Origin of the sequence: Pseudidiomarina salinarum (assembly GCF_000753715.1) — a bacterium.
Classification (GTDB): Bacteria; Pseudomonadota; Gammaproteobacteria; order Enterobacterales; family Alteromonadaceae; genus Pseudidiomarina; species Pseudidiomarina salinarum.
In genome coordinates this window covers 1,092,204-1,149,874 of sequence record NZ_JPER01000001.1, presented here as the reverse complement: position 1 = coordinate 1,149,874, position 57,671 = coordinate 1,092,204, and the positions used below count along the sequence as shown (strand labels likewise).

49 protein-coding genes (2 of these 49 cut by a window edge) are annotated in these 57,671 nt (G+C 50.3%); 29 read left to right on the top strand and 20 right to left on the bottom strand.

Annotated features, from left to right (window positions below; translation table 11 throughout):
- From IDSA_RS05485 to IDSA_RS05415, 16 genes are all read left to right on the top strand, one after another.
- Positions 1-314 carry the 3' portion of a hypothetical protein gene (locus tag IDSA_RS05485; protein WP_034774853.1) on the top strand. Its footprint begins 406 nt before the window's first position, so 314 of the gene's 720 nt are visible here — the last part of the coding sequence; its start codon lies beyond the left edge, outside the window; its stop codon occupies positions 312-314.
- Positions 315-324: 10 nt separating this feature from the next.
- Positions 325-570 (top strand): hypothetical protein, encoded by a 246-nt coding sequence (locus IDSA_RS11820; RefSeq protein WP_051986087.1) that lies wholly within the window; start codon positions 325-327, stop codon positions 568-570.
- A gap of 1 nt (position 571) precedes the next feature.
- Positions 572-901 (top strand): hypothetical protein, encoded by a 330-nt coding sequence (locus IDSA_RS11815; protein ID WP_051986086.1) that lies wholly within the window; start codon positions 572-574, stop codon positions 899-901.
- Between the two features lie 822 nt (positions 902-1,723).
- Positions 1,724-2,833: a TIR domain-containing protein gene (locus tag IDSA_RS05475; RefSeq protein ID WP_034774852.1), complete on the top strand. Its 1,110-nt coding sequence runs from the start codon at positions 1,724-1,726 to the stop codon at positions 2,831-2,833.
- Between the two features lie 81 nt (positions 2,834-2,914).
- Complete coding sequence (locus IDSA_RS05470; protein ID WP_034774851.1) at positions 2,915-3,841, top strand: TIR domain-containing protein; 927 nt, start codon at positions 2,915-2,917, stop codon at positions 3,839-3,841.
- Positions 3,841-4,374, top strand: a complete 534-nt coding sequence (locus IDSA_RS05465; RefSeq protein ID WP_034774850.1) for a restriction endonuclease — start codon at positions 3,841-3,843, stop codon at positions 4,372-4,374. The genes IDSA_RS05470 and IDSA_RS05465 overlap by 1 nt, the downstream gene beginning before the upstream one ends.
- Before the next feature lie 297 nt (positions 4,375-4,671).
- Positions 4,672-6,459, top strand: coding sequence for an ATP-binding protein (locus tag IDSA_RS05460; protein ID WP_034774849.1), 1,788 nt, complete (start codon positions 4,672-4,674; stop codon positions 6,457-6,459).
- A 50-nt stretch (positions 6,460-6,509) separates the two neighbouring features.
- Positions 6,510-7,361, top strand: a complete 852-nt coding sequence (locus IDSA_RS05455; protein ID WP_034774848.1) for a hypothetical protein — start codon at positions 6,510-6,512, stop codon at positions 7,359-7,361.
- A gap of 556 nt (positions 7,362-7,917) precedes the next feature.
- Positions 7,918-8,418, top strand: coding sequence for a hypothetical protein (locus IDSA_RS05450; protein ID WP_051986085.1), 501 nt, complete (start codon positions 7,918-7,920; stop codon positions 8,416-8,418).
- Positions 8,419-8,541: 123 nt separating this feature from the next.
- Positions 8,542-9,585, top strand: a complete 1,044-nt coding sequence (locus tag IDSA_RS05445; RefSeq protein WP_034774847.1) for a DUF5677 domain-containing protein — start codon at positions 8,542-8,544, stop codon at positions 9,583-9,585.
- Positions 9,586-9,632: 47 nt separating this feature from the next.
- Positions 9,633-10,616 carry a YiiX/YebB-like N1pC/P60 family cysteine hydrolase gene (locus IDSA_RS11990; protein ID WP_084694047.1) on the top strand — a complete coding sequence of 328 codons (984 nt, stop codon included), beginning with the start codon at positions 9,633-9,635 and terminating at the stop codon, positions 10,614-10,616.
- Between the two features lie 135 nt (positions 10,617-10,751).
- Entirely contained in the window at positions 10,752-11,483 is a 732-nt protein-coding gene (locus tag IDSA_RS11810) for an HNH endonuclease (protein WP_051986084.1), read from the top strand.
- Positions 11,484-11,575: 92 nt separating this feature from the next.
- A complete protein-coding gene (locus tag IDSA_RS05430; RefSeq protein ID WP_034774846.1) occupies positions 11,576-12,331 on the top strand; it encodes a S1 family peptidase in 756 nt (251 codons plus the stop codon).
- A 93-nt stretch (positions 12,332-12,424) separates the two neighbouring features.
- Positions 12,425-12,964 (top strand): hypothetical protein, encoded by a 540-nt coding sequence (locus tag IDSA_RS05425; RefSeq protein WP_034774844.1) that lies wholly within the window; start codon positions 12,425-12,427, stop codon positions 12,962-12,964.
- The gene (locus IDSA_RS05420; protein ID WP_034774836.1) at positions 12,957-13,940 is read left to right on the top strand and encodes a hypothetical protein; all 984 of its coding nucleotides are present in this window, start codon (positions 12,957-12,959) and stop codon (positions 13,938-13,940) included. The genes IDSA_RS05425 and IDSA_RS05420 overlap by 8 nt, the downstream gene beginning before the upstream one ends.
- Before the next feature lie 501 nt (positions 13,941-14,441).
- A complete protein-coding gene (locus IDSA_RS05415) occupies positions 14,442-15,074 on the top strand; it encodes an OmpA family protein (protein ID WP_034774834.1) in 633 nt (210 codons plus the stop codon).
- Between the two features lie 130 nt (positions 15,075-15,204).
- On the opposite strand, the gene IDSA_RS05410 is transcribed toward IDSA_RS05415, so the two are convergent.
- From IDSA_RS05410 to IDSA_RS05395, 4 genes are all read right to left on the bottom strand, one after another.
- Entirely contained in the window at positions 15,205-17,049 is a 1,845-nt protein-coding gene (locus IDSA_RS05410) for a hypothetical protein (RefSeq protein ID WP_034774832.1), read from the bottom strand.
- Positions 17,050-17,163: 114 nt separating this feature from the next.
- Positions 17,164-18,525: a patatin-like phospholipase family protein gene (locus IDSA_RS05405; protein ID WP_084694046.1), complete on the bottom strand. Its 1,362-nt coding sequence runs from the start codon at positions 18,523-18,525 to the stop codon at positions 17,164-17,166.
- Positions 18,526-18,804, bottom strand: a complete 279-nt coding sequence (locus tag IDSA_RS05400) for a hypothetical protein (RefSeq protein ID WP_051986082.1) — start codon at positions 18,802-18,804, stop codon at positions 18,526-18,528.
- Between the two features lie 70 nt (positions 18,805-18,874).
- Positions 18,875-19,759 carry a LysR family transcriptional regulator gene (locus IDSA_RS05395; protein ID WP_051986081.1) on the bottom strand — a complete coding sequence of 295 codons (885 nt, stop codon included), beginning with the start codon at positions 19,757-19,759 and terminating at the stop codon, positions 18,875-18,877.
- Between the two features lie 136 nt (positions 19,760-19,895).
- Between IDSA_RS05395 and IDSA_RS05390 the strand changes: the two genes are divergently transcribed.
- From IDSA_RS05390 to IDSA_RS05380, 3 genes are read left to right on the top strand one after another with little or no spacing between them, the layout of a single operon-like run.
- Positions 19,896-20,375, top strand: coding sequence for a VOC family protein (locus tag IDSA_RS05390; RefSeq protein ID WP_034774831.1), 480 nt, complete (start codon positions 19,896-19,898; stop codon positions 20,373-20,375).
- Positions 20,376-20,435: 60 nt separating this feature from the next.
- Positions 20,436-20,900, top strand: coding sequence for a SixA phosphatase family protein (locus IDSA_RS05385; protein WP_157980772.1), 465 nt, complete (start codon positions 20,436-20,438; stop codon positions 20,898-20,900).
- Positions 20,884-21,294 (top strand): VOC family protein, encoded by a 411-nt coding sequence (locus tag IDSA_RS05380; protein WP_034774827.1) that lies wholly within the window; start codon positions 20,884-20,886, stop codon positions 21,292-21,294. Before IDSA_RS05385 ends, IDSA_RS05380 begins: the two co-directional genes overlap by 17 nt.
- Here the strand turns inward: IDSA_RS05380 and IDSA_RS05375 are convergent, their stop codons facing one another.
- Complete coding sequence (locus IDSA_RS05375; RefSeq protein WP_034774825.1) at positions 21,295-24,072, bottom strand: ligand-binding sensor domain-containing diguanylate cyclase; 2,778 nt, start codon at positions 24,070-24,072, stop codon at positions 21,295-21,297.
- A 292-nt stretch (positions 24,073-24,364) separates the two neighbouring features.
- On the opposite strand from IDSA_RS05375, the gene IDSA_RS05370 reads away from it, so the two are divergent.
- Complete coding sequence (locus IDSA_RS05370) at positions 24,365-25,270, top strand: sensor domain-containing diguanylate cyclase (RefSeq protein ID WP_034774823.1); 906 nt, start codon at positions 24,365-24,367, stop codon at positions 25,268-25,270.
- On the opposite strand, the gene IDSA_RS05365 is transcribed toward IDSA_RS05370, so the two are convergent.
- The 4 genes from IDSA_RS05365 to IDSA_RS05350 form a co-directional block, all read right to left on the bottom strand.
- Complete coding sequence (locus IDSA_RS05365) at positions 25,251-26,771, bottom strand: putative bifunctional diguanylate cyclase/phosphodiesterase (protein ID WP_034774821.1); 1,521 nt, start codon at positions 26,769-26,771, stop codon at positions 25,251-25,253. The genes IDSA_RS05370 and IDSA_RS05365 overlap by 20 nt on opposite strands.
- Before the next feature lie 51 nt (positions 26,772-26,822).
- Entirely contained in the window at positions 26,823-27,674 is an 852-nt protein-coding gene (gene fghA, locus IDSA_RS05360) for an S-formylglutathione hydrolase (protein WP_198024039.1), read from the bottom strand.
- The gene (locus IDSA_RS05355) at positions 27,664-28,788 is read right to left on the bottom strand and encodes an S-(hydroxymethyl)glutathione dehydrogenase/class III alcohol dehydrogenase (protein ID WP_034774817.1); all 1,125 of its coding nucleotides are present in this window, start codon (positions 28,786-28,788) and stop codon (positions 27,664-27,666) included. Before IDSA_RS05355 ends, fghA begins: the two co-directional genes overlap by 11 nt.
- Positions 28,789-28,912: 124 nt before the next feature.
- Positions 28,913-31,702, bottom strand: coding sequence for a M16 family metallopeptidase (locus IDSA_RS05350; protein WP_034774816.1), 2,790 nt, complete (start codon positions 31,700-31,702; stop codon positions 28,913-28,915).
- A gap of 183 nt (positions 31,703-31,885) precedes the next feature.
- On the opposite strand from IDSA_RS05350, the gene udk reads away from it, so the two are divergent.
- Together udk and IDSA_RS05340 are read left to right on the top strand one after the other, a co-directional pair.
- Entirely contained in the window at positions 31,886-32,518 is a 633-nt protein-coding gene (udk, locus tag IDSA_RS05345) for a uridine kinase (RefSeq protein ID WP_034774813.1), read from the top strand.
- Between the two features lie 24 nt (positions 32,519-32,542).
- Positions 32,543-33,793 (top strand): NupC/NupG family nucleoside CNT transporter, encoded by a 1,251-nt coding sequence (locus IDSA_RS05340; protein ID WP_034774811.1) that lies wholly within the window; start codon positions 32,543-32,545, stop codon positions 33,791-33,793.
- Between the two features lie 22 nt (positions 33,794-33,815).
- On the opposite strand, the gene tesB is transcribed toward IDSA_RS05340, so the two are convergent.
- Positions 33,816-34,691 (bottom strand): acyl-CoA thioesterase II, encoded by an 876-nt coding sequence (gene tesB, locus IDSA_RS05335; RefSeq protein ID WP_034774810.1) that lies wholly within the window; start codon positions 34,689-34,691, stop codon positions 33,816-33,818.
- 182 nt (positions 34,692-34,873) lie between these two features.
- On the opposite strand from tesB, the gene IDSA_RS05330 reads away from it, so the two are divergent.
- Both IDSA_RS05330 and acnA read left to right on the top strand, forming a co-directional pair.
- A complete protein-coding gene (locus IDSA_RS05330) occupies positions 34,874-35,578 on the top strand; it encodes a 50S ribosomal protein L11 methyltransferase (RefSeq protein ID WP_034774808.1) in 705 nt (234 codons plus the stop codon).
- 137 nt (positions 35,579-35,715) lie between these two features.
- Positions 35,716-38,391, top strand: a complete 2,676-nt coding sequence (acnA, locus tag IDSA_RS05325) for an aconitate hydratase AcnA (protein WP_034774806.1) — start codon at positions 35,716-35,718, stop codon at positions 38,389-38,391.
- A 73-nt stretch (positions 38,392-38,464) separates the two neighbouring features.
- Here acnA and IDSA_RS05320 read toward each other — a convergent pair whose 3' ends face one another.
- The 3 genes from IDSA_RS05320 to IDSA_RS05310 all read right to left on the bottom strand — a co-directional run bounded on the left by IDSA_RS05320 (position 38,465) and on the right by IDSA_RS05310 (position 42,914).
- Positions 38,465-41,716, bottom strand: a complete 3,252-nt coding sequence (locus tag IDSA_RS05320) for a S41 family peptidase (RefSeq protein ID WP_034774804.1) — start codon at positions 41,714-41,716, stop codon at positions 38,465-38,467.
- Positions 41,717-41,793: 77 nt separating this feature from the next.
- A complete protein-coding gene (locus tag IDSA_RS05315; protein ID WP_034774801.1) occupies positions 41,794-42,507 on the bottom strand; it encodes an SDR family NAD(P)-dependent oxidoreductase in 714 nt (237 codons plus the stop codon).
- Positions 42,504-42,914 carry a 2-amino-4-hydroxy-6-hydroxymethyldihydropteridine diphosphokinase gene (locus IDSA_RS05310; protein WP_051986080.1) on the bottom strand — a complete coding sequence of 137 codons (411 nt, stop codon included), beginning with the start codon at positions 42,912-42,914 and terminating at the stop codon, positions 42,504-42,506. Before IDSA_RS05310 ends, IDSA_RS05315 begins: the two co-directional genes overlap by 4 nt.
- Positions 42,915-43,044: 130 nt before the next feature.
- Here IDSA_RS05310 and IDSA_RS05305 point away from each other — a divergent pair, with 130 nt between their 5' ends.
- The 4 genes from IDSA_RS05305 to asnB all read left to right on the top strand — a co-directional run bounded on the left by IDSA_RS05305 (position 43,045) and on the right by asnB (position 48,187).
- Complete coding sequence (locus tag IDSA_RS05305) at positions 43,045-43,539, top strand: hypothetical protein (RefSeq protein WP_051986079.1); 495 nt, start codon at positions 43,045-43,047, stop codon at positions 43,537-43,539.
- On the top strand, positions 43,523-44,959 hold the full coding sequence (locus tag IDSA_RS05300) for a sodium:solute symporter family protein (RefSeq protein ID WP_034774799.1): 1,437 nt from the start codon (positions 43,523-43,525) through the stop codon (positions 44,957-44,959). Before IDSA_RS05305 ends, IDSA_RS05300 begins: the two co-directional genes overlap by 17 nt.
- A gap of 122 nt (positions 44,960-45,081) precedes the next feature.
- Positions 45,082-46,146: an aspartate/ornithine carbamoyltransferase family protein gene (locus IDSA_RS05295; protein WP_034774797.1), complete on the top strand. Its 1,065-nt coding sequence runs from the start codon at positions 45,082-45,084 to the stop codon at positions 46,144-46,146.
- Positions 46,147-46,171: 25 nt separating this feature from the next.
- A complete protein-coding gene (gene asnB / locus IDSA_RS05290) occupies positions 46,172-48,187 on the top strand; it encodes an asparagine synthase (glutamine-hydrolyzing) (protein WP_034774795.1) in 2,016 nt (671 codons plus the stop codon).
- A 10-nt stretch (positions 48,188-48,197) separates the two neighbouring features.
- On the opposite strand, the gene IDSA_RS05285 is transcribed toward asnB, so the two are convergent.
- The gene (locus tag IDSA_RS05285) at positions 48,198-49,562 is read right to left on the bottom strand and encodes an alkaline phosphatase (RefSeq protein WP_084694044.1); all 1,365 of its coding nucleotides are present in this window, start codon (positions 49,560-49,562) and stop codon (positions 48,198-48,200) included.
- 187 nt (positions 49,563-49,749) lie between these two features.
- Here IDSA_RS05285 and IDSA_RS05280 point away from each other — a divergent pair, with 187 nt between their 5' ends.
- On the top strand, positions 49,750-50,214 hold the full coding sequence (locus IDSA_RS05280; protein WP_034774793.1) for an Hsp20 family protein: 465 nt from the start codon (positions 49,750-49,752) through the stop codon (positions 50,212-50,214).
- Between the two features lie 68 nt (positions 50,215-50,282).
- Here IDSA_RS05280 and IDSA_RS05275 read toward each other — a convergent pair whose 3' ends face one another.
- From IDSA_RS05275 to mfd, 6 genes are all read right to left on the bottom strand, one after another.
- Positions 50,283-51,125, bottom strand: a complete 843-nt coding sequence (locus IDSA_RS05275) for a PDZ domain-containing protein (RefSeq protein ID WP_034774791.1) — start codon at positions 51,123-51,125, stop codon at positions 50,283-50,285.
- Positions 51,122-51,496, bottom strand: coding sequence for a hypothetical protein (locus IDSA_RS05270; protein WP_034774789.1), 375 nt, complete (start codon positions 51,494-51,496; stop codon positions 51,122-51,124). The genes IDSA_RS05275 and IDSA_RS05270 overlap by 4 nt, the downstream gene beginning before the upstream one ends.
- The gene (locus tag IDSA_RS05265; protein ID WP_034774787.1) at positions 51,493-52,035 is read right to left on the bottom strand and encodes an RNA polymerase sigma factor; all 543 of its coding nucleotides are present in this window, start codon (positions 52,033-52,035) and stop codon (positions 51,493-51,495) included. The genes IDSA_RS05270 and IDSA_RS05265 overlap by 4 nt, the downstream gene beginning before the upstream one ends.
- Positions 52,036-52,128: 93 nt before the next feature.
- Positions 52,129-53,919, bottom strand: a complete 1,791-nt coding sequence (locus IDSA_RS05260; RefSeq protein ID WP_034774785.1) for an ExeM/NucH family extracellular endonuclease — start codon at positions 53,917-53,919, stop codon at positions 52,129-52,131.
- A gap of 22 nt (positions 53,920-53,941) precedes the next feature.
- Positions 53,942-55,018, bottom strand: a complete 1,077-nt coding sequence (locus tag IDSA_RS05255) for a CsiV family protein (RefSeq protein ID WP_034774784.1) — start codon at positions 55,016-55,018, stop codon at positions 53,942-53,944.
- A 10-nt stretch (positions 55,019-55,028) separates the two neighbouring features.
- On the bottom strand, positions 55,029-57,671 hold the 3' portion of the coding sequence (gene mfd, locus IDSA_RS05250; protein WP_034774783.1) for a transcription-repair coupling factor. It continues 834 nt past the right edge of the window; only the last 2,643 of its 3,477 coding nucleotides appear in the window; its start codon lies beyond the right edge, outside the window; the stop codon is at positions 55,029-55,031.

Here is a 57,671-nt window from a genome sequence, read left to right as displayed (position 1 = left end):
TTTTGAAGCCAGACAAGCCAGATCATAGGGAGCTAAAACGATCGCTGGCTTTCAAACAGAAGATTATGCTGAAGTATTTCATTCGCAAGTCCGGAACGCTACCGCAGATATACGGAAGACGCTATACGCTCATCGAAAATATTGCCGACAACGCACTGACAAGCAGTGCAGCCCCCTTAGGGCCAGATCAAGGAGCTCGGTTAATGGCTAACAAGTCATTCAAGTCCTCTCCCAAATTTTGCGTTTCGGCTGGACGCGCAACCTCACCCCGCTTAAATAAGCGGTATACCTCAATCGTACAAGGCATCCAATAAGGACTAAATTATGGGTAGAGCAAAAGAATGGATGATGGAGCAGGAAGCTCTTGAACCGATGTACGAATGGATCGAAGAAAACTATGCTGGCGAAGAAGGCTCCGAAGAGTGGGAAGAGGCTGTCCAGGCTTATGAGGAATATTGTGAACACGAAGAAGAATGGTATCAACCAGAGGAGTTAGAGTGGTATATATACACCCAATCCCAAGTTGGTAAGTTTGAGACACAAATCCAAAGTGTTCGAGAAGCTTTTTGAAGTGCAGGCAACTCAAGAGACGCAATTCAGCTTACTTGCAATGTTGCATGGGCACATCGTTGCGGCCGTTGAATCATACCTAGCTTCAACATTTATTCATAAGGTTACCAACTCAGAGGCTTTAATAAGAAAGCTTATTGAGACCGACCCAGTATTCTCAAAAATTAAATTCACGTTAAAAGAAATTTATGAAAAGCACGAAAACCTGCCGTTACCAGTAGCATCTTATCTGAGAGATCTTATCTTCCACGATATTGCAAAAGTGAAAGCCATGTTTACAGAGGTTCTCGGTTGTGATTTTTGCGATATAACTTGGCTTTTGAAGCGGTAAATATAAGACATCACTGTGTCTATAGGGCGGGTCTCGATAAAGATGGAAATCAAGTCAATCTCACAAAGGAGTCCATACAGACGTTAGCCTCTAAATCCAGTGCTCTTATTTATTCGGTGGAGAGCAGTATTAGTGGGTTCCAATAGATAGATTTAGAGTTTTAGATGAAAAAACGCTACTCAATTAAGTCACTCTCAAGTTTTCTCCATTCAAAATAGATCCTAGCGTCCGCTCTAGCACAAATCTGGCAGTCATAAAATAACTGGGGATAACTCCGTCGAAAAAGACCTATTAGGTGATTAAAAACTAGTACCGGACACGACTTCGAGCTCTTGTTAACTAAATTTTCTCAACGTCCTATTTTAGGTTGATACATCGTTAATTTGCCATAAAATCAGTTACTCGGTTAAGCAGGTTATTCGATAAAGATAGTATGTACCGCTATGAGATGGATTTATCGAGACGCGCGGCAATACTGCCTCTTATAAAACTTGCCACCCCAAAAACAATTTAGTAACTTAACGAAAGAACAAAAAAATGCGCGCCAATGGGGTTATGTCAGCAAAACTGGTGGTTCAGCAACCGCACGTGAGCCCGCTCAGATAGTATCATCAAGGAAGCGCCTTTCTTTTTTGCTCGGTTTTCTTTTGGTTGCTGTGTTGATTCGTGCGCGTTGATACGCGGCGTAGCGCTGAAAGATAAAGGCTTCCGCTATATTTATGAGTTTTAATGGGCACGGGTGTTGTCTCATAGATACAACGCGTGCTTAGTATTTAAATATTAGATTTAGGTTGAAATTCAAATATTAAAAAGGAAGTTAGTATGGCTGACGAAAAAAAAGAAAAGGCTCCTCGTAAAAAGCGACTGAATCAGTCTGATGTACCAGCATATTCTCTTGAGCATGCCATGCGAGTGTCAATAGCAGTGTTTGAAAATTATGCAGGAGGTCCCGCTAAGCCTATTGACGTGGCCGCAGCTATGGATTTGTCACCAACATCTTCTCAGTTCCGAATGCTAACCGGTTCTTCTATAGCCTACGGCCTTACCGAAGGAGGAGCGCAATCTCAGGAGATAGCGTTGACTGATTTAGCGAGGAAGATTCTTGAACCTCTTGAAGAGGGCACTGATATGTATGGGAAGCGAGATGCTCTCCTAAAGCCAAAAATTATTGGTGAGTTTTTAAGAAAGTATGACGGTTCTCCTATTCCGAAAAATCAAATAGCCGAAAATGTGCTGGGAAGCATGGGGGTTCCTAAGGATAGAGTATCAGATGTGTTGGTTCTTATTTTAGCGGGCGCCGAAAGCCTGGAACTCATTACCGAAATTAAAGGGAAGAAATACGTCAATCTAGCATCCACAAGAACTAAGCCTTCACGCTCATTGCCTGAGGACGATGAATCTGTTTACGAAGCCGATGACTTTTCAGGCCAGACTTTTTTGAATCAGTCAGAAGTTCCCAATTCACCTTCTAGTCCACAGCCGGCGCTTTCTACCTCGCATAGCAAGAAAGTATTTATTACACATGGGAAAAACAAAGCCTTCATTGAGCCTATTAAGAAGCTGTTAAGTTTTGGCGAGATGGAAGCGGTCGTTTCGATGGAAAAACAATCCGTATCTCAGCCTGTACCAGAAAAAGTTATGAATGATATGCGAGGGTGCGGTGCCGCAATAATACATGTGGAGGATGAGCTAATGCTCTTGGACAAAGAGGCGAAGGAGCATGTCATGCTGAACCCCAATGTATTGATAGAAATTGGAGCGGCAATGGCGCTCTATAAAAAGCGCTTTATTCTTTTGGTCAAGGACGGTGTAAAGTTGCCAAGCAACCTTCAAGGCTTATACGAAGTTCGTTATACCGGGGAAAATATGGATGGCGAAGCAACCATTAAGTTACTAGAAGCAATTAATGTCATGAAGGCAGAAAAAATTTAACGAGCAACGGTAGGCAGACACAAAAAAAGCGCCGCCGCTTTGGCTGTAATGCTTTACTAGGGATAAAGAAGAAGGGATACCGTGAAAAGAGTTGGCTTTATAACAGACAACATAGATATTGAAGAGCCGATATCTAAAATATTGCTAAATTTTGACGGGCGGGAGGAGATCCGTGTCGAGACAATAAATCGACTGAATCCTGAGTTACCGACGATAAATAAAATACAGTCAATTCTAGAAATGTGTGACGTGATTGTATTTTATATATCTAAAGGTAGTCCTAATATTTACTATGAAATTGGCTTGGCTCATGGCTCAAAAAAGAACGTAATAATTATAGCTGATTCTCATCGCAATATTCCCTTCGACTTTTCTTTCCAAAAATGCATCATTACTGAAGGTAACAGTTTCGAATACGTGGCGTATGAAATATTTCGGGCTATAGATGATAGTCCTAAGTCGAACGTCCCTATCCATTTTTCAAATATCGATTCTAGTTTCATCTTTGAATCATATTTTAACGATTATGCGCCTGTCCTTAGATATCGAGATCTTTATGCTTTCAGTGGGTCAAAAAGAAATAGACTTTTTGAGCAATGGTTTCTTGATTTAGCAAGGAACATAAACCAGTGGAAAGTGATCGAGTCTGATAAACCAAACGTGCGGGATTCCTTTGATTTTATGCTATGGAATTCAGCAGATGATCCAGAGTTACAATTGCTTGGAAATCCTATACCCGTAGAGCTGAAAGCGCTCAACTTCCTGAATGCCAATCAGTGGTCCAGACTCGCAGAAAGCATTAGAAAAAAAGGGCTTCGGAGTTTGCTTTTATTGACAACAGCGAAAAATAAAAGGAATGCCGCTTCATTCGCAAACAGACTGAGAGAAGAATATGGAGTTTTAATTGTCGCCTTAGACAGAGACGACTTAATTGATATAGAAAAACCAAAAGACCTTTACTTGGCAATAAGACAACAGCTCCTGAACATTATGTATAGAGGTGGCTAATGTTTGACTCAGCGACCTTTGCTATGCATATAGACTCTGTTGATGATGCAGAAACTAATCACGATAAAGGTAAATCTCTAGAGCGCTTGTCGAGTTATCTTTTTAACTGTATTGACGGGATTGAAGTAAGAGAAACTAATATTAATGGGCCAGCAGAAGAAGTTGATCTTCTCTTATGGAACGCAAAAACATCAGAAGTATTTCAACCTTGGGATAACTTGATATCGGTAGAGTGTAAAAACTGGTCACGCCCCGCTGGCGCTCATTTGATAGACAGCTTTGCGGCCAAAATTCGGCTAAAACATCTTACAACTGGGGTTTTTATAGCCGCCAATGGAGTTACAGGAGACTTCGTGAATGGAAATGATCAAAATAGAGGTGCCGTTTATCGATTACACGAGCATCTTACAAGGGATGGTATTCGAATAGTCGTCGTAAGAATGGATGACCTAAGAGATATTTACGAGATTAAGGAATTTATTGAGTTGGTAAAAGATCGGTATTGCAAGATCTATATGCATCGAGTGTTCTAGTTTAATAGTTTGTAATATCTGGATAAAGTGTTCGTTGCATTCAAAATTAGCGGTGAGAAAAGGGTGAGACAATAAATCGGTTACGATTTAAAGGGGGAAAAGTTAATAGTCATTCCGTGCTGGCAAATGCACGAACATCTTAGTTATTGGTCGGTCTTAAGGCAATGAAAACAGTTATAGACCTCGGTGGCTACGTTCGATCGACCGTGAGATGATTGTTGTGAATCCTTGCTATCAGTATGTTGTGTGCAAGACTGTAATTAACCAAGCCGTTGTAAATTAGTCAAGGAAGATAAAATGAGACTGAAATCGCTAACCATCGAAAATTTTCGAGCCTATCAACACGCCACTACTGTCGAATTTACGGATATGAATGGCCTTATCGGCCGCAACGACGTCGGTAAAACGTCCATATTAGATGCATTAGGGATTTTTTTCGGCCATAAACTTTGCAAGTACGATTTCGGTGATAAATCTGTGTATGCAGGAAAGGAGGATGATGTTGTTATTACCTGTGAATTTGATGCGTTGCCCGGTGAACTGATCATCGATACTGCTTCAACAACATCGCTTCAACAAGAATATCTCGTCACAGAGCGAGGTACGCTCTCGATTTCCAAGGTGTTTAATAAAGGGAAGGGAAACGGTACTTTTGTCGCTAACTGTTTACATCCTTCTGCAAAAAACGCAAAAGGTATTTTGTTAAAAAAGCATGATGATTTGAAGCAATTAGCAGGTTCACTCGGTGTTGTGGCAACGGATAATCGTTCAAGCGCTAGCCTGCGTACTGCAATATATGAATCCATAGATGATTTGAAGCTCAAGGCACAACAAGTGGCGCTGTCTAAGGAGGATGGCAAGAAAATTTTGGAACAAATCCAGAATCATTTGCCGCATTTTGCGTTGTTTAGAGCGGATAGACCGAGCACTGATGAGGAAGCTGAAGTTCAGGATCCTATGAAGATGGCTATTACCCAAGCCATCGAATCTTTGACTCCTCAATTGGAGGAGATAAAAGAACAGGTCAAGTACAGAGCGTTGGCCGTAGCAGAAAGTACACTTTCGCATCTGAGTGAATTAGACCCTGAGCTGGCGACATCACTTACTCCAGATTTCAAAGCTGATCCCAAATGGGAAGGGATATTTAAGCTGTCATTATCAGGTGACGACAATATTCCTATCAATAAACGGGGTAGTGGTGTTCGCCGGCTAGTCCTTATTAGCTTTTTTAAAGCTGAAGCTGAACGTATAAAGCAACAATATCAGGACCGTGGCGTTATTTATGCTATCGAGGAGCCTGAAACCTCCCAACACCCGGATAAGCAGAAACTGCTTGTTGAAGCATTTTGTGAAATGGCTGACAAAGATGGTTGTCAAATAGTTGTGACGACCCATGTACCTGCACTTGCTGAACAACTTCCCGTGGATAGTATCAGGCATATCTTCAGAGGAGACACCGGTGAGATAGAGGTGAATGCCAACCGAAACGATGTTTTTGAACTTATTGCCAAAGATTTAGGTGTGCTTCCTGATAGCAGAGCCCAAGTGATTGTCTGTGTAGAGGGGCCGAACGATATTGCCTTTTTTAGGGGAATGTCCAGAGTATTACTTAGTGAAGGTTATGATGCGCCCGACTTCGATAATGATCCTCGGGTAGTAATTATCCCCCTCGGGGGCGACACATTGAGAGACTGGGTGAATAATCATTATCTTAAGAGTATTGGCAAACCAGAGGTTCACATCTACGACAGAGATGATAAGACCCCTCCTAAGTATCAGGCCACCTGTGACGCGGTAAACGAGAGAGGGGATGGTTCAATTGCGTTTGTCACGAGCAAACGGGAAGCTGAAAACTATCTTCACCCGGATGCTATTGCCGAAGCGCTAGGGGTAACTCTAGAGTTTACAGATGATTGTGACGTGCCAAATCTTGTGGGTGTTCAGTCGGGTGTAAAAGATCAGACAGCAAAGAAACGGCTTAACCGGAGAGCGGTTCAGAAGATGACGAAGGCGCGGCTCGATGAACGAGATCCTGATGGTGAACTGCTAAAGTGGTTTAGTGAAATTCAGCAACGGTGCCACTGATGACCTATTGTCAGATCTAGTATCGTCAGAAAGAAAACTTAGGATAAAGTATGACTAAAGACGTCGAGATAATATTTGAAAAATTACAGAAAAAAGAAAAGGCCAGATCGTTCGACAGTATTGAGTATGCACTCTTCCTTACATTCGACATAAACGATCTGTGTGCGCAGTACTTTTCTTATCTTAATAAGACTGAAATAAGAAATAATTTTATCAAACATATATTGGAGCGTATTGAAAGGCGTGGGGAACGGCTTCCAGAAAACTTTATCGAGAAGCTTTTAAGAGAGTTTTATATAGCTGAAGGAAGAAGGCGAATTTCCTTAGGGACCAGCATCAAAATATTTGGTTCTGGATTAAACAAAGCTCAGCGACTGAAGTTCATAAAATACCAACTGCTATCTCCCGCAGTCCTTGATAGGAAGCGAGCGTTCTCCCTGATAGATGCGGCGGCAATAAAAGATGTTGAAAGTATGCTTTGGGAGGCATGGAAAAAATACTCTGATAGTCATTGTCTTGAGGTGCTTTCTAAGTATGGAAGCTTATCGTTCTTGTCCAACCACTTTCTTCAGATTTGGAATGCCCCGAATATCAAGTTTAGGGTCAAAAATGATGTGCTTAAGCGCGTTGCCGTGGATGACTTTAGTAAAGTTGAGTTCTTAAAAAAAGATGCCCCGGTGTCCTTTCTTTCTGCATCTATCGCTGCAAACCGTTCCGTTGATGATGAGTTTGCTTTATCGGTTGTGCACAGTGTAAATAAGATAAATGAACTGGGATATTTTTTTTGGTGCCTTGGTAAGCTGGGTAAAAAAGAACTACTGTTAAAGCTCCTCGACAATATCGATAGTATTGAAAATCAGATTCCAATTGAGACGTGGGAACCAGAGTTTTATAGGTTTTGATCGGAGCCATTGACCAAGTTAGTAAAATTTTCGGATAGCTTAGTAGGCGGCAGGTGGGTGGCATTGCAAAGATCATGAAGGGCAATAAAGACGAGGATCCCTGTGATAACTTAGTGGAAAGAGCGCTGATTTCGGGCATGGACATTTTTGTTTGTGCTTATGTCGGTTTTGAGCGAATAGCGGACCTTCTGACTTTCAGCCTACTTCAACTAGTGACTAGCCGTCCCGTTATTAGTAAGTGTGGGCGTCGCTAGCGATGCACGGCACATTCACTTCGGCAACATTGTGCGCTTTGTTGTTGTTTTGTGTATTTAAGTCGTTTACTGTCAATGACATAACAAAAAATTAGAGTTAGATAATGTGTGTACGTTAGAATGCAACTGAGCATGCTCAAATTACTTTACTAACTCAGACCATTCAAAAGGCAGCTATGGTCGCTTAATCAGCAACTTAAGAGCTCGCAACTATTCAATTGAAGAGAGTACAAAGTGCGCACGCAAAATATATAAATGTTAGAAAAATCGAGTTCTTATAGATTCAAATTTCAGAGTCCCGAATGATGAAAAAAAAGCGTATTTTACCACCCACCTTTGGTGGGGTTGAGGAAGGTAACGTAATTTGGCATCGGCTGGATGATATAGATTTTGACGAGTTAGGTTTTATCCTAAGTTGCCACTTAATAATCGAACATTATATGGATCAGTTTTTGATGACTGGCTCAGATAGTAAATTCGGCTGGGACTCTGCAAAATTGAGCTTTTCGCAGAAAATGGCTCTAATTAGTGGTTTAACTTTTCCTGATCCATATGGTTTTATGCCAGCAGTAAAGCATCTTAATTCTGTTCGTAACCAGTTCTCACATAAACTGAATAAACGATTGACCGAGAAAGATATGTTACCAATTAAATACTATCTAGAACAATATGTAAGTTATGAAAATAAAAGCTGGCCTGTGCCTACTGATTTTAAAGATATGCTAGATCTGTTTACTACTATCACTTGTTCATTTTTTGCCGGGTCTATAGCGGCAAGAGTGAAGTATGAGGCTGGGACCTGAATCTATGAGGTATAAGCTTTCTAACAATACGCATCACTCTCTCCCGTTGGTCTTTGGGACGTCAACCCACTACGCGGCTCGTCGCTCGTGTGCTTTGCTTTAGATTGCTCTTAGGAAAATTGCATGTTTGAAGAAATTATAAAAAATGTTAAAGAGCAGTTAGATGAATCCTCTGAGCCGTATGAACTTTCAGAGCTATTAGAAAGAAGTTCTTTACACCTTTATGAGCTAATAAATGCTTCTGAAGACGAAAATCTAAAAGAGCTAAATTTAGTCTTTGAAGAGTTCAATAAAAGAAACTATCTGAGGTGGAAAGATGGTTTTCAAAAACTAGAGATGCTTCGTCAAATTTCAATTGAAGCTGGCATGGAGTTTCAAAAGCACTTTTTATCTATTCCCGAATATGAAACCGACCCATTGCTTGGCGTTTTGATGCGCCAGCACGCGAATGCTTGCCGTATTACAGGGGAAATAATTCTGCTCCTAAAAGGGGGCTACCCTGATGGAGCTCTCGCAAGATGGCGCTCACTATTCGAGATTTCGGTTACTTCTTTGGTTATTAACAAGTATGGACGTGATGCCGCTGAAGATTACGTTCGTCATGGAAAGGTTAAGGCTGTTGAGGGAATGGAAGAGTACCAAAAGACAGCAAAAGATATGAACCTTCAACCATATGATGGAAGTGAAATATCGGCTGCTATAGCTTTGAAGGAGCAAATATCAGGTGGAGAAAGCCACTTTCATTGGGCTAGTAAATACGCAGGATTTTCAAAGCTTGAAAAATTGCGCGAAGATGTAGGGTTAGGAAAATGGTCTCACAACTATAAATTGGCAAGCAGGAATGTACACGCTAACTACAGCGAAATGTTGTCATTGTTTGCAATGTCTGAAGCAAAACAAGATATTTTGTTAGTTGGCCAATCGAATTCTGGCATGGTTGAACCAGCACACATGACAGCTATAACCTTAGCGCAAATCACTTCGGCATTTTTAACAGCACATATCCATGAAGATAATGAGCTTGATTACACTACTTCAACATTGTTTCTGATGCTGATTCAGCGATACGTTGATGCTGTCGGAGAGTCATTTCTAAAATGTTCAGCGAAATCACAAACACAATCTAAAAAGCCACTAAACACAGACGCCGCAAGCGGCGCAGGTTAGTGGAGCGTTAGATTTACATCCGAATCAGCATCAGGAACAGCATCAGCATGAAGAGAATTAATATTGAGTTACTAAGAAAAGGAGATGTAGTGTTGACTACGTCTTCCCAAAAGAAGCCTAGCGGTATAATTAGATCTGTAACCAAAAGTGACATTTCTCATGCAATGATTTGTGTGTCTCATGGCTCGGTAATTGACTCTACAGGCGATGGTGTCCAAGCGCGTAATATCCAAAAAATGTTTTATGATGACTCCTGTGAAATCTATATCTTACGACCGAAAGACTCTCTTTCAGAGGATGTGATAACAACAATAGTGAGCTATGCAAGAGCATCAACGGGAACTAGATATTCTTTGCGTGAAGCAGTGGCATCGGTTAAACCTCAATTGGATAAAGTAGGTGGGAAGCGTCAATTCTGTTCTCGAATGGTGGCGAGAGCATATGCGCATGGAGGTGTAAAACTGGTTGATAACCCAGAGTTCTGTACGCCTGAAGATATAAAAAAATCTAACTCATTAATACATATCGAGCCATCAGCATTGCCAGTTAGCGAAGAGGAGACAAAGGCAGTTCAGGAAGAAGGTGATGGGACCGAAGAAATGCGGAGAGTTACCAACGTCCTGCTCGGCAAGCTAAGAGAGCTGGATGATAAAGTCGAGTCGGTGAATGACATTAATCATTTTGTTGTGCAAAACCCAGAACTGGATGGTGCAGTTAGCAAAATTATTGAAGAATCAGGCTATCTGGGCCTCTGGAAGGTCGAACTAACTCGGTTCCCTTGGCGATATGATTCAGTTCAGATGGTGCGGTTTTACCATTCTCTAGACGATCAAAAAGTTCTTTTAGATTATTGCAGAGAAACCATTTATCAGGATAAAAACGGTGATTTTTATCACTGGGAGTCAAATGCTAGGGCATATAGCGATTTGGCAAATCACTATGGTTATAAAGTGTTCAGGCTTTTTGCAGAGCTATATCTCAAGCTAAGCTTCTATCATTCGCAGCGAGTTAAGGCTGCTGAGATTTTGTGAAAGGTTTACGGCAGCAGTGACAACTAGCCATCGCAATCTAATAAGTTGCTGCACGCGGAAAAATTACTCGCTACGATCCCAATTTTCCGGTGAGTAAGGCGTTGGGGCACCAAAAGCTAACAGGGTTTTTATGGTATGCAATTAGACGAACAAGGTAAAAACTTATTATCTCTATTGGTGTTGAGATTGGATGACGCTGTTCCCGGTAGGCCTGACACATATATTGGTTATAAAGATTGTCATGACTTGCTGAACCTGCCAAAAATTCGGGAAAAGTGGGGTGAGAGCTTAAAAGCCCAAGGTTTAAACTCACTAGCAGCCTGGACAGCCGAAAACAACGTACCCGCTATTACTGGTTTAATAATAGATAAATCTTCGCTCGAGCCGGGTCCTGGCTACTTTTCTCTATTTGGAGAGCAAATAAACCCCTATCAGTGGTGGGAAAGCGAAGTACGAAGATCTAAAAGTTACGATTGGTCTTCCTTTGTAAATGAGAGCTTCAATTTAATCCCAAGTGATATAGATGTTCCTGATAGAGAAGATATCGTCGTTTCTCGTATCATACGTGACACGGCGTTATCTCAGCGCGTGAAACGCCTGAATAATTATGAGTGTCAGTTTTGTGGTACGTCAATTGAAATGCCCCAAGGAAAGAAATACGCCGAAGCCCATCATATTAAACCGCTCGGTAGTCCTCACAATGGACCGGATGTTGTGGAAAATATGGTGTGTGTCTGCCCTAATCATCACGCGATGCTAGATTATGGAGCAATAACGATCGACGTTACAAAATTAAAATCGGCTGGTGGCTATATAATCTCAAATGAATTTATCCAGTACCACAACGAAAATATCCATAAGCCCTAACAAGGAGCTGTTGTCGTTGCTATCGCGGCCGGGACAGCCTGCGCGTTGCTTCGGCTGCCAAAGCTTGGCGTTAGGTTAATTGGGGGGCTAAAATGTTTCTGCAAAGCTATGTATTTCCTATTTGCCTTTATAGCCTGATTGATGGAAAGGCAAATATCCAAGAGTTAATTGGATCAGGCTTTTTTATTAATGATGGAGGCTGTTTTCTCACAGCTAAGCATGTAATTGAAAGTGCTGTTGCCAGTGCGACCGCAAAAGATTGCTTGGTGGGGCTTGTACTTAAAGGTGAGAATGGAAAGAGTGAAAAATCAGTTATTTGTGAACTGAAGGACTATGAATTCGCGCCAGATGGTTACGACATTGCTATCGGTGTAATAGACTACCATTGCGAGTCGTTATTGACATTAGGTGAAAGAAACGTCGAGCCTTGGCAGGATGTCGTAACCTACGGATACCCACTACACGCTGTATCCGGAAACCCGGAGTTGCTTAGGTTAAATATTCGATGCCATAAAGGTTATGTGCAGCGTTTGCTCAGACCTGAAGATGCCACTTTAACGCCTATTCCTAAGGGGTTCGAATTGAGTTTTTTACTCAGTCGTGGGCTGAGTGGCTCTCCGCTGTTTATACATCAGCAACAGAAAGACATAGTAGTTGGTGTATGTGTTGGCTCCTTTCGTACAGAATTAATCGAAGATGAGTATCTTGAAGTAATGGAAAACGGAAGCGAATATAAAGAGACAAAGTTAAAAATTGAGGAGTATGGCATTGCACATGATATTAGGCCATTACACAGCTGGAAACCCAAGATTCTTAATGGGACGTCTTTGTTCGAAGCAACAGTTTAACCTAACAAACGCCTCAATTACGACGCTCGCAAGCTCGCGCCTATTATGCGGGCATTATGCGTTTGAGTCATCCGAGCCCCGAGGTGTTTGACTTTGGAAATAGTTGAAAAGAAATACAGAGGTACGCCAATTGACAATAAGAAATACGCAGTAAGGCTAACGAAGTTTATTGAACACCTTGTATCAAATGGGAAAATCATCGAGGCCAAGTACCATTTTAAGAATCTTTTCGAAGCAAAGCCAAATCATGCCAGAACGATTCGATTAGGGTATTTATTATCGATAGCGACATTCGACAATGAAGGAGTTTGTAAGTTTGATGAGCTGCTATACCGCTCTAAACCCAAGGATATTGAGATATATTGGTTTCGTTTGAAATATTACCTCTCTGTTAATGATTATAAAAATTGTGAGGATTGCTGTACGTTTCTTTTATCTAAACCGATAAAAAAAGAGTATCTAAGAACTATTATTGAAGCCTGTCTGAGTCTAAATAATTATGTAATTTCAATTCAATTGGTTAAGTATCTCAAAAAAGAAAAAATGACATTAAGTGACATCGGAAATAAGCATTTAAAGAAGATTCTGCTTGAGAGATTTATCAATGAACTTGTAAGGGTTAAATGTGGCTAAATATCTTGTTTTAAAGATCCTTGACAGTAGAAGTATATCGTTACCTTCGACGCAGGTGTATGGGGTGGTGGAATTTAGGTCACATAAGTCGGATTCCGAAAGCGAAGCAAGTGCACTAAAAGAGTCTGCGGTCGATAATCGAGCAGATTTCGACCAATATGCTTTTTGTGCAAGAATTGCAACTGTTGTTGATGCTGGCAGCATAGCTGAAGCAATTGAGCTTTCAGAAAATATATTCTCAGAAGTTCTTGATCTTAAGTCTGTAGAATTTGCAATATCAAACTTAAAAACGTCAGATGTAGGCTTTGTTAAAGATTTAGAGTCCGGGAAAATTCACCCAATAAAGAAAACTCAGTATGAGCCATCAATGTCTTTCATGGTTCATCAAGGTGATATTCAGCGAATAGATTTTGTGAATTATATATTATCTCTGACGAATGAGCTTGGAGCACGTTATCAACGGTCATTGCATTGGGTGCGAAATAGTAAGCATGAGAAAAATATTCAACTAAAAACATTGTTTTATTGGTTCGCAATCGAGGCGCTTGTAAAAGAGTCGGAAACTGACAATATTGAGGGCGTCGTTCGTTGGTTTTTAGGCTTTCCAAACGGGAAGCATCGAAATGATGTCTCAAAGTCACTTCTCACAGGTTTGGCCAATCATCCTAGGTACAGCTATTGGAACAGGAAGATCATTGACGTGGTTGATGAAGTTCGAGTTTTTAGAAATGACTCCGTCCATTCTGGTTTTAGGAGTGTTGATTTTTCAATGAAAGAATTAGAGCTATATAGCCAAGTTATGGTTCATGCCGCTTCAAGGTGCCAGGCTGCAGTTCAGGCAGCATTGATTAATAGGATTAGTACAGTTTCAGAATTCAAAGAATATATACCTGCAATATTTGAGGATAACCGTAATATTATCAACGATGTGCATGGCAATATACTGTTTACACTCGATAGAATTGAGAGCGCATAATAAATTGCTGCACTCGGAAAAATCACTCGCTGCGTTCCTGATTTTCCGGTGAGCAAAGCGTTAACGTCCGCTCCTGCCACAAAGCAGACATTGAACTCCACGCTACTTCTCCCGCGCCCCAGAAACCAGTCCAATAACCTTATACAAGTCATTCTGCTCAAATTCAAAAAGCTGCTCAGTCTGAACCCGGCGCACAAGCCCGAATTCATAACCTGAGTACACGGCTAGCACATGGATGCGTCAGCTCCGTGATTAAAACTTTACAAAGTTATGTAAGGTTACCGTAAAAGCCCGTTATCTCAAAAACTTAGGGCGTACACTAGTGGTCGAAATTGTAAGTTTTTGTTCCAGAGATTCTACTGTGGGCAAATACTGATCCCCAGCGCTGACAACGCATGTTTTCCGATCAGCTGCTAACCTTAGTAGATAGATCGCGGCGCAATGATCTTGTCCGCGGTCACCGTATTTTGATGTTTTGAATGAAAGACAAGGAGTTCGCATATGAAAAAGCTCATGGTAGCAGTAGCAATCTCGTCAGCATTGATCGCTGCGGGTTGTACAAGTCAGGCAAGTAATACGCAGAAAGGTGCCGCTATTGGCGCAATCGCCGGCGCCCTGATCGGTAAAGGTACGGGCGATCACGATAAGAGCCGCTACATTTGGGGTGCCGCAGTAGGTGCTTTAGCTGGTGGTGCAATCGGTAACTACATGGACCGTCAGGAACAAGAGTTCCGTGATGAACTTGCCGGCAGCGGTATTGAAGTTATCCGTGAGGGTGACAATATTCGCCTGCAGATGGCGAACAACATCACCTTCCGTACTGACAGTTCTTCCGTTAACCCTAGCTTCGAACCTGTTCTGAGCGACGTAGCCCGGGTACTGCAGAAGTACGAAAAAACCACCATGATTGTTGAAGGTCATACCGATAGCACGGGTACCTCCGAATACAATCAGCAGTTATCAGAGAATCGTGCAGCAGCTGTTGCCGCTGAACTGATGGAAGACGGTGTGGATCGTCGCCGGTTAACCGCAATCGGTTACGGTGAAAGCCAGCCAATCGCTTCGAACGATACCGCAGCCGGCCGCCAGGAAAATCGTCGCGTCGAGCTACGTATACTGCCGAATAAAGAATAAATTCTAATAAGTAAATATCGGCTCTAAAGTTCATCGCCAGAAGATGCCTTGAAAAAGGTAGCTTCTGGTCGATGTTTATCTCCGTTTATTCTTTATATAAAACCTCGCATCTAGCAAGATCGTCAACCAATCAAATATTCTTCGCTATCAGGTCAGCCTTCAAGAGGCCGCCTTTCGTGAGTAATTTCGCCGAGAAATTAGGCCTTCTGCGCGCCTTATAAGCTTCCAGAATCTTTTTCAGCCCATCGGCTTCAAGCAGCGAAATATTTACTTCGGTATCCATTTCAGCGGATTCGATAAAGTCGGTCGAAAAACGAGGCGCAATAATGAGAACTTGTGCAACTCGCTTGCCTGCGGCTTCACAGCGACTGACATAGGCTTTTATTTGTCGCGAAGTCGATGAGTACTTAGCAAAGTCACCGTTCTTTGATGTTTTGGCCTCACCAATGATGATGTCGTCTTCGCTAAGCGAGATCATGATGTCGGCCTGGTCTTTAGCCGTATTGATGCTCCGTCGCAGATCTTCGTCTACATCAAATCCTAATTCTTCAAAGATTGCTTTAGTGACTTCTTCAAACTTCACACCCAGTTCAGGCTCAGAAATTTCAATTCCTTTCGCTTTTAATCCAGCCAAATCGCGACAGGCTAGTAATTCGTAGTGTTCAATCAGCTTGTCGGTAGCGTGTGCAAAGCACTCCAGAATAACGAAGCGAGCGTTTCCTCGCTTGGTCACCCCCATACTTTCTTTCAGTTCTTTTACTTCTTCATTGGAAAGCATGAACAGAATATCGTGCGGCGTTATGGTCAGCCCTTTGAGTCGCTCTACATCGAGTTCGAGGTTGTCTTCAATTTCGTATTCTTCTTTAACCCGTGAAACAAACTTAGGGATATGCTCCTTGAGCGCCTGATAGAGTTCTTTATATCCGGCAGCACTTAGCGCGTTAAACTCAGCATCTGTTGACGTGTTTAATGAATCGATGATCAAAGCGCATCGTTCTTCGATCGTCGTCCCGAGCTTTTCAGTTGCCAGGTTGAGGTCGTCGATTAGGGTTTTAAGGCGATCTTTACGCTCATTCAAAGAAGCATCGTCGGCGTGCATGTCTTGGCACAGAATTTGGGTGGCGGTAAGCCCCATATCCTGGATCGTTTTCAACTTCTGGGTCCTTTCTATGCCTCTTATCCGCTTATCATGAGACTTAAGAACGTTAGAAAGTTCAGCATCAGAAAACGTCCGCAATATACGCAGCAGATGGCGGCCCGAGAGATCGCGCCCCTGTAGACGGAGCAATAACGAAACAACTTCATCAGGCACATATATTGTCTGGTGTTTACGGCTTACAAACAGTAAACCGAACTCCCTAAGTTTATCTATACAGTCCTGCACACCCGTCTTCGGAACAGGATCAACCAGGTGCTCAACTGCTGTGCGATCGTCGTCCGTGATACCAAGTTGTCGGGCGACAACATTTAAAATGCCACGTTCATCATCAGTTATTTTTGCTTCGCGGTTAATTCGCTCATCGTTTTTAAATGCCTCAACTAAACAGGCGTGATAAATGGCAAGGCGTTTTGCCTCGCCGAAGGATTCATCCACGGCGGCGCTGCTGATTAATTCTTTGATTTCGCGCGCACGGGAATTAATCTTTGTTAGTTCTTTTGTGTACAGTCTCTCGATCCAGGAGATCTTGGCGATGCAATTTCCGTCACGGCTCAGGATTTTAACCAGCACATCAGCTTGAGCGCCGGTCAGGGCAAGCTGCTGTCGCACCAGTCGTTCAAAGTGGGGAAGTACGAGATTAAATAACTGAATAATTTCGCCGTTTGAGGCATTTTTGAGTTGGCCATCAATATTCTTTACGCTCTTGGCAAGAGCTTTGTCGCAATCCATGGCATCAACACAGATACGGTCAATAAAATTAAGAAACTTAGATTTTTCGACCTGATTTACTGAAGAAAGGACATTAGAGAGTTTCATATCGCACCGGCTCCGTGGCAAATGAATTGTTATAAATTCTTTGCCTCAGAGTAACGCAGATTAAAAAATATACAAATAATTTGTGCGGCGAGATATGCCAGTAGTAAAAGTCGGTTACTCCAGGTCCTCAATCAACCGTACAAAGTCAGGATTGTTAAGCAGCAGCTCGTTGCCAACCCGAATCAGGGTGTCGGTTTCTTCAGCGCTGAGTGACATAGACGTTGGTATCTGATTTAGAAAAAGTCGCTTCTTGGGCTGCTGCACACCGTCAAAGCTGAGCTCGATCAGGTAGGGTTCTACCGGGGCCCAGTACTCAGAAAGTTCGTCGGACCAGCGATTCATGCTCTGGCGGACCAGGCTTATTGTGGCTGAGTTAGAACGGTGCACCTGGGCGTCTGTGGCTGCACTGACTATTGCCTGCAACGGTGGCACCTCTTTGCTTGATTCAATGGCGTAACGTGGCTTTGCGGCCGCATTTACGCTGATTATAACCAGTTTCGACGATGGCTTATTCCCGATCCGCTTCATAAAGGCTTCAATGCCGCCCCCGATCTCCACGGTTTCGTAGAATGCCATTAACCCCAGGTTATCTGTTATGCCGCCGTCAGCCAGGTGGATGTATTCGCGTTCGTCTTTATTTTCGTAGGTTTGCAGCGCTTCGATGGTATTTAGTAAATGCGGGGCCAGAATGGCTTCCTCGATCTTGCTTACATCAAGATGCTTGAGATAGGCCTGCGCCGGATTCGAGCAACCTTTGTGGTTTTTGAGTACCACCGGGTTAAGCATCACTGGCACCGCTGACGACGCCGTTACGGCGCGAGCGATGGGGTAGCTGGCGATGTCGGAGCAGAGCAGGTCAAAGTATTCCTGGATAAACGAGAAGCGGATGCCGCCGCCAAGATCCGTCGCGTTCATGATGATCAGCGGCGCGTTGGCTTTGCCCAGATCGGAGAAGGTGGCGTTGCCGAATAGCCGCTCTTCATAAATCCGCGAGGCAATGTCGGTGCGGCCCTGGCGGGAGAACCAGAACAGCGGGCTGGCGATGCCGTACAGCCATTCGCTCATGTAGTCGGGTTCAAGAAAGTCACGCCGGAAATCCTCGAACAGACGCTCACCGTAGAGGCCATAGTAGGCGGCGAGAAAGCTGCCGCCGGATACCGAGGTGATCATATCGATTTCGTCCAGTAGCCGGACTTCTTTGCCGTCGAGCATGATGCGGGTGTCACGCAGCGATTCCATCACCCCGTAAGAAAAGGCCGCCGCGCGGCTACCACCGCCGGAGAAGGCCAGGATCAGGGTGATGTCGTCTGAGCGTGCTAAGTCGGTGTTGTAGCCCTGCAGCGAATAGCCGCCGTTTTGCTCGGCCGTCGCCAGCGACTCATTATCTATGGCGGCTATGGAAGAGCAGCCCGACAGGCTCAGCAGCACTACGGAAGCCAGGGCAGAGACTAAGGACGTGCTTGCAGATTTTTCCATTCAGGTACAGGTACTCACAAATTTGTTATTGAGCGATTGTCGCCCCGGGGCTAAAAACATGCCCGTAAGCAGAACCAGAAGCCCCGCCGTAAAGGCGACCAGTATCCAGAGTAACACGGCTCTGGCCCAGTTCTTCTTATTAGGGTTAGTATCGTCGTTAAAACTCCAGACAAACAACATGATGACGCCTATTACCGGAATCGACAGTATCAGTAAGGTGACAAACCACTCACTGGTACGAACTACCGGATGGGGTTTGTCAGTGACATGGCCTTCCATAACGCCTCCTTCTATAAAGACTCTGCTTTATTGACCCTAGGCAAGCGGAGTTAGGTTGTCAATAAATCGCCTACAGCCGATCGCGCAGGAATTCGGTGGTTACTTTCATGGCGGCACTCATATGCAAGCGGCTGCGATAAACCAGGTGAACCGGGGTAGCCGGTGGAATAAAACCCGGCAGTAATTCGGTTAGCTCGCCAGCGGCTAGTTCCGTTACTACCTGGTAACGCGGTAAAAACGCGATGCCCATGTCCGCCAGCAGCGCATGTTTAAGTGCCAGATTATTGTTGGCGCAAAATGGGCCGCTTACCCCCACCGTGACAGCGCGACCCTGATCCTGGAACTGCCATTGCCGCTCGGCTGCATGAAAGCCGTGTAACAGGCACTGATGTTCACTGAGATCGTCCGGCTTTTCCGGTGTGCCGTGCTGTTTCAGGTAGGGCGGCGTGGCCACCATGGTCAGTGGCAGGTCATTGAGCCGCCGGGCAATCAGGCTGCTGCCTTCAAGCACGCCGCAGCGCAGCGCCAGATCGATATTTTCTTTGACCATATCAACCCGTTTGTCGTCCAGTACCAGTTCAGCTTTTAATTCCGGGTAAGTTTTTAGTAATTCCGGCAGCAGCGGAGCGACCTGAATGGAGCCAAAGGTCACCGGTGCGGTTATTCGTACGATGCCGGATGGTTGCTCGCGGAAGCTGCCCAGATGATGCTCTGCGGCTGCGGCCTGGCTGACTATCTGCTGGCAGTAGTCGTAAAAGGCACGGCCTTCCAGGGTTACTGTCATGCGCCGGGTGGTTCGCTGCAGCAGCCGCAGGTTCAGGTGCTTCTCTAAGCGGGCGATAGCCTTGCTGACGGCACCTTTGGATAAATCCAGCGCATCGGCGGCGGCACTGAAGCTGCCGGCCTCGACAACTTTGGCGTAAATGGCCATATCACTTAAGCGTTCGAGCATCATGAGCGGGATCGGATTGTTTACGTATGGAAACAATGATTGTATTGCGAGGTGATTAATTAAGCAATAGAGAAACAGTAAACTGTGTTCATCAGGTCGCAATTGACCTTTAATTTACACTCAGATGAGGATTTAAATCATGAACACAGCAACTCAGACTATCAATACTAATCAAAAATTAAATTTAGTTGTCAGTGATATTGGCCGCAGCCTGGACTATTACCACGGCAAACTTGGCTTTGAGGTGCTGGCACAAAGCAGAGACTGTGCCCAGTTGCGGATTTCATCCGGCTATGTGCTGAATCTCTGCCTGCAAGGCGTCTCTGCCGATGCTTCAGGATTCCGGGCGCGCTGCATCCGCTTCAGCCAGCAGGGCATGAACAAGCTGCTGCGTTATCCGCAAATTCTGGTGCGTCCTTTTATGGCGCAGCGGTCGCGTAACGGATCACAGTTGCCTGTGCAGTTGCAGGATCCCGACGGCAACCGGCTTGGTGTTTGTGTGGAGGCGCCTGAAACTTCCGCAAAACCGACAGCTAAACAAGCCGGAAGCAACGGATTTCGCAGTGGATTGGTCAGGATTTTTAGTGATTTAGCCGCGTTTCACGGTTATCGCCGCTAGAGTCTGTGCTAGAGTTTCATTATGAAACACATAGCCATTTTTGCAGTAATGATAGGACTAATGATGAACTCTGAACCGGTTCAAGCGAATGCGTTTACCTTGTACTTTGCCCGCCATGCGCAGAAAGAGAAGGCGCCGAGCAACCCCGGGCTGAACCAGCAGGGGCAGCGCAGCGCGCAGCAGTTGGCGGATATTCTCGAGTATGCGGGTGTTGAAGCGGTACTCAGTACCGACTACAACCGCACCAGAGAAACCGCGCAGCCGCTTGCGGAACGGCTGAAGCTGCAGGTAGAAACCTACCCGACGGGCGATAACGAGGCTTTTATCCGCCGCTTGCTGGATCAAAGAAAGACGGTACTGGTGGTCGGCCACAGCAATACCGTGCCTGAGCTGGTTCGCTTAGCGGGCGGCCAGGCACCGGATCTGAGCGAGCGCCATTACGGTGATATTTTTCAGTTGACGTACATTGACGACACTGTTTTGACCACCCGTCTGCGGATACCCACTTATGCAACCACTGATTAGCTATATCACCCTCGGGGTTGATGATCTTGAGCGTTCCATGGGGTTTTACCGCGATGTACTGGGCTTTGCGACCGACGGTATTGTGGGTGAAGCCTATGATCATGGCGCCGTAGTGTTCTTTAAAATGAACAACGGTCAGGTGCTGGCGTTATGGGAGCGCAAGAGTATCGCAGCGGATTGCGGGGTCACGCAGGGTGCCGCTGATCCGACGGCTTTCATGCTGGCGCACAATGTTGCCACCAGAGATGAAGTGGACCAGATAATGGATGAACTCACCCGGGCCGGAGCGCGCATCTGCAAGCCCGCCCGCGAGCTGACCTGGGGTGGTTATGGCGGGGTGTTTCAGGATCCGGACCAGCATCTGTGGGAAGTGGTTTTTAATCCAAAGTCATAATTAACTCGCCGGTGCGATTTTGACCCGGTTGCGGCCGGCATGTTTGGCTGCATATAGGGCTTTATCAGCACGCCGGACAAAGTTAGCCGCCGTTTCGTGTTGCTGGTAAAACGCCAGGCCAAAGCTGGCGGTAATAGCTAAGTCAGGCGCCAGATCCGAAAAGTCGGTCTCGGTAATATTTTTCCGCAAGCGTTCACAAATTTGCTCGGCCGACGCGGCCGAATCTCCTGATAGCAACAATGCAAATTCTTCACCGCCCCAGCGCGCCAGCAAATCGCTGTCGCGTGCTGAATGGCTGATCTCATCGGCAATGCGCTTTAACACCTGATCACCCGTGGTATGCAGGTAGAGGTCATTGACCTGCTTGAAGTGATCGAGGTCCATAATAACCAGCGCCATCGGCTGGGGCGCATGCTCTTGCTGTTCAACCGATTGATGCAAGCGCCAGTCGAAGGCGCGGCGGTTGGCCAGCCCGGTCAGACTATCCTGATTTGCCAGTTTCGACAGGGTGCGGGTTTGTTCTTCAACCAGGGTTTCAAGATGATTACGGGTGCGTGACAGGGCGCGCAGGCGCCAGCGGACCGCGGCAAAAATGCCGGCCAGGATCAGCAACCCGATAATGAGCCAGACCAGCGGCCGCTGATAGAGGGCCGGCGTTTTGGTAAAACTGAAGGTGGCGCTGTCGCTCCAGCCGCTGCCCGGATAGGCGGCCTGTACCTCAAGGCTGTAGTGTCCCGGCGGCAGGTCAGTGTACTCGACATCAAGACGGTCCTGGCGGTCAATCCATTCCTTGTCATAGCCATTCAGCCGGGCGCGGTAGCTGATGCCTTCGGGATGCTGATAGCCCAGGCCTGCATAATTAAAGCGGATCCGGTTGGTAAAGGGATCAATCTGCTGACCTTCAAACAGGCGATTACCATCGACCAGCACATCGCTGATGACAACCGGCGGCGGCACCGGATACAAGGTGCGTAAATCGGACGGTTTAAAATGGCCAACGCCTTTTGCGGTCGCCAGCCAGATGCTGCCATCGCCGGCCCGGTATACAGAAGGGCCGCCAGGGTTTAACTGGGCGCCGGCAAGCCCCTGAGATTCAGTAAAATACTGATAGTCGATGGTATTGAGTGCCTGCGCGAAAATCGCTTCTACCTGGTTGCGGGGAGCATAGATGAGGCCACTGGGCGAGCCTAACCACAAATTTCCCTGCTGATCTATGGCAACATCAAAAAAGGTATCAAAGGGCAGACCATGCAGGCTGTTTAAGGTATCCCAGCGCTTTCTGGCGTGTTCCCAGGCCAGAATGCCCCGGTCGGTAGCAAACCAGACGTGGGTGTTGTCTTCCTGAATGCCAAAAATGATTTGCGCGTCGGTGAAGCTTCTGGTGTCTACCGGAATAATTCTGTCGGTTTCGCGATCCAGCCTGGAGATACCGTGCATACTGCCGATCCAGATCTGCTGATTGCGGTCTTCATGCACGGTATAGATGATTTCATCGGGCAGGCCATCGGCGACGGTATAGTAGCGCGGGTTACTGAGAGTGCCGTCGGTGTGGCGATCAGCCACCATCAGCCCCTGCAATGTCGCGGCATATATTTTGTTATCTGAAGCGTGAATGATTTTACGGACGTCGTAACCAGGAAAGCCGCTGGTTTCATCATAGTGAGCAACCAGTTGCTCATCGCGCAGCACATAAATGCCGTTGGTAAAGGTACCCACATAGAGCGTGTTATCGGCGGTCATCATCAGGCTAAGAATAGACTGGCGGTGCACCGGCACAGAGGTGGCGTATGGTTCGCTGGCTTCACCGTCGATCACACTAAGGCCGCCCAGCCCGCCGGCCAGTATTGATTTATCGGGCAGTTCGATTACGGTGCGCACATAACTGAAACCCAGGCCATCCGCTTTGGTATGGGTGTGGAGCAGGGCTTTGCGAAACTGCACCAGGCCACCATGGGTGCCTACCCAGAGATTATTTTCGCGATCACTGAACAGGCTCAGAATATGATTATTGGGCAGCCCCTTCGAAGTGTCCGTCATCTGCGGCGGCTCATCGTCAAACCGGGTCAGACCATCTTCATGGGTGCCAATCCAGACTTGCTGCTGGTTATCTTCATGCAGTTCAGTAATGGTGCTGGGGTAGGTTACTGGCCAGGGGGAGAAATCAATCCGACGGGCGTCGCTGACAAAAATTTGTTTATCCGAACTGAGCAGGATCCGGCCATCGGTGGTTTCAATAATGCCAAAAACGTTGCCGTCTGTAACGCCGGCAATAGGTTCAAAGCGATTACTTTCCTCGTTATAGAGCACCGCGCCTTCGGTGGTTCCCAGCCAGATGCGGCCGTGCGAATCCTGCATGATGTGAATTACCGCATTAATCGGTAAGCCGTCGGCGGTGGTAAACTGCTGGCGGTTGCCATCGGCGTCTTCCAGCGTTACGCCCGCATCAAGGGTTGCAAACCAGCTGCGTCCGGCGGTATCAAACAGGGCGAAATCGACTCGGTTGGCGACCGGTGGTTTGGGCTGCCAGCTCTCGCCGTTAAAATAACTTATGCCTCCACGGGCACCGGTTGCGACCAGATTTTTTGTGTGCGGGTCGTTGGTGATAAACAGGGTGCCAACATCGGGTAATTGCGCGTCTTTGCCGATCACTTCAAAGAACCGGCCGTTAAAGCGCACCGGGCCGCGCCAGCTGGCGATCCAGATGTATCCTTGTTGATCCTGGGTAATGTGGTTCACTGAGCCGTGGGGCAAGCCGTCCTGAGTGGTCCAGGTACGCATGGCGTGATCGCTTAAAGGCCTCGGGGAATTAGCGTGTGAGGGTGTCGCTACTGCTATTCCGACCAGAATAAGAAAGGTGGATACTAAGATTCTCAATATAAAATCACTCGCAAAATCCCACTAGAGGTCTTTTTGTGCCTGATGTTATCAATACCATTAACCGTAAGTAGCATCAATAGTCAATTCGGCTAACAGAGGATCATAATTATCCTGATTATTATTGGTTATTAATAGTGCATTTGCGATAGAATTCTGCTTTTAAAATAATCTATCCATAGTCGTGAGACTCAGAATGAAAACAGAAAAGACCCTGGCAGAGCTCATTGAAATTATCCCGGATGCCGCCCTGATGATTGATGAGGACGGATCCCTGGTACTGCTAAACGAGATGCTGGCCGACATGTTTGGCTATGAAAAGCAGGAACTGCTTGGCCAGAGCCTGGATATTCTGTTACCCGAGGATATCCGCGAGCACCATCACCACCATGTGCTTGGATTCTTCAAGTCAGGTAAGACCCGGCCGATGGGGCAGGGCTTTCGTTTTTTAGGACAGCGCAGTACCGGCGAAAAGTTTTCGGTTGAAATTATGTTAAGCCATGTGCGTCTGGATGGTAAGGAATATGCACTGGCTTTTGTTCGCGATAATACGTTTGCCAGGCAGACCGAGGATAAAATCCGCCGTGAGCTTGAGCGTGAGCGATTACTGGCTTTAACTGACCATCTTACCGGCTTAGGCAATCGCCGCGCTTTCACCCGTGAGCTGGAGCAGGATATTGACGAGTTAAAAGAACACGGCTGGCAGTTCGCGGTGGGCTTTATTGACCTGGACGACTTCAAACTGGTTAACGACACCTATGGTCATGAAATGGGCGATCGTATTTTGCAGGATGTCGCTAGCTCTATCCGGCACGGCTGCCGCGGTACCGACTTTGTCGCCCGCATCGGCGGGGATGAGTTCGCCACTATTCACCCGGGTGCGACCCTAGAGGATGCGGTGCAGGTGTTGGACAGAGTTCGTACTTCAATCGTTACCGAAATGGAAGAAAAACACTGGCCGGTAACTTTGTCGCTGGGTGTATGCCACTGTGATGATCCCACTCGCGACTATACGGTTGCTGAGTTGCTACGCGCGGCGGATCAGGCGATGTACGAGGCCAAACAGCAAGGAAAGAACCAGATCAAGATTGCTTCGTTGTAGCTTTTTTATGATTTTTCATAAAGCCCACCAGTTGATCAATATTCATGGGGCGTGCATATAGATAGCCCTGTAGTTCCTGGCAGCCTTCTTTTATCAGGAAATTTGCCTGGCTGGAGGTTTCTACGCCTTCAGCGATTACCCGCAAATTCAACGCTTTGGCCATAGCTAAAATGGTGCGGACAATCTGGGCATCGTTCGGATTATTGGCGATGTCGGCGATAAAAGACTGATCAACTTTTAGTTCCTGCATCCGCAGTTGCCGCAACGTGCTTAATGAAGAATAACCGGTACCGAAATCGTCCAGCGATACCTGCACGCCCCGTGCAGTAAGTGCGTTCAGTACTTTGCGGATTGCGGGCATGTTCAGCATAGCCGCGGTTTCAGTTAGCTCAAACTGAGCCACCGACCAGTCGCCGGGCAAGGCGCCCAGGTTTTTGGCGAAACGCTCTTCGCTGCTATCTGCGTTGAAGTCTGCCGCTGACACATTAAAGGAAACCCGATGGATATCGGTATACAGCAGATCCGCTTCAATAAGCTCTTCGATAGCCGTTTGCATCACATAGTCAGTGATGCCGCAGATCAGGCCGTGCTGTTCTGCCAGCGGAATAAACTCGGCCGGGCCAATGGTACCGTCAACCTGGTGCTGCCAGCGCACCAGCACTTCAACCCCGGTCACGCGCTGCGTTGAGGCGCTGAACTGAGGTTGATAGACCACACTAAGTTCGCGGTTGGCTATCGCCGCTTTTAAATCAAGCAGTAAGCGCGCTCGCTGGGTGGCGGCTTCCTGTAATTTGCGCTGATATGAACTGATGCTGCCAGGGCCCCTTGCTTTGGCTTCATCTAACGCCAGGCTGGCGGCGCTGATAAGTTCTTTACTGCTCTCACCATCGGCAGGATACAATGAGATGCCCACACAGGCGGTCATTTGTAATTCAGGTAAACCACTAACCTGGATGTGACGGATTCGCTCCTGCATTTGTTCAGCTTCAGGTAGTACATCTTCGGGCCATATAGCACCGGGCAGCACAACAGCGAATTCATCGCCGGAAATACGCCCTAAAATCACCTGGCGCTGAAACTGTTCGCGCATCTGGTCAGCTACTGACTTCAGGAACTCATCGCCGGCGTGCATATTCACGTTACTGTTAATTTGCTTGAAGTCGTCAATGTTCAGCAGCATCAGTACCAGTGGCTTGTCGTTGTCTTTGCATACCAGTAGCTGGCTGTCGAGTTGCTGGCGGAACATATGCCGGTTAAGCAGGTGGGTCAGGGCATCGTCCTGAGATAAGCGTCGTTCCCGCTTTAATGCCATGTAGGTGAGCACATACAACAAAACGGCCGTGGCCAGCACATAGCTTGCGCCTTTATAGGTCTGTAATGTTGTAAGCAGCGCTGAATCACCGGCAAATTCAAGGAGTGCGCGGTCCGATATGAAAATCCATACAAGACCGGCAATCAGATAAATAATGGTCAGTAGCGCTGCGCTTGCTTTTGGCGACATAGAGAGTCGACCTTCCTGTGGTAAACACAGGTAGAACCTTAGCAGTAAATACTATTTTTTACCAAAGTAAGACAAATGCTTAGCGTGAAACCTCAAGTGCTCGCCGATAAAGCTGGCGATAAAGTAATAGCTGTGGTCGTAACCTTCCTGCATCCGCACCTGCGCGTCGATTCCAGCCGCTATACAAGCTTGTTTCAGAGCGTCGGTTCCCAGTTGTTCGGCGAGGAAATTATCGGCGGTACCCTGATCAACCAGTAACGGCGGTGCCGCTTGCCGTTCTTTGATTAACAGCGTCGCGTCGTAGTCGGTCCGGGCGGCTTTATCGTCACCCAGGTAACCGCTGAACGCTTTCCGGCCCCAGGGGCTTTCAGTAGGGTGGCAAATGGGTGCAAAAGCCGAGACGCTGCGATACAGACCTGGATTGCGAAGAGCCATCACCAGTGCGCCGTGTCCGCCCATGGAATGACCGCTGATGCTGCGTTCACCGCTTAGCGGCAGTTCCCGCTCAACCAGCTCGCGCAGCTCAGTGACTATATAATCGTACATCTGATAGTGACGCGACCATGGCGCTTGGGTGGCATTCACATAGAAGCCAGCACCTTTACCGAAATCATAAGCGCCGTCGGGATCATCGGGCACATCCTCGCCGCGCGGGCTGGTGTCCGGAATAATCAACGCGATACCCAGCTCTGCCGCCACCCGCTGGGCGCCGGCTTTGGTGCTGAAGTTGTCATCGGTGCAGGTCAGCCCCGACAGCCAGTAGACTGCGGGCACCCGGTGCTGTTGCGCCTGGGGCGGCAGGAATACGCTGAACTTCATGGTGCAGTTCAGCGTGTCGGACTGGTGTTCATACTGAATTTGCTCACCGGCAAAGGCTTTAACTGCGCTGATTTTATTTATCATAATGAATCACCGAGCGAATCGATTTTCCTTCATGCAATAGATCAAAGGCTTCATTGATATCCTCAAGACCCATAGTGTGGGTAATAAAGGTGCTGAGTTTAAATTCGCCCGCCAGATAGCGTTCAACATAATCGGGTAACTGACTGCGCCCTTTAACGCCACCAAAAGCGCTGCCGCGCCATACCCGGCCGGTAACTAGCTGGAACGGGCGGGTCGAGATCTCTTCGCCGGCACCGGCCACACCGATAATCACCGATTCACCCCAGCCTTTGTGGCAGCATTCCAGCGCCGAGCGCATCACTTTAACGTTGCCGATACATTCAAAGGAGTAATCCACGCCGCCATCAGTCATCTCAACGATCACGTCCTGAACCGGGCGCATGTCATCATTGGGATTAATGCAGTCCGTAGCACCGAGTTTGCGCGCCATATCGAACTTGGATTCATTGATGTCGATGGCAATAATACGGCTGGCTTTTGCCATCACCGCACCGATAATCACCGACAAACCGATGCCGCCCAGACCAAATACCGCAACCGTATCGCCTTCCTGAACATTGGCGGTATTTTTCACTGCGCCCATGCCGGTGGTGACACCGCAACCAAGCAGACAGACTTCTTCCAGCGGTGCTTCTTTGTTTACTTTGGCCAGGGCAATTTCAGGTACTACTGTGTATTCCGAGAAAGTCGAGGTGCCCATGTAGTGATAAATAGGCTTACCGTTTTTGGAAAAGCGGGTGGTACCGTCCGGCATCAGGCCCTTGCCCTGGGTGCCGCGGATAGCCTGGCACAGGTTGGTTTTACCCGAGGTGCAGAACTTACACTTGCCGCACTCAGGGGTGTAGAGGGGAATCACATGGTCGCCGACTTCAACTGAAGTCACGCCTTCGCCGAGGGCTTCAACCACACCGCCGCCTTCGTGGCCCAGAATAGCGGGGAAAATACCTTCAGGGTCAGCGCCTGACAGGGTATAGGCATCGGTATGGCAGACGCCGGTGGCAACAATGCGAACTAACACTTCACCGCGCTGCGGTGGCATAAGATCTACTTCTTCGATGGATAACGGCTGGCCCGGGGCCCAGGCAACGGCGGCTTTTGTTTTGATGGTTTCCATTAGTTAAATCCTATGCGTTTGAATAACACTCTTCATGACTCTTTATGGTAGCAGGCATAGAGGGATAAAAAAAAGCCGCTCTGACGAGCGGCTTGAAAGAATTCAGGGAGAATTCTGAGTTTTATTACAATGGCACGCCATCGCTGTCGAGCTTGATCACTTCGCCAAGATTCAGTGAGCGGATGTCCGCTTCAATCTTCTCAAGGTCGCCGACGATAACCCAGGTCAGGGCGTCCGGACGTAATACCTGCTGCGCGGTATCACGAATGGTTTCCAGCTCCAGGGCCTGAATGCGCTGGCCGTAAGATTCCAGCCATTGCATGTCTTTCTCTTTTTCCAGCGTATCAACGATAGCCCGCAACAGCGCTGCTTTGGTTTCATAGGCACCAGGCAGTTTGGCCGTTTTGTTGGCTTTCACTTTTTCAAGTTCTTCGCTGGTCGCAGGATTGTCACCAAGATAGCTGTTGAACTCTTTCAGGATTTCCTGCACCGACTCTTTGGTTTTGTCGGTTTGCACTGGCGCGGTTGCCAGGTAAATACCCTGAGCTTCAGCGTCAAGCCAGGTTGAGCGGGCGCCATAGGACCAGCCTTTATCTTCACGCAGGTTCATGTTCAGACGACTGGTGAAGCTGCCACCGATGATGGTGCTCATGACATCAATTGCTTCGCTGTTATCGACCTTACCCGATGGAGCCAGATGACCGGCAATGATGGTCGACTGCGGGGTTCCCGGCTGATCGATAAGGTAAACACGGCTGTTTTGCTGTGGCGTCACATCGGTATAGTTTTTCTCTGGTTTGGCGGTGGCCGGGGCCTGCCAGTTCGCCAGATACTTCTCTAATAATGGCTTGAGTTCAGCTTCAGTTGTGTCGCCGACAACCACTAAGCGGGCATTGTCCGGGCGTAACCAGGTTTGCGTGTGGGCAACCATGTCGTCGCGGGTCAGTGAGTTGATTGACTCATTGGTACCTGAACCGGTTAACGGCACGCTGTAGGCATGGTCATCACCAAACAACAGGCCAGGCAGAACGCGCAGTGCCTGCGCCTGTGGCTGTGCTTTTTCTTTCTTGATGTTCTCTAACCAGTTGCCGCGTTTACGATCAATCTCTTCCTGTGAGAAGGCCGGGTTTTGCAGCACATCGGCAAACAGTACCAGGCTGGCATCCAGATTACTGGTCAGGGCATCCATCATAATGCGTGAGCTGTCGAGGCTAGCCGACGCATATAGGTTAGTGCCTAAGGTTTCGAGTTCACGGTTCAGGGTCAGCGCGTCACGGTTGGTCGTACCTTCGCGTAACATACTCATGGTAAAGCTCGCGGTACCCACCTTGCCGCCGTGATCAGCAGCATAACCGCTGTCAAACACCAGGTTCATCTGTACTGTAGGGACATCAGAGCGCTGGGCCAGGTGCACTTCCAGACCATTGGATAAGGTAAAGCTGTTCAGATCAGGTAAATCCAGTTTCGGCAAATCACCAACGGCTGGTAACTCAGAGCGGTCTGCCTGCGCTTCAGCGGTGGTATAGGTTGGCTGTGGTACTACGTTCAGTACGAAGGCGCCATCGGACAACCAGCGTTTCATCGCGCCCTGGATATCGGCAGGAGTGGCCTGTTCGATGGTATCCAGGGTCTTTTTATAGTAGCCAGGGTCGTCATGGTAGACTTCGCCGGCCGCCAGGATGTCGGATTTACCGCCAAAGCCGCCGATGCGTTCGGCACCGCGCACAAAGCCTGCTACTTGCTTGAATTTAACCCGTGCCAGTTCTTCAGCAGTCGGGCCTTCTTGCATGAGCTTGACCAGTTCTTCGTCAATAATGGCTTCGATTTTCTCAAGTTCGACGCCAGGCTTGGCATCGGCGATGACGAAAAATTGTCCGGCCAGCACGCGCTCGTACTGGAATGCTGAAACCATGCTGGCGATTTGCTCATCGTAAACCAGACGCTGATAGAGACGTGAGTTCTTGCCGCTGGCAAAGATATCGACCAGCAGGCTCAGGTATTCTGAATCGGCGGTACCCATTTCTGCGGTATTCCACAGCTTATAGATACGCGCGGCAGGCACCTGATCTTCCATAGTGGCGCGTTTGGTGCCGGTGCTCTTGGCTACCCAGCTTTCCATTTTTTTCAGCGGTTTGCCGGCACCGATATCACCGAAGTACTTTTCCATTTTGGCTTTAGCGGTTTCAACATCGATGTCGCCGGCTAATACTACAACTGCGTTGGCCGCGCCGTAGTAGTCGTTAAACCATTGGTGTACATCGTCCAGTGATGCCGCTTCTAAGTCTTCCATTGATCCGATAACGGACCAGGAGTAAGGGTGACCGGTGGGGAAAGTCTGCTCGGCGAGATAACTGAATACCCGGCCATAAGGCTGTGCTTCGCCCTGACGTTTCTCGTTTTGTACCACACCACGTTGCTCGTCCAGTTTCTCCTGGGTTACCGCGCCCAGCAGATGGCCCATGCGATCAGATTCCATCCACAGTGCCATATCCAATGCTGGCGTTGGCACGTTCTGGAAGTAGTTGGTGCGATCGTTGTTGGTGGTGCCGTTCATATCGGTGGCACCGGCACGTTCAAACGGGCCGAAGTATTCATCGTCGTAGTTTTCGGTACCGTTGAACATCAGGTGCTCAAACAAGTGGGCAAAGCCGGTCTGGCCTTGCTGCTCATCCTTGGAGCCTACTGCGTACCACACGTTTACGGCTACGATAGGTGCTTTTTTGTCCTGGTGAACGATAACCCGCAAGCCATTGTCCAGCGTGAAGCTCTCATAAGGGATGGCGACCGCGGGCAGGTTCTGTTGTTGGACAACTTCTGCTACCGGCGAATTGCTGTTGTTATCGGCGGTGGCTTTACAGCCGCCTAAAAGTACGGTTGCTACAGCTACTGCAGTCAGTGTTTTGGTAAAGCGCATGGTCTTGTTTCCATTCCGTAGGTAAAAAATTCGTTATTAGATAATAAAGAAGTACGACCAGGTTGCAATCATCCCTGCCGACAAAAATGTAACAAGATTGGTCAGCGGGTTTCTAAGCTTCCAATTAGCCACTTTATCAACGATAATTGCCCGCTGGAGTGGGGCAATAAAAAGATTTGTAGCGTGGAAAAAACGACGATTATAGCCATTGCGGGCGCTTCGGCATCAGGTAAAAGCCTGTTTGCCTCTACGGTTTATCAGGAACTGGTAGCAGAACTTGGTGGCCGTGGTATTGCTATTCTGGCCGAAGATGCTTACTACCGTGATCAAAGCCATCTGAGCTTTGAGCAGCGGCAACTGACCAACTATGACCATCCGGCGGCCTTTGAACACGAGCTGCTGGTTGAGCATCTGGAGCAACTGCGCAATGGCCAGCCCGTTGACATGCCCCAATACAGCTACAAAACCCATACCCGCACTGATTCAACCATCAAGGTTCAGCCTGGCCGTGTGATCATGGTCGAGGGAATTTTGTTGCTGAACGACCCTAAGTTACGTAAGTTGTTCGACATCTCCGTATTTATGGATACGCCACTGGATGTTTGTCTGTTACGCCGGGTGCTGCGCGATGTCGAAGAGCGTGGCCGGAGCATTCAGTCGGTTGCTGACCAATACGAAGAAACCGTACGTCCTGCTTTTTTTGAGTTTATTCTGCCGTCGAAGCAGTTCGCTGATTTGGTGGTAACCCGCGGTGGCCAGAATGAAATTGCCATTGACCTGATTAAATCTAAAATTCGCCAGCTACTGGCTGAATAACTACAACAAAAACGGTCCGATTTTATGAATAGCTTTCTCGGCATTGCCATTATTCTGCTCGTTGCTTATTTGTGCTCTACCAACCGTAAAAGTATTCGCTGGCGCACTGTCGCCGGGGCATTTGCCATTCAGGTTGGCTTAGGTGCTTTTGTTCTCTATGTGCCGTTCGGCCAGGATGTCCTTTATGCGGTAGCCGCGGGCGTCGCTAAAATCATCTCGTTTACCAGCGCCGGTATCAGCTTTATGTTCGGCGGGCTGGCATCGCCGGAGTTTGGCTTTGTTTTTGCCATTCAGGTGCTCAGCGTTATTGTGTTTTTCTCGTCATTGATTTCCGTGCTCTATTACCTGGGCATCATGAAATGGATTATTAAGATCCTCGGCGGCACCTTACATAAGGTCATTGGCAGCAGCCGCCCGGAATCGATGTCAGCGGCGGCGAACGTGTTTGTTGGTCAGACTGAAGCGCCGATGATGGTGCGCCCCTTTATTGCCAGCATGACCCGTTCCGAGCTGTTCGCGGTGATGGTGGGCGGTATGGCCTCGGTGTCAGGCTCGGTACTGGCCGGTTATGCAGGCGTGGGTGTTGAGCTCAAATACCTGATCGCCGCAAGCTTTATGGCGGCTCCCGCCGGCTTGCTGATGGCTAAAATGATTATCCCCGAAACCGAAAAGCCCCGCGAAGATCTGGAAGCCATTATTGACGGCACCTCCACCCAGAAGGGCGGTGCGGTGCAGATTGATGATCGTCCGGTGAACGTGATTGATGCCGCCGCAGCAGGTGCCTCAAGCGGCGTGCAACTGGCGATTAACGTTGGTGCCATGCTGATCGCTTTCGTGGCCCTGATAGCCTTGATCAACGGCATTTTCGGCTGGGTCGGTGGCTGGTTTGGTTATCCGGATCTGTCGTTGCAGGAACTCTTTGGTTATATCTTCCAGCCGGTCGCCTACGTGCTTGGCGTGAACTGGGATGAAGCTCAGCTGGCCGGCAGCTTTATCGGCCAGAAACTGGTTATCAATGAGTTTGTCGCTTACCTGGATTTCGTCAATTACAAAGACCAGCTCAGTGCCCACAGCCAGGTGATCATTACCTTTGTGCTTTGTGGCTTCGCTAACTTCTCGTCTATTGCGATTCTGCTGGGTGGGTTAGGTGGTATGGCCCCCAGCCGCCGTCATGATATCGCCCGGCTTGGCCTGAAGGCGCTGCTGGCAGCTACCCTTGCCAATATGATGAGTGCGGCGATTGCCGGCTTTTTCTTTACTTTAGGTGCCGGCTAAGCAGCTGGCACCTTCCTCTTTGTTACCGCTTCCGCGGCGTCTTGTGCTTGCGGATGACGCCTTCCTGCATGGTTGATGCCACCAGGACGCCTTCGCGGGTAAAGAACTGGCCACGAACCAGGCCGCGGGCGCCACTGGCAACCGGGCTGTCAATGGCGTACAACAGCCAGTCGTCCATGCGGAACTCTTTATGAAACCACATGGCATGATCAATGGTGGCTATCTGGATATCCGGCTGCGCGAAGCTGGCGCCGTGGGGCTGCAGGGCGGTCGGCAGAAAATTAAAATCTGACGCATAAGCCAGCAAATACTTGTGGATTCTTGGGTCATCCGGCATCGGGCCGTTGGCGCGGAACCACACATAGCGCTGCGGTTTATCAACCACCGGCTTAAACGGATTATTGGCGGTCACAAAGCGCATCTCGATGGGCTTTTCCGAAATAAACTTATTGCGGATTTTTTCCGGGATAAGTTCGGCGTGCTCGCGGTAGATATCCAGATCCGACACCAGACCCTCGGGACCCGGTACTTCGGGCATTGTGTCCTGATGTTCAAAGCCGGGCTCGTCGATCTGGAACGAGGCGGTCATATAGAAAATCGGCTTGCCGTTCTGAATGGCCTGTACCCGGCGCGTTGAAAAGCTTTTGCCATCGCGGATGGTCTGCACATCGTAAACAATGGGTTTATAGGCATCGCCGGGGCGCAGAAAATAACTGTGTAACGAATGGACTTTACGATCGCCGGGCAAGCTATCTTTGGCGGCTGATAAGGCCTGACCAATCACCTGGCCACCAAATACGGCGCCGAAGCCTAAATCCTGGCTCTGGCCGCGGTAAATGCCGGTTTCAATGCTTTCCAGTTTCAGTAAATCCAGTAAATCGTTGAGTACCTGACTCATTCAGTTCATCCCTTAATCGCGAAGATCACCAGTTAAAGTGGCTTCATTATAGGTGCCTGATAGCACGGAACAAAGCGAAGCTCAGCAATATTTACTATAAGGCATAATGATTTCATCTAAAGCGCCGGTATCAGGGCGGTTACACTAGCGCGACTTTACCACGTTAAGGATTACCTTTAGCAATGCAGACTCAGACCTACCAGATTCAGCAACAGACAATTGAACTGGCGCTGGATGAGCGCGTGTTCGCGCCCAGCGCCCATGGCTTGTACTACGCCAACCAGATCCCTATTGCAGCGGGCGAGCGGGTTATCGACATTGGTTGTGGCAGTGGCATCTTCGCGGTCTATGCGGCGCGGCAGGGGGCCAGCGTACTGGCCACTGATATTTCGGCAGACGCGGCCGAACTGACCGCCGCCAACGCCTTACGCAATGGCGTACAGGTGGACACGGCAACCGGCGGCTTTTTCGCCGGTAGTGAGGCGACTTACGATGTGATCCTGGCGAATTTGCCGCAGGAGATCGTGATGCCTGATTCTGCGGTACTACTGGGCGAACGGATCAGCGAGATTGATGGTGGTCTGCGTGGCAATGATCTGCTGCTGCAACTGCTGGAACAGGCGCCCGCCCATATGCATGAGACATCGCGCATGTATCTGCCGCTGCATACCCTCAGCGATTACCATCACTCGCTCAGAGTGGCCATGCAGGATTTCAATGTGCGGCTGGTTGCGATCGGCGATTTACCGGCAAAATCATTCGTTACCGACCATCTTGGCTTCTATCTGGAGCTGGCCGAGGCTGGCGCGATTCGCCTGTTTAAACACCAAGGGCAGTGGTACACCAACATCTATGTTATTGAACTTACTTTAAAATCAACGGAATAATTGACGTATTCGGCGGCTTCTCCGGTTGATCTTTAGTGCGCTTACTCCCATAGTGAATATAACTGCAAAATATGGCTGGAACGCGAAATTGCGACTACCCTTATTGAACTACAGCTTTCATCGAGGAGGAGCGAAATATGTCGAGTAACGACAGCTTTAATACCTTAAGTACGTTAGAGGTTAACGGCAAAACCTACCATTATCACAGCTTGCCCAAAGCAGCCGAAAAACTAAAGAACATTGGCGACATTGACCGGCTGCCGGCATCGATGAAAGTTCTCCTGGAGAACTTACTGCGTAATGAAGACGGCAACACCGTCACCAAAAAAGATATTGAGGCAGTCGCATTATGGCTGGCCGACCGTAAATCAGACCGTGAAATCCAGTATCGCCCGGCGCGGGTACTGATGCAGGATTTCACCGGCGTGCCGGCCATTGTTGATCTCGCGGCCATGCGTGATGCCATGGAAACTGCCGGCAAAAACCCAAATCAGATTAATCCGCTGTCAGCAGTGGATCTGGTCATTGACCACTCGGTTACCGTAGATAAATCCTCCTCTCCGGAAGCTTTTGAAGAAAACGTACGCATTGAAATGGAGCGTAACTTCGAGCGCTACCAGTTCCTGCGCTGGGGCCAGAAGGCCTTTGAAAACTTCCGTGTGGTGCCGCCGGGTACCGGTATTTGTCACCAGGTAAACCTGGAGTATCTGGCTAAAGTGGCCTGGCCTAAAGAGCAGGGCGATAAGACCTGGGTCATGCCAGACACCTGTGTTGGCCTTGATTCGCACACCACTATGGTGAACGGCCTGGGCGTGCTCGGCTGGGGCGTTGGCGGTATCGAAGCCGAAGCGGCCATGCTGGGCCAGCCGGTTTCCATGCTGATACCAGAAGTCATCGGCTTCCGCATGACAGGTAAGCTGCATGAAGGCGTCACCGCGACTGACCTTGTTTTACATGTTACCCAGATGCTGCGTAAGCATGGTGTGGTCGGCAAGTTTGTTGAGTTCTATGGGCCGGGGCTGGATCACCTGCCACTGGCTGACCGGGCGACTATCGGTAATATGGCGCCTGAATATGGCGCGACCTGTGGCTTCTTCCCGGTTGATAAAGAAACTCTGCGTTATCTGGAACTAACCGGCCGCGATCAGGAAACCATTGATCTGGTTGAGGCGTATTACAAGGCTCAGGGCCTCTGGCGTGAAACGGGCAAAGAGCCGGTATTCACTGACTCGCTGGAACTTGATCTGAATAATGTTACGGCCTCACTTGCTGGTCCGAAACGGCCGCAGGATCTGGTTGCCATGCCACAATTGGGCAGCAACTTTGACCTGATGCTGGAAACCAGCGGTCAGGGCGACCAGAAAGACAAAGAAGTTGAGGTCAAAGGCCGCGACTTTAAACTTAAACATGGTGATGTGGTTATTGCCGCCATTACGTCCTGTACCAATACCTCGAATCCGAGTGTATTGATGGCGGCCGGCCTGGTGGCGCAGAAAGCGATCAAGAAAGGTCTGCAACGTCAGCCTTGGGTAAAAGCCTCACTGGCACCGGGCTCACGCGTTGTTACCGACTACCTCAAGAAGGCCGGTTTCACACCTTATCTGAATGAGCTGGGCTTTAATCTGGTCGGCTACGGCTGTACGACCTGTATCGGTAACTCAGGCCCGCTTGATGAAGAAATCAGCAAGGCAATTATTGATAACGACCTGATTGTTTCGTCGGTGCTTTCCGGTAACCGTAACTTTGAAGGCCGTATTCACTCTGATGTGAAGGCCAACTGGCTGGCGTCACCGCCGCTGGTGGTCGCTTACGCTCTGGCCGGTACTACCCGTATTGATTTGACTCAGGATCCACTGGGTAACGATCAGGATGGCAACCCGGTTTACCTGAAAGACATCTGGCCAAGTAATAAAGAGATTGCTGATGCGGTTAGTCATGTGAATGGCGAGATGTTCCGCAAAGAATATGCCGAAGTATTTGAGGGCGATGACGAGTGGAAGTCTATTCCGGTGGCAGAGGGTAATACCTATGCCTGGAGCGACTCTACTTATGTGAAAAAACCGCCTTACTTCGACAGAATTGCTGAAGAAGTGCCGGCCATGAAGAACGTCAACGATGCCCGGGTACTGGCTATCTTCGCCGATTCGATTACGACGGACCATATTTCGCCAGCAGGCGCCATTAAGCCATCCTCACCAGCGGGTAAATACCTGCAGGAGAAAGGGGTCGAACCGAAAGACTTCAACTCGTACGGTTCCCGCCGTGGTAACCACGAAGTGATGATGCGCGGTACCTTCGCCAACATCCGCATCAAGAACCAGATGCTGGACGATGTCGAAGGCGGTTATACCTGCCACGTGCCAAGTGGCGAGCAAATGTCCATTTATGATGCAGCTATGAAGTATCAGGAAGAGGGCACGCCGCTGGTGGTGTTTGCCGGTAAGGAATATGGTACCGGCTCCAGCCGTGACTGGGCTGCCAAAGGCACCAACCTGCTGGGCGTGAAAGCCGTTATTGCTGAAACCTTTGAGCGGATTCACCGTTCCAACCTGATTGGTATGGGTGTATTACCCTTGCAGTTTGAAAGCGGGCAGGGGCCGCAGGCACATGGCCTTGATGGCACCGAAACCGTCAGCATCCTGGGCATTGATGATAACCTCAAGCCAGGTCAGGAACTGACTGTGAAAGCGGTACGCGAGGACGGCTCTGAAGAAGAGTTTAAAGTGTACTGCCGCATCGATACCAACACTGAAATGCAGTACTACCGCAGCGGCGGTATCCTGCACTACGTGTTACGGCAGATGATCGAATAATCACTGTCAGTGCTTAAATAGAAAGGCCGGTCAGATTACCTGACCGGCCTTTTTTTATTGCTCAGATGACCGCCTAGAGCCCGAGTTTTTCGGGCATTGGCGGTGCTTCACTGTAATCTTTTGGCGGGTTCTGCTTAAGCTCGCGCAGAGTTTCCTCAACCGCCCGCTCAAGCTGCGGGTCACGGCCCTTGTTCACCGCAATCGGGTCCAGAATGACTTCAATATCCGGCGCCACGCCTTCATTTTCTACCCGCCATTCGCCGTCCGGCGTATAGAAGCGGAAGAAGGGCACCACGTGGGAGCCACCATCAATCATCGGCGGGTTAGCCGAAATGCCGATCAGGCCACCCCAGGTACGGGTACCTATGAGTTTGCCCAGCCCCAGGCGCTTGAAGGCCCATGGCAGGAAATCACCACCTGAACCGGCATCCTGATCAATCAGCATGGTTTTCGGACCGGTAATCACACCACCCGGGGTCGAGAAGGTTAAGCCATCGCGATCTTTCCAGCCAGCCAGGAAAGGCCGGGCCAGGATCTCGGTAATGTAATTAGCCGCCTGGCCGCCGCCGTTCTTACGCTCATCAATAATCAGCGCCGGTTTATCAACCTGGGCGAAGAACATCCGGTTAAAGAAGTAGAAACCACCGTCTGCGGTATTGGGGAGGTATACATAAGCCACCCGGCCGTCGGTCTGCTCATTCACATAGCGGCGGTTTGCTTCCACCCAGTCCCATAACCGCAGGGTACTGTCGTTAGCGACGGGTTTCACCTGGATATCGCGGCTGTTGGTACCTTTAGCATCATCGGCCAGAGTCAGTACCACCTGTTTGCCCACGGTATTATCCAGCAGGGTGTAGATGTTCTGCCGGGCCGTTAACTGCACGCCATTGATAGCCATAATAAAGTCACCGGCCCTGGCCGCTGAACCAGGGACCGCCAGTGGCGCTTCCAGGTACGGACTCCAGACGTCACCGGTATAGACTTTCTTAAGCTGATAACGGTTGTCAGTAATTACGAAGTCAGCGCCCAGCAGACCCATATTGGTGCCGCTGTCGCGGTAGATATCGCCGCCGCCAATGCGGTTATGGCCTACCTGCAGTTCAGCGATCATCTCGACCATCACATCGTTGAGATCTTCGCGGCGCTGCACGTGTTTCAGCATCGGCAGGTACTTATCGTAGATAGCGGCCCAGTCGATGCCATGCATATCGGGGTCATAGAAATACTCTTTCTGCATGCGCCAGGCGTCATCAAAGATCTGCTGCCATTCGGCGATGGGATCGATAAAGCTGCGCACCTGACTTAAATCCAGTGGCTTGGCCTCGGTTTTGGCTTTGGCATCGCCAATACGGATCTGATTTGGCGTTGCGAACAGCAGGATCTTTTTGCCATCCGGGCTGATGGTAAAGCCTGCCAGATCCTCTTCCACTACCGCGCTTTTGCGCTCGGTAAAGTCAAAGCGATGTAAGGTGGAGGCGTTCTGGGTATTGGTGCCTGGCAATTCAGTGCTGACGCCTGGTTGGGGGCGCTCAAGGTAAAACAGCGCGCCATCCTCTGCGACGGCCAGACTGTCATAGTTACGCTCGGGAATCGGCAGACCCACCACACGTTGGCTTAAGCCCCGGAAATCAACCTTAACCTTAACCGCTGGCTTAGCCGGTTTATCGGCGTCAGACGCTTTATCGTCTTCAGCTTTGACTTCTTCATCGCCGCTCTTGGGCAGCATCGGGGACTGACCGTCGGCGGCCAGCACCATGGCGTAGATGCCCTTACGGACCGGCCGCTCGCGGGTCGATAAATCAAGACCTACCTGCGACGGTCCGGTATTCACCGAGGCGGTGAAATAAAGGTAATCCTGGCTGAATACCGGATGATCGGCATAACCCATGCCATCGGTGACGGTGTAGGTTTGTCCGTTGCTGAAATCATGCAGTTTGATCTGGCTGAAATAATTGCTGCCGACCCAGGTATAGGCCAGATAACGGCTGTCAGGCGAGAAGGCCACATTAAACTCTGAACGGCGTAGTGTGGTGTCCAGTTTGCGGCTGGACTTTTTAGCCAGGTCAAACACATAGATATTCAGGTGATTATCCTGGTAAACCAGGCGGTTATCGTCAGGCGACCAGCCCAGTAAATTGAAATAGCCGGTATCGCCAAGCGGGAATATTTGCGGATCGCTGAGACCATCCTGTGGCGCCAGTACCAACTGGTGCTTATTGCCCTGGTCGCTGATGTAGGCCACCTGGCTGCCATCGTGGCTCCAGAGCCCGTCAAATTCCCGCACACCCGAGCTGCGGGTCAGGTTACGGGTAGAACCATCTTTTACCGGCACGGTGAACACATCGCCGCGGGCGCTGACAATAACCCGTTGCCCGGTGGTTGAGAGTTCCGCTGAAGTCAGGGTTTTACTGGCGTCTTTCCATTGCGGCCGGCGCTGCTCTGACTGGGTAGTCAGGCTCAGGTTCAGCTTGCTGGCCTGGCCGGTAGCGGCTTCCAGCTGGTACAGATAGCCGCCAGACTCATAGACGATGGTATCGTCGTGGCCGTTGGCACTGCGTAGATCCCAGTCACTATGTTTGGTGAGCTGTTCGACCTGCTGGTTGTGGTAGCGGAATAAGTTAACAGCAACATCGTCACGATCCGACAAAAAATACACGCTGTCGCCCAGCCAGAACGGATTGAAATCATTGGCGTTCGGGTGGGGTATTTTCTCCAGCTGTTGTTGCTCAAGATCCAAAATCCAGACCGGTGGGGTGCTGCCACCGCGATGCAGACGCCAGCCACTGGCGCCGCTGTAAGCCATATTGTTGGGGCGGTAGGCGAGCTTTTTGCCATCGTCAGAGAGCTGGCCCTCGTAGGCCACGGCTTCCATCAGTTTTTCCGGATAGCCGCCACTGACAGGGATCTGATAAAGCTGGTTACTGCGGCTGTTACGGATCTCGCGGTTTGAGGCAAACAGTACTTTGGTGCCATCCGGGCTCCAGCCGTTAACCGTATCGGCATTGGGATGCCAGGTAAGCCGCGCTGGCTGACCACCTTCAACAGGCACCACATAAACATCGGTATTGTTGTCATAGGTCGCCGAAAAAGCGACCCAGTTGCCATCGGGTGAAAAGGACGGCGCGAATTCACTGGCCGGGTGGCTGGTGAGCTGACGCGGATTTTTGCCATCGCGGTCAGCAATCCAGATATCCCCACCGTAGACGAAGGTCAGGTGATCAGCAGAAATATCGGGTTGTCGCAGTAAACGGGTATCTTCGGCAGTTGCAGCTGCCGAAACCAGGCACAGACTGCAGACCAGCCAGAGGGGGCGAAAAGAAGCCATGACTGTTTCCTTAATAGAAAGAGAGGTTTAAACAGTAATAGCACAGAGCCCGCCAAAGCGCATACGGTTAAATGCAACTAAATATTTAGTGCCCGGCCACCATCCACTTTGATCGATTCGCCGGTGAGAAAGGGGTTATCGCGCAGGAAGCGAACGGTATCAATCATCGGCTGCAGACCACCCTCCACCTGCAATGGCGTTTGTTCCAGTACCTGTCTGCGATGCTCAGAATCATGTTCAGGTAAAAACAGGATCGGGCCGGGCTGAATGGCATTTACCCGGATATCCGGTGCCAGATGTTTGGCGAAGGCCTGGGTAAGATTCGCCAGCCCGGCTTTAGCGGCACAGTAGGCGATATGGTTCACGGTGGGGCTGTCGACATAAATATCAGTAATGTTGACCACCAGCCCGTTATCAGCGGCTTTCAGCTGGGGTGCGAGCCCCTTGATAAGCAAGTAGGGCGCCATGGCATGAACCTGAAATACGGCTTCAAGGTTAGCCAGTTCCTCATCAACGGTACCGTTATCAAAGAAACTGGAAGCGTTGTTCACCAGTAAATCCAGACGTGCGGTTTTTGCCTGGATATTCTGTATTAGCTGTTCAACTTCACTCAGCTTAGCGAAATCAGCCTGCACCGGCTCGGCGCCCAGTGATTCGAGTTCACGAATGCCTTGTTCGGAGCTGCGGTAATGAGCGAACACGCGATACCCTTCGTCAAGCAACGCTTTCGCCAGCTCAAAGCCAAAGCGGCGGCCGGCGCCGGTGATTAGTGCCACGGGTTGTTTACTCATGCCAGATGCTCCTGTTGTAAAGACAGCTGATAAAGCGGGGCGGTAATTTCAGTCAGGTAATCCGGTACCTGTTGCCACACTTGTGCGGCTTCACCGGGCGTTAGCTCACCGATAATATCGATATCCATCGGCCGGTCTTTCTGACTACTTTGCGGGTCGGAACGATCCCGGCCCAGCGCCACTTCGATCTGATTGAAACGCTGTTTCAGTTCTGCTGCGGTGCAGCCGGTTTCAAGCAAAAACAAGGCATTAAGGAAGTCGCTAGAGGTCTCAATTGCCACCGGTTTGGTATAGATGGCACGCGAATAGCGTGCGACGCCCAGGCCGGCTATCAGCTCCTGCGCTGCAGCAAAATGCTGTTCAGGGCGGATGTTGGCCCCCATGCTACAAAGAAATAAATAACTCATATGCTTCGCCTCGTTTTTTCTGCCTGTAAGCATACCCTGATACGGTGACCGGCAAAAGACAGATCCCTCCGAGTTGAAATGATGGGGCGGGCTTGCTAGCCTAAAGACTGTCTAGTTACAGGAAGGAAACGTGCCCGACCCAATCAGGCTGGTAACTTACACTGCTCTGTTTTTATTCCTCACGCTTACGGCGCGGCCCTCCCTTGCGTACTCCCCGGCGTACTCCCCGGCGCAGTCAGAAGCGCAAATAAAACCGCCTGATGAATACATTCTGGGCGGACCCGACACCACAGTGCGGGAAGGTTATTTCATCTTATCCCTGGATAATCCGCCAACCTCTGACCTGACTATCCAGCAATCAGCCGACGCTGATTTTTCCAGCATCACCACAGAATTCAACTGGTTTGGCGATTTCAGTGCAACCACCTTAAGTGGCTTCGCTGACGGCACCTATTACTTTCGGGTGAACACGGCCGCGGGCACCAGCAACGTGATTGAAGTTGAGGTGCTGCATTATCCGTTATGGCAGGCGTTTAGCTTGTTCTTCGCGGGGCTGCTGCTGTTTTTAATTGTGGTATTACTGATTGTGCGGATGCACTGGGTGACACATGACCGAGACCACTGAGTTCGCACTGAACAGTTCGCTGGGCCTGGGGCTGGTGCTGCTATTCGGCATCGCCTGGATCGCCTTTGGCTGGTATCTGGGGCGCGCTAACAAGACCCATGAAGATTTTGCCCTGGCCGGACGTAACGTCGGCCTGGCACTGGCGTCGGCCACCGCCATGGCGACCTGGGTCACCAGTAATACCACCCTGGTTGCGCCGCAGCTAACTTATCAGTTTGGCATCTGGGGCATGGTGGGCTATTCGTTCGCGGCGCTGGGCCTTATTTTGTTTGCGCCGCTGGCCGCCCGTATCAAAAAACTGATGCCGAACGGGTATACCTCGGGTGATTTTATTCGCCTGCGGTACGGTCAGCCGGCCTGGTGGGCCTTTATTATCATCTCGGTGATTTATGCCTTTGGCTGGCTGATTAGTCTGGGTATGGCCGGTGGCATTTTGCTGCAGGCCCTTAGTGGTCTCGACTACCACATCGGCATGACAGCGATTCTGATTATTTGTGTGGGCTACACGCTGTTTGGCGGGCTACGGGCCGTTATCGCTACGGATTTTATTCAGGCGCTGATTATTATTATTGGCGTGGTATTTATTGCCTGGTACCTGATTGATACGGTGAGCCTGGAAAGCATCCATCAGGAAGTCAGCGCCAATCATCCGCAGTTACTGGAGCTGCTGTTTCCTGCCGCCATTATGTTCCTTTTCAATAATATCTTTTTCGGCCTTGGCGAGATATTTCACTCGAATGTATGGTGGTCGCGGGCGCTGGCCTTTAAAGGCAAGGTTGCCTTTAAGGCGTTTTTGCTTGGTGGTCTGTTATGGCTGCCGATTCCTATAGTGACCGGGTTCATCGCGCTGGCGGCACCGCAATTAGGAATCTTCCCGCCCAGCGCGGACATGGTTGGCCCCATGGTGGCAGCCGAAGTGTTAGGCAAGGCGGGCGCTGTGATCGTATTTATAGTGGTGTTTTCGGCGCTGGCATCGAGCCTCGACTCCTTGCTGGCCGCAACCTCGGACCTGATCACCCGGGATATTTATCATAAAAAAATCAACAAGCAGGCCAGCGACAAGCACCTGATGCGCTTTAACGGTTACAGCATCGTCGGGCTTGGCGTACTGACCTGGCTGATTTGCCTGCCGCAGCTAGCCACGCTCGGGGCGCTGCTTAACTTTGCCGGCGCCTTCGTGGCGAGCACAATCTTCCCGGTCGTGCTAGGGTTATATCAGCCCAGGTTACGCGGCGGGTACGCAGCGACGGCAATGGTAGTGGGTACGTTAGCGGGATTAGCCGGCTACTTCCTGGTTGGTTTTTATGTTGCCGCGCTGGTGTCTTGTCTGGTATCGGCAATCATTTGTGCGGTCGGGGTATGGCGCTGTCGTACTGCTTTTGACTGGCAGCAAATGCAGGAACAGGAGACCAACACATGATCAGTCTGGATGCCTTCAGCATTCTGGTAATGGCCTGTTTGCTGTTAACCGCCTGTGCACCCGTGATTCTGGCGGTGCTATGGGTAAAAGATTTTCTTTCTAAACAATTATGGTAACTCAGTATGAATGTAGATGACGTTTCGTTTGAACGTGAACGTCCTGATGTGTATGGAGACGCACACCCTAAAGCATTGCTTAGGGCTATTCAGGAAGACGGCGACTATCTGGTCAAGCTATCAGCGCAGCATATTATTGCGGCGGATCAGCTTGATGCAGAAACCATGAAGCAACTGTTCCGGCTGGCGGCAAAAATTGAAAGTAATCCGCGACGTTTCAGTTCTCCGCTACAGGGGAAAATACTGATCAGCGCGTTTTACGAGCCCAGCACCCGTACCCGGTTGTCGTTTGAGAGCGCCTGGCATCGCCTTGGTGGCGATATTATGTCAATTACCGACCGTTCTACCACCGGCCTGGCAAAAGGCGAGTGTCTGTCGGATGTCGCGGAAATGTTTAACAACTACGGTGATTGCGTGGTGCTGCGTGACAATAACGAGGAATCCATCTACGAAACCATGGATTCACTGCGCATTCCGATTGTGAACGCGGGTAACGGGCTTGATGAGCACCCCACGCAGGCAATGGCTGACATGTATGCTATTTTTAAATGGAAGCCAGAGCTGGTGCAGGAAAAACCTGAGAATCCGATACGGGTAGGCGTCATCGGTGTTCCGAATAAGATGCGAACGGTGCGGAGCCTGCTCAAATGCATGTCGCTGTTTCCGAATATGGCGTCAGAAGTGGTCATTATTCACGACGAAACCAGCGAAGCAGACTTGTTTGGCGAAGGCCAGCGCGAGGAACTTGAAAAACGCGGCCTGAAAATCACGCTGACAGAGGATATGGAAGAAGTATTGCCAACGCTTGATGTGATTTATATCAACGCGATTTCGTGGGAAGGCGATACCTTCAACCGCTACGGTAATAAGTTTCAACTGTCCGCCAGCTCAAACCTGAAGCCCGATGCAATTATTCTGCATCCGCTGGCTCGTGGCGAAGAGCTGAGTACCGATCTGGATCACACCTCACATAACTGGTATTTCAGCCAGGCCCGCGGTGCGGTATTTGTCCGCATGGCCCTGCTCACCTGCATGGTAGAGCGCGCTGAACGTGTGATCGATGTAGTATGAATCGACTATAAGGAATTGAACGACTATGTGTGGAATTGGAGGAGTTTTTAATCAACAGGCCAACAACCGGCCTGATCCGCAAACCCTGGTTAACATGGCCGCTATCATGCACCATCGCGGCCCTGACGGTTATGGCTATGAAATTATTGATGACACCGGCGTAGGATTCAGCCACGCCCGACTGACCATCATTGATTTGAACGAAGCGCGTGGTAAACAGCCGTTTTTGTCTGACGACAGTAACCTGATGATGGTGCACAACGGCGAGTTTTATGACTTTAAACGCATCCGCGCTGACTTAACTGCCCGTGGTGCGCGCTTTCGCAGTAAATGTGACTCAGAAATTGTCTTGCACTTATTCGAGCGTGAAGGCCTGGAAGAAACCCTGACCCACTTGCGCGGTGAGTTTGCCTTCGCCCTTTATGAGAAATCAGAAGACGCCCTGTACCTGGTGCGGGATCGCTTTGGTATCAAGCCGCTTTATTATACTGAAACCGACGAAGGCGTGGTGTTTGGCTCTGAGCTGAAAGTTATTTTCGCCCATCCGTCAGTGAAACGTGAGTTTTCCAGCGAAGGCCTTTATCACCAGCTGATCCAGGTGATGGTGCCAGGCAGCACGGCATTTAAAGGTATTAAGCAGGTCGCGCCGGGGCATGTGGTTAAAGTCCAGCGTCGTGATGGCAAGCTGGAACTGAGCGAACACAAATACTGGGATGTGAACTTTCCGCAGGAACATGAGTATCCTGGCGATGAAGTTGATGAGCAGATTTATATCGATGGCGTGCGTAAGCATTTGCTGGAAGCCGTGCAGCACCGTCTGACCGCGGATGTTCCGGTGGGCTGTTACTTATCTGGCGGTATTGATTCCTGTGCGATTCTGGGGTTATCAGCAGCAGCAACCCAGACCTCAGTGAAGGCGTTCACCATAGGTTTTGACTCCGATGAGTATGATGAAACTGTGATTGCCCAGGAGATGGCGGAAGCCACCGACTCGGATCACCATATCATGCGGCTGAAAGCCGAAGACCTTTATGACCATTTCGTCAAAACCATCTGGCATACCGAGCGCACCATTTATAACACCCTGGGTGTAGCTAAATATCTGATGAGCCAGCAGGTGCATCAGGTTGGCTACAAAGTGGTGCTGACGGGTGAGGGGTCAGATGAACTTTTCGCTGGTTATCCGGCATTCCGGAAAGATATGTTCCTGCACGGCCTGGACCATCTGCCGGAAGGTGAACGTAAAGACTGGCAGGAACTGCTCGAGAAGAACAACAAACTGTTTAAAGGTGCGATGCTGGCGCGGGAAGAGTTTGTCAGCCCGGCGTTTAACGCCAAAATGGGCTTCACCCCGAGCTGCGTGCAGCCGTGGTTGTCCTGTGCCGATACAGCATTGCCACTGATCGCCGAGGATCGCCGTAAAGAAGTTCAGGAATATGATCCGGGCAAAGCCATAGCCGATACCCTGGATGAAAGCATGTTATCAGGCCGTCATCCGCTTGACCGGGCGCAATATGTCTGGATTAAAACCATGCTCGAAGGGCAGATCCTGACCTGGGGCGGCGATCGGGTTGATATGGCTAACTCGATGGAAGCACGGCCACCCTTTCTCGATCATCATCTGGCGGAATATGCGTTTACCGTGCCGCCGCATCTGCGCATCAAAGGCAACAAAGAGAAGTATGTTCTGCGTGAAGCGATGAAAGGTCTGCTGCCGGAAACCCTGTATAAGCGTGAGAAGTTTGCCTTTATGGCGCCACCGGCTCACACCGATCCGGAAAAATGGAAGGCCTTGATGAAACTGGCTAATCTGTTCTTATCTGAAGAAGCGGTCAAAGAGGCGGGCTTGCTGGATTATGCGCAGGTGAAGCTGACCTTTGAGAAGCATGAAACAGCAGGTGTACCCATTGATGAGAAAGTGCAGTTAGATGCGGTCATCAACCATATGCTGGGTGTGCAGATCATGCATCATCACTTTGTTAAAACAGATGTCCCAGCCATGGCGCGGAAGCGCGCCGATGAGCTGGGCTGGCATGTGTAACGGACAGGCCTTAGCGGATCAGTTTAAGCAGGGCTTTACCGATGTCGGTATTGTCCTGATAGCCACGGAAGGCTTCTGAACCGGGCCCAATGGCCATTACCGGCACATCCACTGCGGTGTGACCGGTGGTGGTCCAGCCGGTTCGGGTATGGGTGCTAATCACCGCTGCCAGAACCTTGCCGATAGCATACTGGCGATCCCGCCCTCTGGCTGCCGCCGGAATCTCTACTGCAAGAATCTGTTGCCATTCATCTTCAGTCACATCCAGATTTAACCGCGGTTGCAAATAACCCCGCCATTGATCCCGTGGTAACTCCAGCAAATCCCGTGTCATCACCTCCAGCGAGGCAGTGATCCCCATGACTTTCTCTGAGTACCAGGCATATTCGCCGCCTTGTCCCAGGGTCAGGCCACCGGTCGAATGGTCAGCGGTAATGATCAGCAGGGTATTGGGGTGCTGTTGCTGAAAGGCACGCACCACGTCAATGGCCTGAGCAAAATCATGCATTTCGTGTACCGTACAGGCAATATCATTAGCGTGGCCACACCAGTCGATCTGACTACCCTCAATCATTAACGCAAAGGGCTGCTGTTGTTCTTGTTGCTTCGCGCTCAGCAGGCGCAGGGCGTTTTCGGTCATCGTGGCCAACCGCGGCTGATCATCGATAGCTGCTGGCAGCGCAACCGGGGCAAACAGGCCCAGCAGCGGGGTGGTGGTGGTTGTTGCTAACTGCTCAAATTCGGTGATGACCTGCATGCCTTGTTGCTCGAGTTCAGGCAACCAGTTTTTGTCATCCCGGTTGAAGTAGCGATAGCCGCCGCCGAGCAACACATCAAAACTCCAGACGCCGGGCTGCACCGGCGTGGCCAGTGAATCAGCAATGGCTTCATACATTTTGCGTGACGGATGATGGGTAAAAAATGACGCCGGGGTGGCGTGATTAACCTGAACCGTGGAGACGGCGCCGGTATACCAGCCGTTGGCGCGAGCCAGTTCCATGATGCTTTGCTGCGGATGCTTGTCCGCATCAACGCCAATGGCGCCATTGTAGCTTTTGACGCCGGTAGCCAGTGCTGTGGCGCTGGACGCAGAATCCGTCACCCAGGTGGTATCGTCGGGGTAGGTGGTGGCCGCGCCCAGCAGTAAATCATCAAACGGCGTTGCTGCGAGGGTGCCGGCACCAGGCTCACTCATGGCATAGCGATAGGCTGAAATGTATTCAAAACCCATGCCGTCACCAATCATAAAGATAATATTCGGTGGTTCGGCTTGATGTTGTTCGCTGGATTTATCGTTGGTTTGAGTACAACCGCTGAGAATGACGCTGGTCGCTAAAATGATCCGAAACGGAGTCAGGAAATTCAGAGACGACATATTTCTATCCTGTTGGTATCACAATTATCGGCGGGGATAATATCATAGGGACATGACTTTTTTGTGACAAAAAATATCGTAACAGGCAGACTTGAAAATCGTTTTCCAGATCCTATATAGATTCTGACCGCGGTGTCTCAAAGAGAGCTGCGGCATTAACTAACATTGCTTCTTCAGGAGAATGATTATGGCTACTATTGATTTATCCCCATTATATCGCAGCAGTATTGGCTTTGACCGTATGGCGCGGCTGTTAGATGCAGCGATGCGCAGCGACGGCAACGGTGCCGGTGGCTACCCGCCGTATAATATTGCGGTAGTTGGCGACAACCGCTATGCGATCACCCTGGCGGTGGCAGGCTTTGCCGAAGACGAGCTGGAGCTTGAAGTCGAAAACAACGTGCTGAAAGTTCAGGGTAAAAAAGCCGAAGACTCTGAGCAGGGCGAATACCTGCATAAAGGCATCGCGTTCCGCAGCTTCGAGCGTAAATTCAACCTGGCTGACCATGTTGAAGTCATCGGCGCTGAACTGAGTAATGGCCTGCTGACTATAGGCCTTGAAAAAGTGGTGCCCGAGTCGATGAAGCCGAAGCGCATCGAAATTGGTAAATCACTGAATCTGCTGGAAGGTGCGACTAAGAAAAGCGCCTGATAACAGCTCAGCTTTAATAGTAAAAGGCAGCCCTGAGGGCTGCCTTTCTGATTTTATTCAAGGGTATTTTATTCAACTGTACATTCCTGTTCAGTTACTTTCCATACGATAGGTTCCCAGTAACCCTGATTGACCCGGTCAAACCGTTTTTCGCGGATAAAATGCGCGGCAATATAATAGGTTGTATCCGGCTCGACAGTCAGTTGAAATTCCTTTTCGGTCGCTAAGCTTTTTCTGCGACGCACACTGGGATCCTCAATCAGCTCGTGTACTCCGATGGTATGTTCACCGGCGCTGACGACCAGATTCGGATTCTGTACCCGTACCGTTTCGCCATCCACGCTATCAATGAAAGCGGGATAATAATCACGGGTTACCGGCGGCGTGAAAAACACGCTGATACGGCCACAGCCTTCGCCTTCAGTGGTGCCAACCTGTTGCTCTTCCATGGCGACATCCACTTCTAAGCGCCAGCCCGGTATCACCGTTGCTTTGGCTTCACCACTGAACTGGTGTTCAGTGCCGTCCCGCCCTACGGTTACGGTAAAGCTGTCACCGTGCTGCAGATTGTCAAAGGGTGCCAGCATCTCTTTCAGAGAATTGCCCGATACCGGATTGCCGTTTACTTTTAGCAGCTCGTCACCGGGTTGCACGCCCATGCTGGCCGCGACAGAACCGTCACGAACCGATACGATCTTGCCATCGGGACGAACGATTCCGCCCCAGTTAAAATAGCTGCGGGCTGGCTCTTCATAGCTGACCTTATCTTCTTTACCGCTGGCTTTGGCTGCTTCTACTGCCGCGGCGCGGGCCAGTTGGCGCGCATCATCTTCCTGGGTGCTTGCCTGCACGGAGGAGGCCATGAGCGCACTACCAATTGCCAGTGCCAGAAATTTAGCTGAGGTATTCATAGTTCATACTCCTGTGGTGAATCCATAGCAGCGGTTTTTCGTTGCTGCCACAGCGAATCAATATGCTGCTGATCAGCACTGATTAAGTAAGCCTGTTGTAACTCTTTATCGATCGCGTCGAGCTGATAATTATCGGCTAATAACATTGGCGGTTGTGCCGGATCCGGCGCGGTGCCGGGTACCAGCCAGAACCAGCCAATCGCGGCTGCTACCGCGCCTGGTGCCAGCCAGCGCCACGGCGAGGGCTGCCGGCGTGCGGGCAACCAGCCCGCTTCCCACGACAGGGGCTTATCCGCTGTTTCCTGTTCAGCCCATTGCTGCAGACGCTGCTTAAGTTGTTGCTCGGCTGGTGTCAGCTGATTTGCACTCATGCGCTACTCCGTTGTTTCAATTTTTGCAAAGCCCGATGGTAACGTTGCCGGATGGTCGCGGCTGGTACGCTAAATAACTCTGCCAGTTCAGTGTGGGTATATTCTTCGACCAGATAGAGCCACACTAATTGCCGTTCGTGATCGTCAAGGATACTGAGAAGTGCTTTGATATCGTCCTGCTGACTAAGCCAGTCGGCCTGGCTGAGCCAGTCCCGGGCGTCAGGCTCGGGCATATCCTCTGGCTCCGATACCAACAGCTGCGGGCGGCGGAAGTGAGCCAGCGCGGTACGCACTGTCAGTTGCTTTAGCCAGCCACCGATGGCAGCTGGATCACGCAATTGCGGTAGTTTGTCAAAAGCCTGGATGAAGACGTCCTGCGCGAGATCCCGCGCCAGCTCACGATCCCGGCACAGGCCGGTCAGTGAACTCAGTACGGCCCGCTGAAAAGTTTCGAACAGCTGCCGCTGCGCGTCCCGGCGACCCTGCTGGGCGTGCCGGACAACCTGGCTATCAAGGGCTGTTCCAAAACCTGTATTCAAAAGATGTCGTCCCGTGGCTGTCTCAGTACTAGTTACTATAGCTAAGATGCACCAGGGACGACGAATGTGACAAGCGGTTAAAATGAATTCAGTTTAAAACTGAATATCCGCATAAACGGGGTCATGGTCAGAAGACCGGTATGGATTTGGTGCGTACCAGCCAGGTTGATCACCACCATACTGGTATTGCAGGGCGGTCGGCTCGTCGGCGTTTATCGACCAGTGCTTTTGCATCAGCACCCGGTTTTTCAGCGCGTCAGAAACCAGTAAATGATCCAGGCTGCCTGCCTGGCCATCGTAAACATAGGAGTAGCCGCCGGGCTCGAAGGATTCGACCAGATTATGGTATCCCTGAGCCAGTAACGCCTGGATCGGATCTTCCATGGCATAGGCATTGAAATCGCCCAGCAGTACCCGTGCCTGATGCGAACTTAGTTGCGGATGACTGGCAATGAAGTCGGTGAGTAGCCTGGCTGATTCAACCCGCACCGCATTCCAGCACGCCTGGCCATCGCCCTGACGGGCATTGGGGTTGGCTGAGTCCTGCGGGCAGGAGCCTTTGGATTTAAAATGGTTTACGGCGATGACCATGGTCTCAGCACCATCGGCTGGCTTAAAGCCCTGAATCATAGGTAAACGGCTGCGATTGAGAAACGGGCCTGCGCGCACGGTCAGCACGTCACCCACCGGGGCGACCCGGTCGGCGCGGTAAATCAGTCCGTTGGCAATGGCATCGGTGCCAAAACGGCCATCATCTGCGTTGCTGGTGGCGTCAATAAACTGCCAGGGCGCGCCGGTCGCTTCGCGCAATGCGGTGGTAAGCTGATAAATCGCACTATGCTCACCAAAGCCGTCATTCTCAATTTCCATCAAGCCGACAATATCCGCATCCAGGGCGATCAGCGCCGCCAGGATTTTCTGATGCTGACGTTCAAAATCCGCCAGCGTTTTGGCGCCGCGCTCGGTAGGGAATGCTTTGGCTTCGCCTTCGCCGTTAAAATAATTAAGTACGTTGAAAGCCGCTACCCGGACGCTGTCTGCTGGTGCATCTGCTGGCGGTGCCGGGCGGGGGTTGGTCACCTTAACCCGAACCGGGGTGGTGGGCTGCAACCGGTAATCGCCGTTAAATTCACTCAGGATGCCGGTTACAGGTTCAATGGTATCGCCGCTACGCAGGGTGTTGTCGGCGGCCAGCGCCGGCGCGGGATAGATCACCTCACGCGGCTGCGGGCTGCGGTTATCGTCTATGGTCAGACGCATTAAGCGGTAACGCGCGGCGAGTTCAGCGGCATCGGCGCCCGGCGCACTGACCTGCGTGGGCGTATACATACGGATAGGCGCGACCTGAAACTGTCCGTGGCGTGCCAGTTGATAATGGCCATTTACGATGAGGTTCTGGGGCAGGGTAACTAACACGCCTTCAAGCGCCTCAAACTGCTGGCGATCAGCAACGGGTAGTTCGAGGGTGACGGGCTCCGGTAGCTTGCCACTGCCGCATAACTGAAGTTGTTGCACTGAGCTTAACTGAGTTTGCTGATTTGCTTCCTCAACCACCCCCTGCACCCACACATCATCACCAACTTTTACCTGATGGTCGCTTGCTGCGGTAGCAATAAAAATACCGGCGGTTGCATTTTCAGTGTCAGCGGGGCTGCTCAGGTAAAAGCCGCCAAGTTCGCCCGGGCCCTGAAAGGTGGCGGTAACCACGCCGCGTAGCGCTACGGAATCGCCAGCCAGCGGCGATGCATTACCGGTACCTTGTACTTCAGTCAGCGTATGGGTGGCCGAGTCACAGTTAACGACTGGATCCGGTGAGTCGCAGGCCGCCAGGCCAAGCAGGGTGACAACAGCAAGGCCTAATTTAATAAAACCGGGACGATTCATGAGATGGGCTTCCAGTAATTTTTTAGCGCTTAGCGGATAAGTCGGTGCGGCGGATTTGTACCACCAGACCTAACCTGGGATTATCAAAGTAATGTGTTTCGTGCGAAATAACCCGTCGCAACTGGGCGATCTCATAGCGCCGTAAAAAGCGCTGCGGCCCCTTGTTTACCAGGGCCTGGGTGGCCTGACTGGCTAAGCTGGTGGTGCTGAATTCAACCTGCTGTGGCTCGCGCAGCTCCAGCTGACTTTCGACATGCAGGTAATTTCCCACCAGATAAATATGCAAGACGCCGTCCAGCTCCCATACCGACTCGATCAGTTCACCCGGTGCCCGGGGATCAAGAAGCGGCGGCGGGGGCGGTGTCCGGTCAGGTTTAACGCTAAAGTTCAGTTGGCCGGACTCGGTCAGTTGCAGTAACTGATCCAGCGCATCGGCAGGGATAATTTGCTGTTGCTCAGGATCCGGAACTTCATAACCTGAAGGTAAAAACTCACGGCCGTAGTTCCGGCCCCCAAACAGGCGGAACTTGTACTGCTGATTCCGGTTAAAAACCGGCTGGCGGTAGGCCAGATGCAACAGGGGTTGTCCGACATTACGCTGGACCAGTTGCTGGCGCATGGTGGTCAGCTCGTGGTAGGCGTCGGATAGCAGAAACGGACGAGAGGCTTCGTTGATGTCTCCCCCGGCGCCGTCAATGACGGTTGACGGGGCGCGTGGCAGTAGCGCCAGCAGCCGCCCGGCCTGATACCAGTCGGCGGTTTCTGTCGGTTCGAGTTCTTCCGGGCGATGACACATCCACTGTAAGCTGTCTTCCTGCAGCAGCAGATCGTTTTCGTCAGGCTCACATGGCGGGGCTTCCCCGATAAAGCTCAGGAAGTCAGGCGCATAATAAGGCGTGAGCAGGTCGCGGGTGGTCCCTGTGGCCTGGCCGGGTCCCTGCCAGGCAAATTCCTCTGCTGGGCCGGTGTTGGCCTGGTGCCTGAAGATCAGTACTTCGACTTCAAACCAGCGCCATTTATCAGGATCAGACTGAGCCAGGGCATTGCCAGCGGCAGTTGCCAGCAGTGCGGCTGTCAGTAACCGACAGAACCTTGCCATAGTAATCCTCTTAATTGCTGCTATGTTGTGCAAATTCGTCAAGTAGGAACTCTACCAGTTTCATCCGCCCATGAGTATCTTCGATTTTGCGAAGAATACGTAAACGATTGGGACCATCAAGACGATAGTCGGCCGGACTCTGCTGGATCAGGGTAATTAAATAGTTTGGCGAAACCTTGGTTTGTTCGCCAAATTCGAAGGTAATGCCCTGGGCGCTGCCTTCAATTTTGCGAATGCCCAGGCGGCCGGCGCGGTTACGAATCTCGGTAACCCGGACCAGATTTTTCACTGAATCAGGCAGCAGACCGAAACGATCGATCATTTCTACCTGCAGTTCATGTAGCGTTTGACTGTCGTCTGAGCTGGCAATGCGTTTGTACAGGCTGAGCCGAATATTGACGTCGGGAATATAGGTTTCAGGCAGTAGCGCCGGCACCCGCAGATCCACTTCAGACTGTGCATTGAGCAACTGATCAAGAGCCGGCTCGCGGCCTTCGCGAAGGGCCGTTACGGCTTGTTCCAGCATGTCCATATACAAGGTGAAGCCGATGGTCTCGATCTGGCCGCTTTGCTCATCCCCCAACAGTTCGCCGGCGCCGCGGATTTCCAGGTCATGGGTGGCGAGCATGAAGCCAGCGCCTAAGTCTTCCAGCTGCGCGATGGCCTCCAGGCGCTTCAGAGCGTCCTTGGTAATCCGCTTGGCATTAGGCGTGAGCAGATAGGCATAGGCCTGGTGATGCGAACGACCAACCCGGCCGCGCAACTGATGCATCTGCGCCAGGCCCAGATGGTCAGCGCGGTCCATAATGATGGTATTGGCCGTGGGTATATCGATACCGGTCTCGACAATGGTGGTGCAGACCAGCACGTTATAACGCTGGTGATAAAAGTCCGACATAATGCGCTCAAGGTCGCGCTCACGCATTTGCCCGTGGGCGACAGTGATCCGCGCTTCGGGCACCAATTCGGCAAGGTCTTCGGCGGCCTTGGCAATGGTGGTGACGTTGTTATGGAGAAAATAGACCTGGCCACCACGTAAAATCTCCCGCAGTACGGCTTCGCGGACGGTAGCTTTATCGTATTCGCGGACAAAGGTCTTCACCGCCAGGCGCTTGGCCGGTGGGGTGGCGATAATCGATAAGTCGCGCACGCCGTGCATTGCCATATTCAGGGTGCGCGGAATAGGGGTCGCGGTCAGCGTAAGGATGTCTACATCCGCCCGCAGGCGTTTGATAGACTCTTTCTGGCGCACACCAAAACGGTGTTCCTCATCGACAATGAGCAGGCCCAGATCCTGAAACTTAATGTCGTTTTGCAACAGCTTGTGGGTACCAATCACCAGATCGATTTTGCCGGCTTCCAGATCAGCAAGTATTTGCGTGGTCTGCTTACCGGTTTTAAAGCGTGACAGCACTTCGACGCGGATTGGCGTATCGGCAAAGCGGTCTTTAAAGTTCTCGTAATGCTGCTGGGCCAGCAAGGTGGTTGGTACCAGTACTGCCACCTGTTTGCTGTCATTAACCGCTACAAAGGCGGCGCGCATGGCCACTTCGGTTTTACCGAAGCCGACATCCCCACAGACCAGCCGGTCCATGGCACGATTAGATTGCATGTCGTCAAGCACCGCGTTGATAGCGACCTGCTGATCTTCGGTTTCTTCGAACGGGAAGCTGTTGGCAAACCGCTGATAATCGTCCTGGTTAAGCTGATAGCTGTAGCCGGGCTTGGCTTCTCGTTGCGCGTAAACATCAAGCAGTTCCGCAGCCACGTCGCGGATCTTTTCAGCTGCTTTGCGTTTGGCTTTTTCCCAGTGATCGTTACCGAGCTTATGCAGCGGTGCGCTGGCTTCCTCGCCGCCGCTGTAGCGGCTAAGCACATGCAGTGAGGCGACCGGCACGTAGAGTTTACTGTTGCCCGCGTATTCAATAGTTACAAATTCAGTGGTAACACCACCGGTATCCAGCGTCTGCAAACCCTGGTAGCGACCAACGCCATGATCAATGTGAACCACCGGCTGGCCAATACGCAGTTCAGCAAGGTTGCGCACCATCTGTTCAGTGCTGATGGCGGCTTTTTGATCGCGCCGGCGGCGTTGCACAATGCGATTGCCAAGCAATTCAGTCTCGGTGATCACCAGCACTTTCTGTTCGGTGATCTCAAACGAATTAATCACCGGGCTTACGGTGATTGCTGCGGGTTCGCGGCCGGCAATAAAGTCTGCGAAGGTGCTTACCTCAGGCAAATTGAGTAGCAGCGGGCCCAGCAACTCGCGTAAGGTTTCACGGCGTCCTGCAGATTCCACCGCGAATAACACGCGATAGCCGGCTGAAAAGCTTTGGTCCAGCCGTGCGCGCAGCTTTTGCAGCGGATCTTTAAGCTGGTGATCAACGGCAATCTCGCCGATTGGCTGAGTGGCGAACTTTTGTGGGCCTGGTTGGGCTTTATCGTCGGGTACAAAGGCCCGGATCCGTGGCAGATTTTTAAACTGGCTGTGAATTTGATCAACGGGCAGAAACAACTCATTGGGCGGCAGTAACGGCCGCAGGGTGTCGTAGCGACGCTGTTCATAGCGCTGCAGTACATCGTGCCAGAGTGAGTCGAGGCTGCCCTGCAGGTCGCCGAAGGTAACCAGCAGTGTATCTTCCGGCAGATA

Coding starts and splice junctions, on each gene's coding strand:
- IDSA_RS11820 (WP_051986087.1), top strand. CDS start 325: ATGGGTAGAGCAAAAGAATGGATGATGGAGCAGGAAGCTCTTGAACCG.
- IDSA_RS05475 (WP_034774852.1), top strand. CDS start 1,724: ATGGCTGACGAAAAAAAAGAAAAGGCTCCTCGTAAAAAGCGACTGAAT.
- IDSA_RS05465 (WP_034774850.1), top strand. CDS start 3,841: ATGTTTGACTCAGCGACCTTTGCTATGCATATAGACTCTGTTGATGAT.
- IDSA_RS05460 (WP_034774849.1), top strand. CDS start 4,672: ATGAGACTGAAATCGCTAACCATCGAAAATTTTCGAGCCTATCAACAC.
- IDSA_RS05455 (WP_034774848.1), top strand. CDS start 6,510: ATGACTAAAGACGTCGAGATAATATTTGAAAAATTACAGAAAAAAGAA.
- IDSA_RS05450 (WP_051986085.1), top strand. CDS start 7,918: ATGATGAAAAAAAAGCGTATTTTACCACCCACCTTTGGTGGGGTTGAG.
- IDSA_RS05445 (WP_034774847.1), top strand. CDS start 8,542: ATGTTTGAAGAAATTATAAAAAATGTTAAAGAGCAGTTAGATGAATCC.
- IDSA_RS11990 (WP_084694047.1), top strand. CDS start 9,633: ATGAAGAGAATTAATATTGAGTTACTAAGAAAAGGAGATGTAGTGTTG.
- IDSA_RS11810 (WP_051986084.1), top strand. CDS start 10,752: ATGCAATTAGACGAACAAGGTAAAAACTTATTATCTCTATTGGTGTTG.
- IDSA_RS05430 (WP_034774846.1), top strand. CDS start 11,576: ATGTTTCTGCAAAGCTATGTATTTCCTATTTGCCTTTATAGCCTGATT.
- IDSA_RS05415 (WP_034774834.1), top strand. CDS start 14,442: ATGAAAAAGCTCATGGTAGCAGTAGCAATCTCGTCAGCATTGATCGCT.
- IDSA_RS05410 (WP_034774832.1), bottom strand. CDS start 17,049: ATGAAACTCTCTAATGTCCTTTCTTCAGTAAATCAGGTCGAAAAATCT.
- IDSA_RS05405 (WP_084694046.1), bottom strand. CDS start 18,525: ATGGAAAAATCTGCAAGCACGTCCTTAGTCTCTGCCCTGGCTTCCGTA.
- IDSA_RS05400 (WP_051986082.1), bottom strand. CDS start 18,804: ATGGAAGGCCATGTCACTGACAAACCCCATCCGGTAGTTCGTACCAGT.
- IDSA_RS05395 (WP_051986081.1), bottom strand. CDS start 19,759: ATGATGCTCGAACGCTTAAGTGATATGGCCATTTACGCCAAAGTTGTC.
- IDSA_RS05390 (WP_034774831.1), top strand. CDS start 19,896: ATGAACACAGCAACTCAGACTATCAATACTAATCAAAAATTAAATTTA.
- IDSA_RS05385 (WP_157980772.1), top strand. CDS start 20,436: ATGATGAACTCTGAACCGGTTCAAGCGAATGCGTTTACCTTGTACTTT.
- IDSA_RS05380 (WP_034774827.1), top strand. CDS start 20,884: ATGCAACCACTGATTAGCTATATCACCCTCGGGGTTGATGATCTTGAG.
- IDSA_RS05375 (WP_034774825.1), bottom strand. CDS start 24,072: ATGCGTACCTGGACCACTCAGGACGGCTTGCCCCACGGCTCAGTGAAC.
- IDSA_RS05370 (WP_034774823.1), top strand. CDS start 24,365: ATGAAAACAGAAAAGACCCTGGCAGAGCTCATTGAAATTATCCCGGAT.
- IDSA_RS05365 (WP_034774821.1), bottom strand. CDS start 26,771: ATGTCGCCAAAAGCAAGCGCAGCGCTACTGACCATTATTTATCTGATT.
- fghA (WP_198024039.1), bottom strand. CDS start 27,674: ATGATAAATAAAATCAGCGCAGTTAAAGCCTTTGCCGGTGAGCAAATT.
- IDSA_RS05355 (WP_034774817.1), bottom strand. CDS start 28,788: ATGGAAACCATCAAAACAAAAGCCGCCGTTGCCTGGGCCCCGGGCCAG.
- IDSA_RS05350 (WP_034774816.1), bottom strand. CDS start 31,702: ATGCGCTTTACCAAAACACTGACTGCAGTAGCTGTAGCAACCGTACTT.
- IDSA_RS05340 (WP_034774811.1), top strand. CDS start 32,543: ATGAATAGCTTTCTCGGCATTGCCATTATTCTGCTCGTTGCTTATTTG.
- tesB (WP_034774810.1), bottom strand. CDS start 34,691: ATGAGTCAGGTACTCAACGATTTACTGGATTTACTGAAACTGGAAAGC.
- IDSA_RS05330 (WP_034774808.1), top strand. CDS start 34,874: ATGCAGACTCAGACCTACCAGATTCAGCAACAGACAATTGAACTGGCG.
- acnA (WP_034774806.1), top strand. CDS start 35,716: ATGTCGAGTAACGACAGCTTTAATACCTTAAGTACGTTAGAGGTTAAC.
- IDSA_RS05320 (WP_034774804.1), bottom strand. CDS start 41,716: ATGGCTTCTTTTCGCCCCCTCTGGCTGGTCTGCAGTCTGTGCCTGGTT.
- IDSA_RS05315 (WP_034774801.1), bottom strand. CDS start 42,507: ATGAGTAAACAACCCGTGGCACTAATCACCGGCGCCGGCCGCCGCTTT.
- IDSA_RS05310 (WP_051986080.1), bottom strand. CDS start 42,914: ATGAGTTATTTATTTCTTTGTAGCATGGGGGCCAACATCCGCCCTGAA.
- IDSA_RS05300 (WP_034774799.1), top strand. CDS start 43,523: ATGACCGAGACCACTGAGTTCGCACTGAACAGTTCGCTGGGCCTGGGG.
- IDSA_RS05295 (WP_034774797.1), top strand. CDS start 45,082: ATGAATGTAGATGACGTTTCGTTTGAACGTGAACGTCCTGATGTGTAT.
- asnB (WP_034774795.1), top strand. CDS start 46,172: ATGTGTGGAATTGGAGGAGTTTTTAATCAACAGGCCAACAACCGGCCT.
- IDSA_RS05285 (WP_084694044.1), bottom strand. CDS start 49,562: ATGTCGTCTCTGAATTTCCTGACTCCGTTTCGGATCATTTTAGCGACC.
- IDSA_RS05280 (WP_034774793.1), top strand. CDS start 49,750: ATGGCTACTATTGATTTATCCCCATTATATCGCAGCAGTATTGGCTTT.
- IDSA_RS05275 (WP_034774791.1), bottom strand. CDS start 51,125: ATGAATACCTCAGCTAAATTTCTGGCACTGGCAATTGGTAGTGCGCTC.
- IDSA_RS05270 (WP_034774789.1), bottom strand. CDS start 51,496: ATGAGTGCAAATCAGCTGACACCAGCCGAGCAACAACTTAAGCAGCGT.
- IDSA_RS05260 (WP_034774785.1), bottom strand. CDS start 53,919: ATGAATCGTCCCGGTTTTATTAAATTAGGCCTTGCTGTTGTCACCCTG.
- IDSA_RS05255 (WP_034774784.1), bottom strand. CDS start 55,018: ATGGCAAGGTTCTGTCGGTTACTGACAGCCGCACTGCTGGCAACTGCC.